This window comes from Gemmatimonadota bacterium, assembly GCA_026702745.1.
Classification (GTDB): domain Bacteria; phylum JAAXHH01; class JAAXHH01; order JAAXHH01; family JAAXHH01; genus JAAXHH01.
The window spans coordinates 1-57,671 of sequence record JAPPBT010000028.1; the positions used below are offsets into that span (position 1 = coordinate 1).

The window sequence follows — 57,671 nt, forward strand, 5'->3', positions numbered from 1 at the left end:
CGTGCTTGGGGATCACACTGGTGCCGGCCACGTCCACCGGGTCCTCGCTCAGCAGGCCCAGCTCCCGCAGCACGGTCACCTTGTGGGAATACCCCGGCCAGCGCACGGTCTTCTGCGTGCCGGTGCGCAGGCCTTTCAGCACTTCCAGTTCGAGGAGCCAGGGGAAGAACCCCTCGTGCCAGGCCTCGCAGTCCCCCACGCCGTCAAAGGAAACCGGTTCCGGGTCGGAGTAGCGGGCGACGTCCACGAGACGCCCGTCCTTCACCATCCGGGCCGTGGAATCACGGAGGGGCAGGCGCTTGCCGCCGAAGACGATCTTGTACCCCAGAGGCGGTTCGGGCTGCGTCGGAATGCCTCCGCACTGTATGTGAAGTTCGTTCGTCCGGTCGAGCTGCTCCGCAAGGCGGCGAGCGAGGATCTCGGTGAGTCCCGGCTCCAGCCCGCATCCCAGGATCACAAAGCCCGGCGATTCGGAATAGCGCGACTTCATGGCGTCGAGATTCCCCTGGGGTATGCCGTCAAGGTCCAGGCGGGTGAGGTCCATGTAGGGCATGCCCGCTTCGAGGGCGAGCGGAAAAGCCGTCATGCTCGCGTCCCTGGGCAAGGCCGCCACGCCCGCCGCGTGGTCCTTCATCACGGCAACGGACTCGTCCCGGTCGTTCATGTCCAGCCTGCGGTAAGCCACCTTGTCCGCCCCCGGCAGGTCCCGCAGCGTTTCCCGGCAGGCCCCGAGCTGGTCATCGCTGAGATCGCAGACGGTCACCCCTTCCACTGCTTCGTCCACCATGGCGTTGTACGCCGCCGCGGGTCCCATCAGGCCGCTGCCGATCACCAGAATACGCACGGGTACCTCCGTATGGATCATACCTTTCGGAACGCAGGTAAAAAAGCAGGTTGTGGTAGAGACAGAATCGGAAGTCAGAATCACAATTAGCATGCTCGAAGGGGATCGCGTCAAGGCCAAACTGGCCGGGTTGCCGCGCCGGATAAACCTTGATCCGGCCCCCCGGCGCCTGTATCTTGGCGCGTACGTTTTCCTCTGAATTCCATCGTATCCGAGCCCAATTCCAAGTCAGGAACAGATGATGAACCGAGTCCACCCTCGCGCGTTTTCCGCAGTCTGCCTCTTCGCCTTTGGCCTGATCAGCGCCCTCGTCCCCGGAACCGTCCGGGCCCAGGACCTTCCTTTCGCCATGGAGGTCCGCGTACCCGGCATCGAATCCTACGACCCGGCCATCCCCCGTCCCGAATCGGTCATCGGCCACGTTGTGGGCGAAACGCACACGCGGTCCCACCTGGTGGCCGACTACTACCGGGCGGTGGCCGAAGGCTCGGACCGCGTCGTGGTACGCCGCCACGGCGCCAGCTACGAGGGACGCCAGCTGTACCACGCCGTGGTGACGTCTTCGCCCAACCATGGACGGCTGGAAGAAATCCGCCTGGCCAACCACCGGCTGTCCGACGCGCCCGGCGCGGTGTCCGACGCCATGATCGAGACGATGCCCGTCGTCGTCCACATGGGCTACGGAGTGCACGGCAACGAAGCCAGCACCTCCGAAGCGGCCATGCTGGTGCTCTATCACCTGGCCGCGGGCAACGGACCGGCCGTGGACGACCTGCTGGACCGCGCCGTGATCATCATGGATCCCAACTACAACCCGGACGGGCGGGACCGTTTCGTCAACTGGGTCAACGCCAACCGGGGCCGGGTCGCCACGCGGGACGGCCAGGACCGGGAGCACGCGGAGCCTTGGCCGGGCGGCAGGACCAATCACTACTGGTTCGACCTGAACCGGGACTGGCTCGTGGCGCAGCACCCTTCATCGCAGGGCCGGGTGGGCCTGTTCCACCACTGGCGCGCCCAGGTGCTGACCGACTTCCACGAAATGGGCAGCAACGCCACCTATTTCTTCCAGCCCGGCATCCCGAGCCGGAACAACCCGAACACGCCGGAACGGACCTTCGAACTGACGGCGGCGCTCGCGGAGCACCACGCAGAGTGGCTCGACCGCCATGGTGCACTGTACTACTCCCGGGAGACTTTCGACGACTTCTTCTACGGCAAGGGCTCCACCTTCCCGGACGTGAACGGCGCCATCGGCATCCTCTTCGAGCAGGCCTCGTCCCGGGCGCTGGAACGGATGACGAACGACGGGGTCCTGACCTACCCCTTCACGATCCGCAACCAGTTCGCCACCTCCATGTCGACCCTGGCCGGCAGCCTGGCCCTGCGGACGGAGTTGCTCGCCCACCAGCGCGACTTCTACGCATCAGCGCCTGAAATGGCGCGGCGCAACCCCGTCAAGGCCTATGTCCTCGATCTCGGCGAAACGCGCACGCGCACGCAGGCCCTCCTGCAAATGCTGCTGCGCCACCGCATCCGCGTCTACGAACTCGCGCGGACCGTGCAGGCCGATCGGACCTTGCTGGCAGGCCGGACCGTGCAGGCCGAGGGGCCCACGGGTTCCAGCGGGCGTACCTTCCGCGCCGGCGAGTCGGTCATCATCCCCCTGGACCAACCTCAGACTCGATTGATCAAGGCTTCGATGGAGCAGGCCACGACCTTCACGGACTCCCTCTTCTACGACGTCTCGGCGTGGACCCTGCCCCTGGCCATGGGCGTTCCGAGCGGTGAACTGCGCAGGTACTCCGACGACCTGGCCGGTGCGGAAATCACCGAAGCCACCTTCGACGGCGGTGAGCTGACCGGCGGCCACGGGTCCTATGCCTACCTGATGGAATGGAACCGCTACTTCGCACCGCGCGCGCTCTACCGGATCCTGGACGCGGGTCTTCGGCCCCGGCTGGCCAGGCAGCCCTTTTCGGTGGCCGTCGACGGCCCGGGCGGCCCCGGCGGCCCCGGCAGTACAGAACGGACCTTCGACCGGGGCACGATCATCATCCCCGTCGCCCAGCGCGACGCCGCGTCCGCCGTGACCGCCGCGCAGGTGCGGGCGCTGATCGACCGGATCGTGGCGGAAGACCACGTCATCGTCCACGGCACGGACACGGGACTGACGCCCTCGGGCGGCGACCTGGGCGGTCCGACCTCCCCGGTACTGGTCAAACCGGAGATCGCAGTGCTTTCCGGGCCCGGCACCCGGGCCTACGAGGTCGGCGAGACCTGGCACCTGCTGAACGAGCGGTTCGGCATTCCCGTCTCCCTGGTCGACGCCGACGGGTTCGCCGACCTGGACCTGGACCGTTACACGACACTGGTCATGGTCATGGGCAGCTACGACCTGGATACGGAAGACGTGAACCGGCTCAGGTGGTGGGTGCGGGAGGGCGGCGTCCTCATCGCCTGGAAGAGCGCAGCCCGGTGGCTCATCGGCAATGATGTAATCGACGAAGGCCTGAGATCCGCCCGTCCCGATACCGTCGCGATCCCCTACGAGTTGGTATCGTCCACGCGGGGAGCGCAGCGTATCGGCGGCGCCATATTCGCGGCCGCGATCGACACCACCCACCCGCTGGCCTTCGGTTACGGCGCCCTGGCGCCGCTCTTCCGCAACCACGAGATCTTCTTCGAACCTTCCGCCACGCCCGGGGCCACGGTGGCCCGGTACACGTCGTCGCCGCTAATGGCCGGCTACATCTCGCCGAAGCGACACGGCGAACTGGCCGATTCCGCCGCGCTGATCGCCCGAAGGCAAGGCGAGGGCGCCGTCGTGCTCTTCGCCGACAACCCCAATTTTCGGGCCTTCTGGTACGGCACGAACAGCCTGTTCCTGAACGCCGTCTTCTTTGGGGGGGCGTTCTAAGAAAGCGAGCCGCGCGTCCCAGTGAAGGAAACCACCATGCCCGTAACAGTAACCGACGTGAAGACCATCCTGACCCAGCCCGCCGGGTCGCGCCTGATCGTCGTGAAGATCCTGACGTCGGAACCTGGCCTGTTCGGCCTGGGCTGCGCTACCTTCACCCAGCGGTTCCGGGCCGTCCACGCGGCCATCGAACACCACCTCAAGCCCTTCCTCATCGGCAAGGACGTGGACGATATCGAAGACCTGTGGCAGACGGCCATGGTGAACGGCTACTGGCGCAACGGACCGGTCCTGAACAACGCGATCTCCGGCATGGACCAGGCCCTGTGGGATATCAAGGGCAAGCGCGCGGGCATGCCCGTGTACCAGCTCCTGGGCGGCAAGTGCCGGGAGGCGGTGGACACCTACGTCCACGCCGACGGCAGGTCACCTGAAGAAGTGGCGGAGAACGTACTGAAGTACATGGAGCAGGACTACCGCCACGTGCGCTGCCAGATCGGCGGATACGGAGGCCGAAAGCCGCGGGTCACCCCGCCCGAGGGCGCGAAGCCCGGGGACTATTTCGATCCGCGGAGCTACATGCGCCGCACGGTGAAGATGTTCGAGCACCTGCGCGCGGCCGTGGGCGACGAGGTGGAACTGCTCCACGACGTGCACGAGCGGCTCACGCCCGCCGACGCCATCGTCTTCGCGAAGCAGGTCGAACCCTACAATCTGTACTTCCTCGAAGACCCCCTGGCGCCCGAGGACAACGAATGGTTCCGCCGCATGCGGCAGACCTCGACGACGCCCATCGCCATGGGGGAACTCTTCAACAATCCCGCCGAATGGCTGCCCCTGATCGAGGGACGGCTCATCGACTTCCTGCGCATGCACATCAGCCAGATGGGCGGCATCACGCCGGCCCGCAACGTCGCGGCCATGGCCGCCATGTACGGCATCCGCACGGCCTGGCACGGTCCGGGCGACGTCTCCCCTGTGGGCCATGCCGCCAACCTGCACCTCGACCTGTGGGCGCCGAATTTCGGCGTCCAGGAATGGTGCCGCTTCAGCGACCTGGTCTACGAGATTTTCCCCGGCACGCCCGAAGTGCGCGGCGGTTACATGTATCCCAACGACCGCCCGGGGCTGGGCGTCGAACTGAACGAGGAACTGGCGGCCCGTTATCCCTGCCAGGACGAGGTCATCAACTGGACCCAGGCCCGGACACCCGACGGAGGCCCCGCCCGGCCGTGACCTTCATCTCCGGCTACTCCCTGTCCGAAGACTACGCCGGCCACCTCCAGCGGATCGGCGCCTTCGCCATCGACCTGGCGATCCTTACCGCCGCCGGCGCCGTGATGGCGCTGGCCGCCGAATTTCTGGATGCCGGCTCGGACCCGGTCACCGTCCCGCTGCTGAGTGCCTTCCAGCTGCTCATGCCCTGGTTCTACTACGCGGCCATGGAGAGTTCGACCAAAGGCGCCACCATCGGCAAGATGATCCTGGGCATCCGGGTGGCCGACGCCGAGGGGCATACGCCCACTTTCGGCCGCGCCGCGCTCAGGGCCATTCCCAAGTGCATTCCCATCCTCTGGCCAGGCTATCTCGCCGCCGTCTTTACCCAGCGCCGACAGGCCTTTCACGACCTGATCGCGCGGACGCTGGTGCTCAAATCCGATACGTAGCGGGAAAGAAACGTAAATCAAGACGCCTTCTGCTGCGTAATCAGCACTCCTTCCAGCCGGCCAACACGGGTGTCCATCTTGTCTTCCAGCGCGACAAAACGGTTATCCATCTTGTCCTCCAAGGCGGCAAAACGTCTGTCCATCTTGTTCTCCAGCGCGACGATGCGCGCTTCCGACTCGACAAAGCGTGCATCCATCTTGCCCTCCAGGGTGACGATGCGCGTTTCCAGCCTGTCTTCCATGCGATCCATGCACTGTACCAGCCGGGTCTCGAGTTCCATTCTTCCCGCCTTGGATTCTTTCCAGAAGAAGATGAAGGCTCCCAATAAGATAGCCGGCGATACGACCAATTGAGCGATTTCCATAGTATGATCTCTCCTTGACCAGTTTCTATTTGGACACTTCCCGTTTAATTACATCGATCTCGGTCTTCATGCCTGATACAACCTCGATCAAGTCTCTCAATTTCTCTTCTACCGATAGCATCCTGTTATTAAGATCGCCATATGAGAAGAGCATTACCGTAACGGTGATGGCCGTCATCATTACATGCATTCCGGCGATTGTAATAACCGGAGTCCACGACCAATCTCTCTTACTGTGTTCGCTCATTATTCAGACCTCATTCGTTTACTGATATGCGCAGGTATCCTTCGACGCGGCCGAGGCGCGTGTTCATGTCGTGCATCTCGGTACGTATCGAGGTGAGTTCCGTCCGCAGTCCGGTCAATTCGGCCCGTACCTCATCCCGAAATTCCATGTTGGAATGATGATTGATGAAAGTGACGACGGCGATTACGAGGATGCCTATGGCCGATACGATCTGTGCGCCGAAGGCCCAGTTTTCGCGGGACATTCCGGACATCTTCCGACCTCCTGGTGAGTGTGACGATGTGTGAATAGTCGGATCTATATGATTCAGTAGTCAGAGATCTGCCTTCAGATCCCGTTGTTTTTCCGTTTTTACTCGCTTCCGGATACACGCAGGATTCCTTCGACACGCCCGAGGCGTGTATTCATATCGTGGATTTCGGAACGTATGGAGGCGAATTCGGATTGCATTTCCGTCCGCATTCCGGACAATTCAGCCCGTATCTCATCCCGGATTCCTTGTTGGATGAATTGATGAAAGTGGCGACGGCGATTACGAGGATGCCTATGGCCGATACGATCTGCACGCCAAAGGACCAGTTCTCTCGGGACATTCCGTTCATCTTCCGACCTCCTGGTGAGTGTGACATTGAATGAATAACCGACCTCTAAAGCGTATCAGTCGGAGATCACCAGGCGATACTCGGAGTTTTTCTTGGAAAAAGTAAAAGGACAGGCTGGAGAAAACGCACCGGCTCAGTCCCGCAAGGCGAGACTCTCTCCGCTGAGCGTCACGCCCAGCGGCTCGATGACCACCTGGCGGGGGCCATCTTCCACTACGCCGGCGACCCAGGCGCGGATGCCTTGCGCTTCGGCACAGGCCACGGCCGCGTCCCCGTCCTCCGGGCGGACGAATAGGGCGAAGCCAGCGCCCATGTTGAGACTGCCGTAGGCCTCTTCCGCCGTCTGCCGGGTCTCCTCCACCATGAACCGCAGGACCTCGGGAACGGGGGGCACTTCGGTAATGCGGTAGGTGAACCGGCCGGGGTGGCGCATGATCTTTCGCCAGCCGTGGCCGGTGATGTTGGCGATGTAGCGCAGGCCGATGCCGGCCTCGAAGACCGCCTCGGTGACGGGAGGATAAAGCACGGTGGGGTCGAGCAGGGCCTCGCCGTACGTCCGGCCGCCGGGCATGATCGTGGCGTACCCCGCCGGCAGGCGCTCGGACAGCCTGCGCGCGAGGGTGAGGCCGTTGGCGTGGATGCCGCTGCTTTCCAGGAGGACGATCGCGTCGCCGGCCGCCAGGTCCTCGCCCAGGGTGAGTTGCGACTTCGGCCGGATGATGCCCACGCAGGAGGCGGCCAGGTCGATGGCGCCTTCCTCCACCACGCCGGTCAGACAGGGCGTCTCGCCGCCGCCCCAGGCCACGCCCAGGACGTCGCAGGCGGCCTTCCAGCCGTCGACCAGGTCGTTCATGCGGTCGGTGTCGTCGAACCAGTCCGACGAACCGGAGGCCCAGTAGGCGTGGATGCTCAGGGGCCGCGCGCCCACGGTGACGAGGTCGTTGACGGCCGTGGCGATGGTGTCCTGCGCGATGTGGTCGTACCAGGTCCGTCCCGACGCCTTCGATACCGGCGGCCCCGACACCCGCGATACCCCCGATTCCACCTGCACCTTCCGCATCGCGTCCGCCACCAGGGCCTTGGTGCCCAGGCATTCGGTGATGGAGGCGAGATAGGCGTCGCCGATGTCCACCACGTAGGCCGACTCCCCGCGGCTGGCCGCCACTTCGCGGACACCGGTGTGCGCACCCGCGCCCTCGAGGTTGGCCCCCGTGGCCCGCGCCGCCTGCTGGGCGAGGACCTTCAAGGGATCGATCCGGTCGTAATCCACGCCGGAATCCTCGTAGGTCAGCCGGTCACCGGCCGGCGGACCGCCAGGCGCGCCGCTTCCTGCTGACGCACGGCTTCCGTTCGGTTTTTCGTCGGCCATGCCCTTCCTTTCGGAGTTCCTTCAGCTTCCCGTGGTGAACAGTTCCCGCAGCCTGCGGGCCACGAGTTCGACTTCGCCTTCCTCGAGCTGCAGCGTGCGCGGACCCGGTCCATCGTAGATGATCTTGGGGTCGCCCGCCCGCAACAGCCGGCCCACGTCTTCCCGGGACAGGGGAATCACCGCCTCGTCCCAGAGCAGTTCCACGTCGTGGTAACCGTGGGTGTTGAGCTCGTAGCGGGCTTCCAGGCCGTCGATGCCCTGCAGCTGATCCGCCAGCCAGCGGGCCTTCCCGTTCCAGGCGGCGATCTCCTCGTCCTCGTCGAGGGCCACGTACCGCTCCAGCGCGGCGACCAGGCCCACGATCTCCTCCTTGCCGACCTTCAGCCCTCTACCGAGGCCGTTATTCGGCGCGTTCTGCATCCGGGCGGCCTCGATCAGGTCGGCGCGACCCGCGAGGATCCCCGTCGAGTTCGGGCCGCGAATCCCCTTGCCGCCGCTGACCACGACCAGGTCGGCGCCGGCTTCCAGGTATTTGGTCAGGTTCTCCTTGGGCGGCAGGTTGGACGCCAGGTCGATCATCACCGGCACGCCCCTGCGCCGGCCGATCTCGATGATCTCCAGGGGCATGAGCGTCTCGGGGTCGTGTTCCTGCCGGTGGCGCACGGGGAAGGGCGGGACGCCCCGCGCCTGATGCTCGATATAGGCCAGGCCCACGAGCAGCGCCGTCCGTTCCGTGATGGCCGCCTCGTACTCCATGCGGGTGCCGGCCTCCACCAGCTTCATGCCCGCCAGGCCGAAGACGTTGTCGTAGAAGAATCGATGAGCCGTCTGGAACAGGCATTCCACCTTCGGCCAGGTTGGATTGGGCAGGAGCTCCATCCGTTCCTCGTCTGGCCCGGTCAACACGCCCGCCGCGCCCACCAGCATCGACGCAAATGCGCCGGACGAGACCAGGGCGGCCTCCGCCCCCATGATCTCGGCGATGCGCCGTCCCGCCGCGTCGTGCAGCTCCGCCATGTCCACGAAGTAGCGGTTGGCCTCGGCCATGGCCTCCATCACCTCGGCCGGCATGCGTGAGCCACCCATGCTCGAGAGGTGTTCGTGGGCGCCCACATGGGGTCGCACACCGAGCAACCGGGTGTAGACGTTGTCCCTCAGGTCGGCCGCAATGGCATCGGGGTCGCCGCCAGCGCCGGCCAAATCGCCGCCCGACCCACCGGCACCGCCCGGGGCCACCTGGGCATCACCCGAACCGCCCGAACCGCTGTCGCCGCCCGCACCCGCATCTCCCGATGAGCCATCCATCTCGCCCGGACTACCGCAACCGGACGCCGCAATTCCCGCCGCACCGGCCGCGCCGGCCATGCCGGCCAGGGCGCTCACCCTGATAAACGTGCGCCGGTTCACCCGGTCCAACTTGTCCAGTGCGGCCGGCCAGTCCACCTGGTCCAGCCGGTCCAGCTGGTTAAGCCCGTCCAGCCCGCTTTCCGCTGCCGCCGATTCCGGCTCATCACCGCGCTGCTCTTTCCGGATTTCCTCGTCCATGTGTCTGCGCTCCCTACGACCGTTTCTTCGCGGCCATCAGGTTCTCCGTCCGACTGGCCGCCTGCGCCTCGATCTCCTTGCGCGTCCACCGCTTGCCCTTGTTCATGCCCCCGCACGTCTCTGCTTCCCGTTCCCACCGGCGTTTCGACTTCAGGATGTCCTGCCAGAAGGGGTAGCTGCTGCACTGGGACGGCCGTACCGGATAGATGGAACACCCCTGGTCGTAGAATACGCAGGGACCGTCATCCGGAGAGACCAGGGAGACGTAGCCGTCGATCTCTTCCGTGTACTTTTCCAGGAAGGTTTCGAACGGCAGGTCCAGGTACTCGGCGATGCGCCGGAACTCTTTCTCGCTGCCGTAGATGAATCCACCGGGAAAGGTGCAGCAGTGGCCGCACCCGTGGCAGGAGAACTGCAATCCGTCGTGCCAGAACTTGCCTTTAGCCATGGCTATTGATCGTTATTGAAAGAGATTCCTTGTTCCTTCGCCTTCGCGTCGACGATTCGTTCTATCTTGTCCAGCACGCGCCTATGATCGCTCACCAGTGACCTGTGATCGGCCATCAGTGATTTGTATTCCTGATCAATCTCTGAATCGTTGGGTGGGAGTTTCTTTCTAGGTTCTTTCATATCATACACCGCCTTTCCGGCTTGTATGGCTTCCTTCGCCAAATTAAAAAACGTTGATAAGAGTTCGATCAGTTCCAATTCGCCGAGCCCGGGCATAGGATCGTGTATGGCTTAGCCAGACAGCAGCCTGAATCCATTGCTGTGTATAAGGCATTAGTCGGCGCATTGGCGGATTCACTCGTATCACCAACGTAAATTTCGCTCTATCGATCACCACAGCCGGTGTGGCAGAACTCCCGGACTTTCCAGTCGAATCCCCTACTCGCCCACCGTGGCGATCACCTCGACTTCGCACCGCGCGCCGAAGGCCAGGCCGCTGCCGGCAAAGGCGCTGCGGGCCGGCTTGTCGCCGGGGAAGTACGTGACGTACACCTCGTTGAAGGCGGGCCATTCGGCGATGTCCGCCAGCATGACCGTGGCCTTGATCACCCGGTCCATGGAGGATCCGTTGGCTTCCAGGACCGTCCTGATGTTCTCCATGGTCTGTCGGACCTCGCCCTGGATGCCCCCCGGCGCCAGGTCCGTCGTTCCGGGGATGTTTCCGATCTGGCCGGAGAGGAACAGCAGGTGCCCCACGCGCACGGCGTCCGAGAAGGGCAGGTTCATGCTCGCCGTGGTCTCCGAGGTGAGATAGACGGCCTCGGGGGTAGGCGGGGGCGCAGCAGGAGGCGCCGATGCGTCCTGTGCCGTCTCCGTGCATCCTGCGGTTGCCAGCAAGAGCACAACAGGCGTCAGAAATAGCGCAATGGGTGCCCACACAGGTCCGGAGTTCCTCCGCAACGGCGGAACGGCAACGCGTTGTCTTCCAGTCATATTTTGCTCCTGGTGTCGGCCGCAGCGATTCTTGCGCGTCGACGTGATCGCACGACGTGATTGCAATGGTGAAATATAAGCATGTAAACCTGAAACTAACGAAATAGGGTCGACCCGGTCAAGCGTACAAGATATCTCATATATGAACTACAGACTATGTTAATAATCCGAAAAGTATGTACTTTCCACCGTTGCAGACTTTTATTGGAACGCGGCTTTCCTGGTTTCCGTACTTTCGCTGGCGGGACGCGGCGGCGACAACGGCGTAGAAGCCGATCCGCAAGCCATGTACGACTCGGGAGACGAAAGGGCAAGCTTCCAGTTACACTATTCAAGATGGCAACGGCAGGATGCATTCGGCTTGACGCGAATGATTGAATCAGTGAGTGCGAAGGAACCGCAAGATCAGGGTCCATCATTACCACAAAGATCATTACGGAGTTCATCGCGAGGATTTACCATCATGAAACTAAAAACTGTGGCGTTTCTTGTGTGTGTTTCGTGGTTTACTATTATCGCCTGTGGCAACGACAGTTCCACCAATCCGCAACAGCCTGAACCACCGCCGCCCCCTCCCGTACCCACCAGGATCGTGATCAACCCCGCGTCGATAACGTTCGATGCAATCGGACAAACCATTCAACTGTCTGCCAGTGTCTATGACCAGTACGGCGCGGTCATGAGCAGCGCAGTCGTGTCTTGGACCAGCGACGATGACGCGGTAGCGACCGTCAACACGGGCGGTGACGTGACGGCAGTCAACAATGGCAACACCGTGATTTCGGCCAGGTCGGGCGGTATCTCCGCCAGCGTAAACGCGGCAGTCATGCAGTCGGCCTACAGTATCGCCATTGAACCTCAGATGGCGACGCTCCGGGAATTCGGCGAGGCGGTGCAGATGTCGGCTACAGTGTTGGACCGGAATGAGCACCCCGTAGAAGGTGTTGCCGTCTCCTGGACTAGTAGCGACACGGGAGTAGCGTCGGTCGACGATGCAGGACTGGTGACGGCGCTGAACGACGGCAACACCCGGATCATCGCGTCCTACAGCGGCATTTCCGGTACCGCCCAAGTTAACGTAATGATCGACCCGATGACGGACAGAGGCGCACTGATCAAGCTGTACCACGCCCTGCAAGGACCGGGCTGGGCGCAAGACACCAACTGGTTGTCGGACAAGCCCCTGGTCGAATGGTATGGCGTCGATACCGACGGGAACGGCAACGTCACATGGCTGGATCTTGATGCCAACGACATCAGCGGTGTTATTCCGTCGGCAATGGGTAACCTGACCAGCCTCGAATTCCTGAATCTTAGCAATAACAAGTTCAGCCGATTGTATGGCAACATTCCGCCCGAGTTGGGAAACCTGACCAACCTGCAGGAGCTGAATCTCAGCAATACCGCCGTGTGGGGCACTCTTCCTCCGGAATTAGGAAATCTGACCGACCTGCGAGTGCTGGATCTCACCTCCACCGAGGTGACAGGCAGCATCCCTCCGGAACTGGGAAACCTTTCCAGTCTGCAGTTGCTGTATATTCAGCAAAACGCGTTGTCGTGCAACATCCCACCGGAGCTGGGTAACCTGTCCAACCTGGAAGAGTTCAATTTCTACTCAATACCTGAACTCCCCGCGTCCAACTCGCAGGAATCGAGTAGTGGCAGCACCCAGGAGTCCTGCCGTATTCCACCGGAACTGGGCAACCTCACCAACCTGTTCGAGCTGGATCTTGGCGGCAAAGGATTCACGGGGAGCATTCCGCCGGAGTTGGGGAAACTCAGCAACCTGTATTTGTTGAAACTCAGGTTTAACGCGTTAGATGGCAGCATCCCGCCGGATCTGGCAAATCTGACCAACCTGGTACAGTTGGACCTTTCCTACAACAATCTCATGGGGAACATCCCACCGGAGTTGGGAAACCTCTCAGATCTCACGCATCTGGAGTTGAGCTATAACGAAGATCTGACAGGGCCGCTGCCCGACACGTTCACCAGCCTCAAAAACCTCCGGTCGCTGGGCCTGGCCGATACCGGCTTATGCGCTCCTTCGGATGATGCGTTTCAGGCGTGGTTGCTGGGCATCGAGACTGAGGGTGTGGTGACTTGCGAAGAGGATTAACCGGGCGCGTTGTGGGAGGCGGCTGCACGACAGAAACTCCTTCAAGGACAGTAAAACACTCTTGATATTTGGTTGGTCCTGCCAGGTCTCAAACATGGTGTTCGCAGGCGCGCACCGTCCAGTTCCACCCAGATATAAACCGTTTGGGGATTATATTCGAAAGTGCCAATAGTGCTCATACTTCTAGCAGAACCGCTTCACTACTGTTCTTACCATGATCCATGCGATGATTAGAAAGAACAGTTCAACAATCGGGATGGCAAAAAACATTAGGGATCAACCTTTCAGTCTGATGTATAACTGCCCGCCGAAGGAATGTCGTCGCATTTATCGGCCTTTCGTGACAGATCCTGATCCATGCGATTTTGATTCACGCAGTTATTCTGATATTTGTAACAGTTGCTCGCCGGACGCGTAGATTCTGTTCCGCCTCCGAGATGGTACAAGGCAACCGAATAGATTCAAACTGAGTACCAGAACGGTGTTGGCATGGCCGAACCACAATCGCCCTGACCTCCGTTTTCTTTCCCTTTCCTCCTGACGTGATCCCTGACCGCGAAGCATGTATCACATGCACTCCATGACTGCTTACAGTGCAATGGTTTCCACATCCAAGTCAGCGGAAAAGACGGCACGTTGTTTTCTAAACATTTCCAGCTCCAGCGTCTGCGGTAACTGTTTCTGAGCGGCAACGTGATTCTATACATTAATGATATTCCTGAAGTTAACTATTTGAAGTTGACCCGGTCAAGTGTACATGTTACTTCTTGTGATGAGAGCGCACATGTGATCTCTTGTATTGACCAGGAGACAAATCATGCTACGAAAGGCGTACTCGATCAGATCGTGCACGATCCGATCCCGCCGCCGATGGTCTACCGTGTTGCTCGTTGCCGCGATACTTGCCGCCTCACTATCCCTTGCAGGCGCCGATTCGGCAGCGGCGCAGGCCGGCCAGCGCATCTTCCGCTCGGTCCCGGAGCAAGGCGATACGACGCACGTGGCCGTACCCGGCGGACGGTTCGAGAAGGGCGGTTTCGGCCGGTGGTTCTACGGCAGCGACTACCGCCAGCTCTGGACGACGCCGCTCGAACTGCCGGTCCTCGATCTGGATGCCGTGGGCGGCGGGCTGTCGCCCATGCGCCCGGGCGGAGCCGGCCAGTCCATTTCGCTCCACTTCATGGGCGAGGACGGCCGCCGCTACACGGTGCGCTCCATCGACAAGGACCCGTCCAAGCGTTTGTTGGATGAGCTTAAGGACACGGTCGTCGAGGACGTGATCCAGGACCTTGTGAGCGCCCACCTGCCGGCGGCGGGCCTGGTGGTGGATGCGCTCATGGAAGCAACGGGCGTCCTGCATGCGCCGCACCGGCTCGTGGTGATCCCCGACGATCCCAGGCTGGAGTCGTTCAGGGAAGAGTATGCCGGGCTGATCGGCACCCTGCAGGAACATCCGTCCGAAGCCCCCGGCAACGAGCCGGGGTTTGCCGGATCCCGCAGGGTGAGCGGCTCGGAGCGGTTGTACGAAGGTCTTGAAGAGTCTCCCTGCGAACGCGTGGACGCCCGCGCCTATCTTAAGGCGCGACTCATCGATTTTCTCATCGGCGATTCGGACCGGCATCGCGGCCAGTGGCGCTGGGCCCAATTTCCGGCCGGCGACTGCTACACGTGGCTGCCGGTCCCCGAAGACCGGGACAAGGCCTTCATCGACCTGGACGGTCAGTTCATGAAATTGGTGCGCCGGATCGAGCCCAAGTTCGTCCGCTTCCAGGAGCAATATCCGAACCACCGGGGTCTCTCCCGCACGGGCTGGGAACTGGATCGGAGGTTGCTGGCCGAACTGGAATGGAACGCGTGGGAGACCGTGGTCGCCACGGTACAGTCCGAATTGCCGGACCCGGTGATCGACGAAGCCGTGAGGCGCCTGCCGGATCCGTTCTACACGCAGGTGGGGGACTTCCTGGCCCGGACGCTGAAGGTGCGCCGGGACACACTTGGCGAATTTGCGGCGCGGTACTACGGATTCATCAGCAACGAGGTCGAAATCCGGGCGACGGACGAGGACGAATACCTCGAACTGGAACACCAGGCGGACGGCGCGCTGGAGGTGCGCATCAGCCTGGCCGGGACGTCGGAAATCCCGTATTTCCGCCGTACCCTCTACCCCCACGAGACCGAGGAAGTGCGGATCTACCTGCACGGCGGGGACGATCAGACCAACGTCGTCGGAGACCGGGCCAGGATCAAGGTGCACGTGGACGGCGGCGGGGGCGACGATGCCTTCGCGAACAACTCCCGGGCGGGACGCCGGACGACGCGGTTCTACGACGCGCGCGGGCGGAATCGCTTCGAAGGCGGCCGGGCGCACGTCAACGAGCGACGTTTCGTGCGACCGAGGAACGAGAGCGCGATCTCGCAGGACATCTATACCCTCGACTGGGGCCGCGTATCGGGTATTCGCCCGGTGGTCTACTACAAATCCGACTTCGGCTTCTACGCCGGGCTTCAGTACGCCCGGTTGAGTTATGGCTACCGGAAAGCGCCGTATGCCGCACGGTACGCCATCGACGTCGGCGTCGCCTCGCGGGGTGGAGCGAAGCCCTTCGTCACCTATTCCGGCCGGTTCCGGCATATGTTTCGGAGCCTGGACGGACAGCTGGAGATGGGGTACTCCGGCATCAACATGGTACGCTTCAACGGCTTCGGCAACGACTACAGTCTCACGAAGGACGAGCCGTTCTACGAGCTGGAACAAGCGCAGTTCCTTCTCGCACCCGCCCTGTCCTTCACGGGTTCCGGTGACGCGCACGGCAAGTGGAACCTGGCGGGCGGCCCCGTCGCCAAGATCACCAACACCTCATTAGACGAGAACGAAGGGAAGTTTATCGCATCCTACGAAACGCCGCTGTACGGGACGGGATCCTTCGGGCAGGCCGGGGTGCGCGGGGAAGTCGTCTTCGACACCCGCAACCATCCGGCTCACGCCCTGCGGGGCGTGCGGATAAGGCTGGCCGGTGAACTCTATCCAGCGCTGTGGGACGTCGAATCGATCTTCGGCAATGTCGCGGGGGAGGCGTCCACCTACCTCTCGGCGAACATCCCCGCCTCCCCCACCCTCGCCCTGCGCGTGGGCGGCAAAACCGTCCTCGGGGAGTATCCCTTCCACGAAGCCGCTGCGATCGGCGGTTCCGAAAACCTGCGGGGATTCCGCAAGTTCCGTTTCGCGGGGGATTCCGCGGTCTACGGCAACGGCGAGCTCCGTTTCCGGCTGACCCCGATCAAGTTCCTGGTTCCCGGTGACCTCGGTGCGTTCGGCGCCGTCGACGTGGGGCGTGTATTCTACGGGAACGACCCGGGCAATGCCGACAACTGGCATATCGGCCGGGGCGGCGGGCTCTGGGTCTCCTTCACCGAGCGGCGGGCGACGCTGAGCCTGGCGATGATGGACAGCAAGGACAAAACCGAGCTGTACCTGTACTTCGGGTTCATGTTCTAGGGAGGGCCGGTCGGCTCGTCCCGCTACGGAATGCGCATCTGGAAGACGGGCGTTTCCTGCCCCGTTCTCACGACGCGCACGACCGGCACGGCGGGATCTCCGTCTCCCTCTCCCTCGAGGCTGACGAAGTCGAGCACGACGAATCCCGGGACGGCATGGGCGAAGATCGTTTCGGGCAGGTCGGTCACGCGCGTCACCTTGCCGGTGGAACCCGCCCCGCTCACGATGTGCATCCGGGCGACCTCGTCGCCTTCGAAGAGCTGCAGGCTGTGATCATGTCCCGCGGCATAGACGAGGGACCTGTGCCTTGCGAGTGCGATCTCGACTTTCTCCGCGAAGTCCACATATTTCGGGTGGTGCAGCGTGAGTTCGGATCTCGGCTGTAGCAGTAGATGATACAGGTTGACCAGAATATCGATGAGCATCCCCTGCCCCAGGTCGGCACGGTCGCCGGCCGACCGAAGCGGATAGTGACTCGCCACGATCACGTAGTGGTTTTCCAGTGAGGCGAAGGTGTCGTCGATCCGCTGTCCGAATTCCCCATCAGCGCACCCACTTCTGTCGTAGACCTCGGAGAACCAGGGCAGCCAATCGATGGCGACGACCGCGATCCCCCGTTCCATCTGCTCCCCCGGCCGAAGCAGTTCGCGGACGGCGGGACCCGGACATCCGTCGCGGGGCAGGAAGTCCACGTCGCCCCCGGGCCATTCCAGTACGAACTCCTGCTGCGCGATGACGCGCTCACCTGTCCAGTCTCGCGGCGAGGAGCCCCAATCGTGGTTGCCCGGCACGAAGACCCGCAACGCAGAGGTGGACTCGAGCTGCTGGCGCAAAATGGACTCGCCCCAGGCGCGGTTATCCTCCTCCAGTCCCGACGGGTAGAGATTGTCACCCAGTAACAACACGGCGGCGCGATCCTGCGGAACGGCCCAGCGCCCGATGGCTGCCAGGGTGGGATCGTCCCGGACCGGCTCGCCGGTGTCTCCGGTCAGGATGATGCGATAGGCGACCCGGGCGGTGTCGGCTGGGCCGGTGACGCCGATCGTGTCCGCCGGAGCGTTCCACCGGATGAACGGGTCTCCATCCGCGTCGTAGTTCTCGCCCCGAAGTCGTCCGGCATGGCAACCCGCCAGGACTACGGCCAGCGCCAGCAACAGCGCGGTCACCGGCCGGAAAACCCGCCGGAATGCCACCATACCCATATACATTTCCGCTCGTTGTGCCTTCCGCCGGGCGTTATTCGATCCTCGCAATTACTGTCCCTTCGCAACGGGGTAGAAACTCAGGGTCGCGCGCTTGCCCGCCCCTTCGTCCGCTATGACCAGGGTATTGTCGGCAGCAAAGGTGATGCCCTCGGCCTGCCGATGCAAGCTGGCCGTCAGTCTGCGTACGGAGAGGACCGTTCCACCGGGGGTGATCTCGGCAACGGCGCGTTGGCGGGCCGCCACGATAAACAAATTGCCCGATGCCGGATGCCGTTCGACACCGGAGGGTTGGAATGTGTCGCGATCGATTGGGCGGGCGAACGCGGCAGCCTCGATGAGGATGGAACCGCCTTCGACAAGCCGCCTGGAATCGAGCGACCAGCGGTAGATCGCTATCTGGTCACCCTGGCGGGGGTTTCTGGGGTTCTTGCTGAGGAGCAGCAGCATGCGCCGATCCGGATCGTAGGCCAGTCCCTCTATTTCATGAAAACGTCCGACGCCGGTCTCATACCGGTTGTAGGGAACGGCCGCCCCGTTATCGCCCTCGCCGAACTCGTACAGCCGGCCCGTGCTCGTGACGAGGAACAGCCGGTCCTCGGCGGCGGCAATGCCTTCGAAGTCATCGGCGACCCGGCCCCTGGGACCTCCGAGTTCAAAGTCTTTCACGATCGAGCCATCGCGATAATCGATTTCTACTACCGTGCCTCTTTCGTCATCGTGGGCGAGAAGCCGGTCCCCTGCGAGCATGGCCAGGCCGGAGATTTCCCGCAACCGCCTCGGCAGCCTCAATTGCCGGTCCGGCTCTTCGAAATCGAAACGCCCGAGGAGAAGAGGATCCCCCGAGGCCGCCGCAGTGGAGCCAGCAATAGAGGTCTGGTTGACCGTGGCTGCAGCCATTGCGTTCACGGTGGAATCCATCCCCGCGCCCGCCATCGGGGGGGCTACGCCTTCCGCCGCAGGAGCACCGCCGGCTATAGCAGGAGCGCCATCATCCTGCATCGCAGACGCGCCCACGCCAGGTTCCGCCGACGCGCCCACGTCCGGTTCGCCCGGCGCGTCCTCCCCCACGAACATGGCCACCACGAAGAAGACCACGCTCAAGCCCAGAAATGCCGCCAGGAGCTTATTGCCCGGTGCCCTCATAGACCACCTCTCCTCAAGATTGCGGCCGTTCCTCCAGCTCCACCTTTGCGGCATAACCTTCGGTGATCTTTTCCAGAGCCGCGGTGAAGGTCGCCGGGTCCGACTTCTTCTTCATCCGGACGTCGAACTCGACGATCGAAGCGTCGTCCCCCTCTTCCACGACCCCCGCGAACTGCCAGCGCGCGGCATAGGTCGCCAGCAGCGCTTCGGCAGCTTGCTGCGCCGCTTCGGAGCGCGACGTGTGTACCCTGAGCCTGGTGGTGAAAGGCTTGGGCTTTTTACCCTCCCCGGGATCGCTCCCGTCAGGCCCAGGATGCCCGCCGGGCGGATGCACCAGCCTGAGCCCGGACAGTACCGCGGGCTCCGCGCCCCAGTTCATGCGCCAGACGACGAGCACGACGGCATTGAAAGCCACCGAGGCCAGGATCGCCACCGAACCGTACTGGATCCCGGCGGCCAGTCCGATGCCGATGACAATGAACATATATATGGCGTCCATGGTTTCGTTCAGCGACGTGCGAAAGCGTACCGCGGCGACGATACCCGCGATACTGAAGGCGAGGGCGATGCTGTCCTTCACCAGAAACACGACGAGGGCGATTGCGATGGGGACGACGAGGAGGGTCTGGGCAAAGGACGGGTCGTATTTCTTGCGGGGCCGCGTCCAGCGATAGACCCAGACCACGGGCAGGGCGAAGAGAAAGGAAAACAGCAACGACATGGTTACCGGAACGAACACCTGGGACAGGCCCGCATCGGCCTCGAACTGTTCGAAATCCAGGGTCGGAAGGGAGCTGTCTTCGATCCGTTCGGCCACCTGAAATTCGAGGAAGACCCCCGGAAGCAACTCCCACAGGGCCGCGAAAAAAAGGAACGAGGCGATATAATAGACCACGAGCCGGACAACGATATGGTCGAGCAGGGCCGATCCTTTCATAGGTCACCTCGGAATCGTGCGATGCGAGGGCGGTAAATCCACACGCCCTACCACGTGAAGCTGAATGATCCGGTCGTGCGCGGATCGGGTCCGGTCCTGCCGGCGTCCGGGGTCTTGTACCGGCCGGGCACGGCAGACCAGTCTTCGTAGACGTTGCCGTCCAGGAAATAACGCCGCGTCATACCGGGTCCCATGGCCGGCCTGTCCGAAAGGAACAGTTCATAGAAATGGGATGGCGGGTCCGGACCGGTCCGATCTCGATAAGGGACGTATTCGCCGAGGCCGTCGCCGTCGACGTCCGTTCGGATCCAGTCGAGCTCGAGCAGACCGTGAATGGTCCGGTCGGCCATCATGGCGCGCATCTCGGCGTCGAACCGGGTGATGATCGAATCGGCGCCAGGAAGCGTGCGATTTACGGCGAGGTGAAGCGAACGGGTGAGCAGCGGCGTCGAACCGAATGCCAGGCGCGTCCGTGCTTCGCCTCCGTGATTGGCGATAAGGTACTGGACGACCAGGTCGTCCAACAGCGCGTAGTCCACCTCGCCGTCGAGGAGTCTTGCGACCCCGTCCTCGTCGCTGTTCGAACGGACGAATTCCGGCCCGTCCTCAGTCTCTGCCACACTCGCGTACGCGAGCCCGGCGAACAGGGCGACCTTCGTTCCGGCGAGGCCGGCCAGGGAGGCAGCAGATACGTCGCTGCCTGCCCGCCCCACGAGGATCAGCCGGTTCTCCAGATACGGCCGCGAGTAAATCATCGCGCCGTCCCGTGCTTCATTCTGCCAGACTGCCGCACTTCCATCGAACGCCCCGGTCAGCAACACGGACGACAACCTCTCCTCGTCCATGACAACCGTATCGGCGCCGATCCCCATGCGTTCCAGGGCCGTTTCGACAAGATCGAGGGCGAACCGCGGTTTTCCCGGCGCGCCGGCGAAAGGCGACCACGTTGTCGTTACCAGTCGCAGCGGCCGGCCTGACAGTTCGGGATGGCCGTCGAATCGCGCACCGGACGCGGCCTCCGGACCATTCGTGGCGGCGTCCTGCTCGTACCGGCCTCCTGATGGATCGCCGGGCTGCACTTCGCTTTCGGAATCGAACAGCGCGAACTCCTCTACGATCACCGCCACCAAGAAAAACACGAAGCTGAAGATAAGAAACCATACCAGCAGTTTGTTACCCGGTCTGTACATGATCCTTGCCTTACCCCGGTCTCGAACAAAGCCGTACCCGCATGACGATTCACACGAGGGCCCGTCGGCTCGGATTGCACTGTTAGAGAAGCAAGTATCCGCTGTAGATGGTTGCCAGGATTTAAGGGAAGTCCAAACGTAATTAAAACGACTGTGTCGTACTTCGCATGCGAAAAACGAACGAAAGACAAAAAAACTGAAACTGTGTATCAACTGAACGGTTATATTACTAGTACATTCAACATGTTTTATTAATGACCCTCCTCCCGGAGCACACGAGCGGAGCACACGATTCAGGGAGTTTCCCGGTTTGCTTACGTCCCGCTTGATCTTGTTCGTTATCGCGCTATTCGTCGTTTCGGCAGCACTGGCCGCTTGTGGCGGCGGGGGTTCTTCGCAACCCGGACCGACGTCGCCCGTTACGCCGACACCGCCTCCAACGCCGACACCACCTCCAACGCCCACGCCGCCGCCCACGCCGCAACCCGTCCCGACCAGTATCCGGATCACACCATCTTCCCTGACGCTTACCTCGCTGGGCCAGACCGCGCAACTGACCGCCACGGTCAACGATCAGAACGGCAGTCCGATTACCGGGGCATCGGTGGCTTGGTCATCGAGCAACACCGGCGTAGCCACCGTGAGTACCGGAGGCCTGGTTACGGCGGTGAGCAACGGAACGGCCCGCATCACCGCGCGATCGGGCAGCGTCTCGAACGGGATCACGGTGACCGTATCGGCGCCCGTTCCCAACCGCGCCCCGGAGCCGGTGGATGAAATAGCGCCTCAGGCACTGGTCGAGAACGGTCCTCCCGCGGAGCTGGACGTATCCTCCGCATTCCGCGACCCGGACGACGACGAACTGACCTATACCGCGGAAACCAGCGACGACCAGGTTGCCACGGCGGAAGCGTCCGGCGCCACCGTCACCATCCGTCCTGTCGCGGCCGGCGAAGCGACCGTGACGGTCACGGCGACCGATCCGGACAGCCTGAGCGCCACGCAGGCCATATCCGTCACCGTCACAGCCGATACGGTGATGAATACCCGGCCGCAGGCGGTGGGTATGCTCGCGGACCTGAGACTGGTTGAAGGAGGTCCGGCCGAGGAACTGAACGTGTCCGACGCGTTTCTCGATGCCGAAGGCGATAGCCTGGTATATACCGCTGTGTCGAGCGACGAACAGGTCGCCACGGCCGAAGCGATGGAGGCGCGGATCACGATCCATCCGGTATCGCCGGGCAAAACGACGGTCTCAGTCCGTGCGACCGACCCGGAAGGCCTGAGCGCCACGCAGAGCTTCACCGTGACGACGGTGGTTTCGAGTCCTGATCGGAATGCGCTCGTCGCGTTCTACGAAATGACGGGCGGACCGGACTGGTCGGACCGGACGAACTGGCTGTCCAACGCCCCGCTCGACGACTGGCATGGCGTCACGACCGACGCCGACGGCATGGTCACCCGGCTGGAGCTGAACGGGAAAAACCTTCGAGGACCACTACCGGATGCACTTGGGCAACTCGGTAACCTCGCGGTGCTGGACCTCGGCGGCAATCATCTGTCAGGCGGAATTCCTTCCTCGTTCGGCCAACTGAGGTTGCTTGAAGCGTTGAACCTCGAAGGGAACCAGTTGGCGGGGGGCCTGCCCCCGGAAATCCAGCACCTGGAGAATCTCGAAACGCTCCATCTCGCCGGAAACCAACTGTCCGGCGAGATTCCCTCTGAACTCGAGCATCTTGATGCGCTCGAAGTGCTCGATTTCGGGGACAACGCGTTTACGGGTCCCATCCTCCCCGAAATCGGAACACTGGCGGCCCTTGTCCACCTGGATCTCTCGGTCAATCGGCTCACGGGTCCGCTGCCGCCGGAAATCGGGCGGCTCGGCAGTCTGACTACGCTTGACGTGGCCTCGAACCCGGAACTTTCCGGCCCTCTGCCCCTGGCGCTTTCCAGGCTCGACCTGGAAAGCCTGCACGTTAACGGAACTCAACTTTGCGTGCCGTTATCCGAGGAATTCCTGGAATGGCTGAGTGAAATCCCGGATCTCAGCGACATACCAGTCTGCCCGGACGAGTAGTCCGGATCGACAAACCCGTAAACCGCCGCGGCGCCTGCCGTCGCTTCAAGGTGTGGCTATCTGATGTATCGTACCGCTAAAGTAGGATTTCCGGTTATCCTTTGCCTGGTGGCCGTTACGCTTTTCACCTGCGGGAAAGACAGTCCTACCAACTCCTCCCGGCAGGAAGCGGCCGCACCAAAGACCGCGGCAAGGCCGCAGGCCGCGACCACCGGTACGCAGGCCGCGACCACCAGTCCACAGGCCACAGCAGCCACGCCACAGACTACAGCAACTCCGCCGCCTGCTGGTCCGCAGCCATCAGACGCCGCGGACACGACCGCCACGGCGAGCAGATCGGAAAACCTCGAAGACGGGCAGCAACCAACCGGCCAGGCAGGCCAGCCCGTCGTGACCGGCCAGCCCGTCGTGACCGGCCAGGCAGGGCAGTCCACCGGGCAGGCAACCTCGCCGGATTACGTGATCGAATCGGTAGAAGTCAGCGAAACGAGCCTGAGCGCCGGACAGCGCTTTTCCATGACCGCGACGGTCAAGAACCAGGGCGCGGACTACCCCGGTTTCGCGCTGGCAACGCTGCGGTTCTACCGTTCCTCCGACGCCACGATCTCCACCGCTGACACGGAACTCGGTGATCGGCCCATCCTCCCGCTCGACGCGGACGAGACCCGGGAGTGGTCCCTGCCCGTCCTCAACGCACCGTCGGCCGCCGGCACGTATTACTACGGCGCCTGTGTCGATGCTCTGCCGGAAGAATCCGACCAGCAGAACAACTGCTCGGTCGCGGTGGCGGTGAGCGTCGGCGGGCCCGACCTGGTGGTCGATTCCCTGGCGGTGAGCGAAACGAGCCTGAGCGCCGGGCAGCGTTTCACCATGACCGCCAGGGTGCGGAACCAGGGCGCCGGCGCCACGGTAGACCTGACGACGCTGCGCTTCTACCAGTCCTCCGACGCCACGATCTCCACCGCCGATACGGAACTCGGCACGCGGCCGATACTCACACTGGACGCGGACGAGACCCAGGCGTGGTCCCTGCCCGCCCTGAACGCTCCGTCAACGGCCGGCACCTACTACTACGGCGCCTGCGTAGATCCGCTGGCGGCAGAAACCGATCAGCAGAACAACTGCTCGGCAGCATTGACGCTGACCGTCGGTGGACCCGACCTGGTCGTCGATTCTCTGGCGGTGAGCGAGACCAACCTGAGCGCCGGGCAGCGCTTCTCCATGACCGCCAGGGTCCGGAACCAGGGCGCCGGCGGATCCATATCCCTGACGACGGTGCGCTTCTACCGGTCCACAGACGCGACGATCTCCACCGCCGACACGGAGCTCGATTCCCGGCCCATACTACCCCTCGATCCAGCCGAGACCCGGGAATGGTTCCTGCCCCTGCTCTACGCGCCGTCAGCGGCCGGCACGTACTACTACGGCGCCTGCGTAGATCCCCTGACGGAGGAAACCGACCAGCAGAACAACTGCTCGGCGGCGGTGACCATATCCCTGAGAACGGCGGATCTCATCGTCGAGCGGCCTACGGTCAGCGACGTCAGCTCCACCGCGGGCGGCAGGTTCTCTTTGAGCGCCACGGTGCGCAACCAGGGCGGCGGTGACGCCGTCGCGTGGACGACCCTTCGTTTCTACCAGTCCGGCGACGCCACGATTTCAAGCGCCGATACGGAGGTCGGCACGTGGTCCGTATCTCCCCTGGAGGCGTCCGGATCACAGGAACGGACGCTCAGGTTCCTCGAACTGCCTACGGACGGCGGTACCTATTTCTACGGGGCCTGCGTGGATCCCCTGCCCGGTGAGGCCGACACGGGCAACAACTGTTCGGGCGGGGTGACCATTACCGTCAGCAGTCCCGACCTGGTCGTCGATGCCCCGACCGTCAGCGAGCCAAACCCGGCGCCCGGCGAGCAATTCGACCTCAGCGCCACCGTCCGGAACCAGGGCGGCGGCGACGCGGCTTCATCGACGACGCTCCGCTACTACCGCTCGAGCGACGCCACGATCACCGCCAGTGACACCGAAGTGGGAACCGACTTCGTAATCAGGCTGGACGCGGCCGCAACCGCCGAGGAGTCGATCTCGTTGACCGCGCCCGATGCGGCGGGAACCTACTACTACGGCGCATGCGTGGACGCGCTGGACAACGAGACGGGCACGGGGAACAACTGCTCCGTGGGCGTCGCGGTGACCGTGGGGCAGACCGCCAACCAGCCCCCGGTGGCCCGGGGCATGATTCCCGACCAGGAAGTCGACGGCGGCGAGTCGGTCACGGTGGACGTGTCCTCGTACTTCGAGGATCCCGACGGCGATACGCTGACCTACCAGGCCCTGACGTCAAACGCCGCGGTCGCGACCGCATTCATTCCGGGTAGCGTGGTGACGATCAGGGGCTTGTCGGCCGGCAGCGCGACGATCACCATCACGGCCAGCGACGGCAGTCTGACCGCCGGGCAACCGATACGCGTCACCGTAAGACGTTCCGTCGTCCCGCTTCCCGATCTCATCGTTGAATCGCCGTCGGTCAGCGACGGCAGTCCGGAACCCGGCGAGCGATTCACGTTCAGGGCGACGGTTCGCAACCGGGGTGACGGCGACGCTTCATCCTCGACCACGCTGCGCTACTACCGCTCCGGGGACGCCACGATCTCGGCCGCGGATACGGAAGTCGGCACGGACAGCGTGCGCTCCCTGGACTCGTCCGAGACCAGCGACGAATCGATCGCGCTGAATGCGCCTTCAGACGAGGGCACGTACTACTACGGCGCCTGCGTGGAAGCGCTGTCCGACGAATCCGACACGCAGAACAACTGCTCCGTCGCCGTGACGGTGACGGTGGGCCAGCCCGTCAACCAGGCGCCCGTCGCACAGGGTACGATCCCGGCACAGAACGTGGACGTGGGCGAATCAGTACGGATCGCCGTAACCACCTATTTCAGCGATCCCGACGGCGACCGGTTGACGTACTCGGCCGCCTCGTCCGACGCGGCGGTCGCCACGGCGGCCACTTCGGGCAGTTTGGTGACGGTGGAAGGCAAGTCGGCGGGCAACGCGACCATCACCGTTACGGCGGACGACGGCAGCCTGACCGCGAGGCAGACGATCCGCGTGACCGTGCAGAATCCCGTCGTGCTCGCGCCGGACCTCATCGTGGAATCGCCGACGGTAAGCGAAGATCAACTAAGTGCCGATGCGCGATTCACCTTCCGGGCCATCGTGCGCAACCAGGGCGACGGCCGAGGGTCTTCCACGACCCTTCGCTATTACCTTTCCACCGACGCCGCCATTACCTCCAGCGACACGGAAGTAGGTACGGACCGCGTTTCGTCGCTCAGACCATCGTCGACCAGCAATGAATGGATCTCGCTCAGAGCGCCCGCGACGCTCGGCACGCACTACTACGGCGCCTGCGTGGACGCGCTGTCCGAGGAGTCGGATACCGGGAACAACTGCTCCGCCGCGGTCATGGTGGCGGTCGTGGGTCCAGACCTGATCGTCGGACTGCCCACGGTATCCAACGCCGGTCCGCAGGTGGCGGAAGTGTTTGTCCTGAGTGTGACCGTCACCAACCAGGGCGCCGGCGACGCGACTTCCTCGACGACGCTTCGCTACTACCAGTCGGACGACACCACGATTTCCCCGGCCGATACGGAAGTGGGAACGGACTACGTATCCAGGCTCGGCGGCGGCCGGACCGGCGACGAATCCATCAGTCTGGCGGCGCCCGACATCGCCGGCACGTACTACTACGGCGCCTGCGTGGACGCGCTTTCATCTGAAACGAACGACCAGAACAACTGCTCCGGCGCGGTTTCCATCGACGTCATGGAGAAACCAACGATCGTCGGCGCCGACGCCGCCGCGTACCTCACGCAGTCGGTACAGTCGGTCGGCGACCCCGTTGCCCTCATCGAAGGCGACCAGGCCCTGTTGCGCGTATTCCTGGCAAGAGACGGCGACGAGGGCGTAGGCATACCGCCGGTGCGCGCAACCTTCTACCATAACAGCTCGGTCGCCCACGTGGCGGATATACCGGGCAAGTCCGCCAGCATACCCGAGCAGATCGAAGAGGGCGTGCTGGAACTGTCTTCCAATGCGCTGATTCCCGGCTCCGTCATCGAGCCGGGCCTGGAGATGGTCGTCGAGATCGATCCGGACAGCACCCTGGACGCGGCGCTCGGGATTGCCCGGCGCATGCCGCCCACGGGCCGCACTTCCATCGACGTCAGGACAGTTCGCTCTTTCGACATCCTGGCGATTCCCTTTCTTTGGGAAGGCAACCCGGACCGTTCCATCCTGACGGAGATCAACGCCATCACCGCGGGCGGCGAACTCCTGCGCGAAACCCGCGACTATCTGCCGGTGGGCGACATTACCTTCGACGTGCACGACCCGGTCTTCGTTTCTTACGATCCGACCGGTGATTACGGCGAGGAACTCATTACCCTGACGGAGTCTATCCGCGGCATGGAAGATAACCCGGACACCTACTATATGGGCGTCTTCAGACGTCAAGGAGACAACGGGTTGCTGGGGATCGCCTACGTTGGCGGTTATTTCCTGGGGCTCAACAGGGAGTATTCGAGCGTGACCGTGCTGCAGGGTCCCGTCATCGCGCACGAGTTCGGCCACAACCTGTCACTGCGCCATTCGCCGTGCGGCGGTCCGGCCAGACCGGACCCCAACTATCCGGAATCTGACGGCTCCATCGGCGCGTGGGGCTACGACTTCAGCAGCCGGGAACTGATATCCCCCAGCCGGCCCGACCTGATGAGCTACTGCGAGCCGGAGTGGATAGGCTACTACAGTTTCAACAAGGCGCTTAGCTGGCGACAGTCCAAAGACGTCCGGGTGGCGGTAACGCCGACCACCACGCTGGGGTTGATGCTCTGGGGCCATGTAGACGCATCCGGAGACCTCGTGCTGGAACCGGCTTTTGCAGTAGACGCGCCACCTGACGTTCCCCAAAGCGGCGGCCCGTACCGGCTCACGGGGCAGAGCGCGAACGGCAGCGTCCTGTTCGATGTTTCATTCGACATGAACGCATTCGGCGACATCGGCGGCGGCGGCTTCAACTTCATCCTTCCGGTCCGGGCGGACTGGCCCGCGAGGCTGGATCAGATCACCCTCTCCGGCCCGGAAGGCGTGGTGATACAGGACAAGGAAGGCGAGAGCGCCGCGGCGCTGTTGCTGGACCGCGCCACCGGCCAGGTACGCGGGTTCCTGCACGATTGGGCCGTGACGGGCGCGGGCATGCCGCCGACCCGCCGCGTACTGCCCGAACCGGGCCTGGAAGTGATTACGAGCCAGGGCGTGCCCGACGCGGCGAATTGGTAGCGCTGACGTGATGAAGCGGTTAGTTTCCAATCAAACGTATTGAATCACTGAGTACGCGGACCGGCCCGAAAGCCTGCAACGCCGCAAGGAACCTGCCGATGGCGAAGGAACTCCTGTTGGTTCATATCCTGGGCTTCGCTTGTATCCTGGGCCTCACCGCCGCTTGCGCAACGGCTATGCAGACGCTTTCGAACGGCGATTCCACCGGTGAGCAAACCTCGGCCTCGGATGCGACACTGACCGCACCGCCCACATCATCCGGGGAACACGACTGCGAACCCACGGCCGGTTCCCTGGACGCAGATGCCACGCTGGCGGATCGCGCCGGCCGGTATCACCTGATCCTCGTGGCGGACTCCAGCAAAGTGACGGACTCCAGCAAAGTGACGGACTCCAGCAAAGTGGCGGATGCCAGCGGTGCCGCGGCGGATTCCACCCGTACCTCCCGCCGTGCCGTTTCCGGTCTGCTCACCTTGCGTCGGCAAGCCTGGCACGCGGACTCGACGAACTCGTCGGACTCGTCGGACACTCCGGACCCGTCGAACTCAACAGTCCCGGCGAGTGATCCCTCGACGCCCCTCTACGGGTTCACGGACGTCGACCCGGAATCGGTCGGCGCACATCGTGTCGGCGATCCGGGAAGCAGGGATCCGTCGGCCCCCGGCGTGCTCGTGCTTGAGCGGGTAGAATACGAACGGTCCATCATCACGCTGCGGCTGGGTTCGGATGCCAACCGGAAGGACCTGGTGCGCTACGACGGGGAGTACACGGTTTTGTCGGTAAGCAGCATCGACGAGGACGGCTTTACGGGAACCTGGCGAAGCGGCGGCGGCCTGGGTTGGTCCACAACCACGGGGTACTTCTGCGCCAGGAAACTGCCCTGAATCATAGCGGGCCGTACCCGGCCGGCCATACGTTGACTACTCGATAAGGTGCGCGTCCAGGAAGATTGATCTCGCCAGCGACGCGAAGAAGTTCTGATAGGCCTCGATGTCCATTACAGCCCTCTGACCACGTAGCAGGTTCGCCCGCACCAGCAGCTGGGTCTCTCCTCTCGGCCGGACGGTAACCGTTATTCTGCGCGTCCCACGGTCGAACTTTGTCGCGGTGATCACCCCAAGCTCTTCATCCGCCTTGTCCAGGACGTAGCCGAAATCCTGCAGCGTGGAAATCACCGTCCTGAGCATCCTGTTCTTGTCCGTCATGTCGAATGCCCGGGACTGCAGGTTCCGCAGATTGACCTGATTGTCCTCCATGCTGGTAAGCTGCCTGCTCGATGAACCGCACCCCGACAACCCAGCAATGAGGCACATGGTCATTGCAACCGTCATCAGTCTGGCGTGTCTCATGGTTCCTGCCTTTCCAGAAAAACCGACCGAGATAGCCGATCGAAGAAATCCTGGTAGATCTCAGGGGCTTCCAGGGTTTCCCGCTTCGATACCCTGTCGTTCGAATCCCAGACGGTCCGCTGAAACGTCACGCTGACGTTGTGGTTCTCGGCGTTTTCCGTCGACGCCGGGCGGATGACAATGGAAGCCCGGAACTCCTGGACTTCGTCGATCACCATGCCCCCGGTGCCCAGGCTCAATATAGCGGTAACAACCTGGAGGGCTTCCTCAACGTCACTGCTTGCGTCGCTCCGTTTCGAGCCGACGATTATGCCCAGTTTCGTCTCACTCTCATCGATACTGAAACCCAGGTCCTGCAACGCTGCGGCGGACGCCGACAGGATATCCACCTCGGATATCCCTTCGTATTTCCGGGTTTTCATCTCCCTGTTCTGCAGGATCTCCGGAGTAGGCTCGAAGAATTGCGGGGAACCGGCCATGCAACTCGTCAGAACCGCCACCGCCAGTACTGCGCCCGTAAGCAGCCAGGTTACATTCCCGTCCATAGGATATCTCCTTAAAGGCTACCCCCGAAGGCATCGGTCATGCCGTCGCGCGGCCATCACGACCGATCAGAACCTGGACGTATGGTACGCGAAGTCTCTGACGAGCTTGTTTTCATCGAATTTGATGATGACCGTCAGCGTCCGCTGGGAGGTGGATTCGGCGCCGGACGATCCGGAAAGTCCGCCCGCCCCACCCGTCAGCACGTCTGCCAGATCCACGAAAATGAGCGACAGGATCCCGCCGTCGCTGCTCGAATGCACCGACTCCGTGGAGATCTTGTCGTAGATCCAGACTTCGCGACGTTCTTCATCGGTCGACACGATGTTCGGCGATCCGAGCACGCCCGCGACCTCCGCGCCGCTCATGCCCACCCGGATGGACTGCTGCACCTTTCCGACGGTCACCCGGTCGGCGGAGTCGTCCTGCACGGCCCTTCGGTGCTGCGAGGCCATGCATCCCGACAGGGTCACGGCAACCGTCACGATCATCACTGCGATCAGTCTCGTTTTCATTTCGGCTCTCCTGTCACAGCTTTGTGCCACACGTCGTGGCCATTTCCTACCTACTGGAGATTGCCTGGAACGTATATCAACCTCCCGGAAGACTGTCGATTCTCCAACGGTCCGTCCCTGCAATCCTGGTGGCGCTGAAATCATTGATGGTAACACTTGTACCAGCGCATAACGGTCCCACACAACCGAAACCGTCTTCACGCACACTCAACACAGCACCAGCAAACTCACAACTATCCCCCGGACCCAATTCCATGCCTACCGTGCATACGGGGCGCGTCACGGGTGTGGTGGGCTGCACTGGCGTCGGAGCGGGTGGCTCGGGCTCGGGCGCTGTGGGGCCGTTGTCACTGCCACAGGCAAAGGCAAAGGCCAGAATCAGGATACAGAGATATCGGTGCATGGAGACCCTCCAAAAGAGTGATGACCAACATTACGGATGGCGCCACAGGTACACGATTTGCAGAACAGGTATTATATAAATTTGAATATCAATAATTTAAAGTATATTATGGGTATGATTTTGCAATACAAAATCGAGGTTCGTAATTTCAAATTCATAACAGATCCACGCTTTTGACCGAAATCAAACCAGGCGGGTGTCAATGCCCGCACGTGTGCTTGTCCTGGATCCTTGCGCCTGCCGCATTGCCTGCTATCGGCGCGCCAATGTTTGTATCGGTTTAGAAAAGGGAAGGAGCGGGAAGACCATGAAAACCGTTAGGACGTATCTGCTGCTGATCTCCGTGGCCATGGGACTGGGATTTGGACTGGGATCGGGATGCGGCGGCGATACAAGCGTGGAGCCGAGACCTCCGGAGGATTTCCCGCCCAGGGCGGTCGAGACCTTTGAAGCGCAGACACTCACGGCCGAGCGGGAGCGTCTGACGATCAACTTCGCGACGGCATTCGAGGACCCCGAGGGGCGACCGCTCAGCTACTCGGCGGAGTCGAGCGATGTGTCCGTCCTCACCGTCGCCATGTCCGGACCGGTCCTGACAATCACGCCGCTGGCCGAGGGAAGCGCCACGGTGTCCGTCAAGGCCTCGGATCCCGGCGGAAACAGCGCTACGATCTCCATCCCCGTAACGGTGAACGCACCGGCGCATCCAGACGATAACGAAAACTACCAGTCACTACCGAGGCTGATCGTCACGGCAAACAGCGTGGAGTTCTTCGGACTGTCCGCGCAGGGGGCCGGCTCCTGCATCGACGTGGACCCGCAAACGGTGTACGGGACGGGATTCGAAGCGGCGAGTTTCCGATTTCACCATTCGAGATGGCAACGGCAGGACGAATTCGGCTGGACGACCCTACCCGGCACGGTGCGCGGCGATAACAAGCTGTGCGTGTATACGCCGGTCGAGTCCGGGCTGTACAGAATGGTGGGAGATGTTACGATTGGTAGGGGTGGGCTGACCGAGTTGCGGTTCAGTTCGAATGTGCTGAATCACTAATGGCTGAACTACCGAGTCGTGTGTTTTTTCTTAAAGAGATTTATTCGGAGGAGTACCGTGAACAGTCATGGATATCAGTCTGGGCGGCGTTGATATCATTTAACAGAACCGCTTCACTATTGTTCTTATCATGATCCACGTGATCATTAGAAAGAACAGTTCAAGAATCGGGATGGCAAAGAACATTAAGATCCTCCTTGCAATCATTGTGAAAACAGGAACGATTACTCGACGGAAGCGAGGAAGGCCGTAGCGCCAGGCGATCAGCTGGCCAATCGAGTGGCCGTGCAGGCACAGTCCGGCCTGTCAGGCGCCCGCTTTCTGGCCGAAGACAACGACGGCGGCGTACATTCCATTCTTAACGCCGACGCTTACACCCGCCCGGTTAAATACGAGGTTCAGCTGGTTTCTGCAGTGGACCGGGGATGCGTGCCAGTCGGCAAGCCATTTGTCCTTCAACTCATCACGCGCCGTTCCCTGGGTGAGAATGATGTTCTCGCCAAGGACGAGCCACGCCGTCTGCGGGCTTGCTCTTGTAACCCGGTCCGCAATGCTCGAGCCGTCCGATCCGGTATGGTAATCGGCGGACAGATCGTTGGCCAGGAGGTCCTCCATGTGGACCCTCGCGGCTTCGGCCAGGCCGTCATCCCAGGAAACCGGTGTGGTCGCATCGTAGGAGTCATCCCCGCACATGCCGCCCTGCGACCGATAGACGTTGATGCCCGCCAGGATTCCGCGCTCGATGTCCGAGAAAGGCGAAACCGTCGCGGGAGGTGGTGGCGAGGACGGTTCGGGCGTTGGGTCCGGTTCGGCCGGGGCGGGCGCGGCCGGATTGCCGTCCGATCCGCAGCCCGGCAACCAAGCCATTCCGGCGATCAGGACAGAAAGCAGTAGGACGTGAAGCGGCCGGTCGAGCAGCAGCCGGTCGAGCAGCCTGATCAAGCGTGGCCGGCCGGCTGAAGGTGCTATTTCCCGGCGTCTGTTTTCCAATTGTGCCTCCCAGTTAAACAGGGCGTGGTTTATGTGACGAATGGCTGTTTAGTGCACGTACACAAACTGAATAGTACCCCATATCCCCGCCGCTAACACTTATACCCTCACAGATCCAAGGCCAAACCGTCTTCTACGTCATCAATGCCCAGGCGCTCGGCGCCGGTTCCGTCTAGATTCGCTCGCTCGAGCGCACCTCTTTCCACCCAGTACATCTTACCTCCATCTACGTCCAGGGCCAAATCTGTTGGAATGAGCCGGGTAAGGAGGTTCTCAACGCCCGTGCCGTCCAGGTTAGCCCGTCTGATCCCGCCCAACTCGTCATCGCCACCACCGATTTCATACGTCCAGTATATCTTGCCCCCACCGCTATCCACAGCCAGGCTGGATGGGTCCCGCAAGCCCGTAATGTCGACCGTCTCGACGCCCGTTCCGTCCAGATTAGCCCGGTGGATCATGCCCCTTTCAATAAAATACATCTTGTCCCCATCAAGGTCCAAGGCCAGGTCATCCGGTGTGTTCAAGCCCGTGACGAGATCCTGAACGCCCGTCCCATCCAGGTTCGCACGCTGGATTTTGGCATTAGTGAAACCAGCGGTTAGCCAATAGATTTCGTCCCCGTCTACATCCACGACCAGGCCTGTTGGTGAGCTTAAGCCCATGACGAGGTCCTGAACGCCTGATCCATCCAGGTTCGCGCGCTGAATCTCACCCATATTGGTACCCGCCGACCAGTAAACCTTGTCCCCGCCCACATCCAGGCTGTTTATACTAAACACACCCGTAACAAGGTCCTCCTCGACGTCGGTGCCGTCCAGATTCGACCGGTGGATCCTGCTGTCAAAAAAACCGGTCGTCCAGTATATCTTCGGCGAAACCTCGCAGTCGACCACACCCCTTTTGGTTTGAACCCCGCTGAGCCACGCCTGGAGTGCGGCATCCACTGGGGCACAAATCGCTGTGCGACGCAGATCCAATAAGTCCAGATTATCAAGATCGGTGAATTCATCGGGCAAGGGTCCGGACAAACCGGAGTTCGAGTGCAGATCCAACCGAATGAGTTCCCCGAGGCTTCCCAATTCGGGTGGGATACTGCCTGTCAACCGGTTAACAAACAGGTCGAGCACACGCAGATTACCCAGGGTGCCCAGTTCGCTCGGGATCGTTCCCGACAACCGGTTACCGCCAAGATCCAGATCTTCAAGGTTGGTCAAGTTACCCAATGCGGTCGGAATCGTTCCAGACAGTTCATTGACTCGCAGATCCAGTTCTCGAAGGTTGATCAGATTGCCCAACTGAGGTGGGATCGTACCCGAAAGATCATTACCGCGCAAATCCAGATCTCGAAGGTTGTTCAGGCTTCCCAACTCAGATGGGATCGTACCGGATAACTGGTTGTTGTTCAGCTCCAGAGCCCTCAGGCTGCCCAGGCTTCCCAACTCGGAAGGAATAGCTCCCGACAACTGATTATAATCCAGCTGCAATTGCGTCAAGCTGCCCAATGTGCCAATCGCCGATGGAATCGATCCCGTCAACTGATTACGCCCAAGGCTCATTACTTGCAGATTGTTCAGGTTGCCCAGTTTGGAAGGAACAGATCCGGACAACTGGTTTTGGCGAAGAACAAGCACGGTAACACGGCCTGTCCCATCGGTCGCCACACCATGCCACTCCTCAAGCGGCTCGTCACTCAGCCAGTTCGTGCTGTTCGTCCAGTTCGGTCCGTCTGTGGCGTTGTACAGGGCGACCAGTACGTCGCGGTCGACGTCCGATTCGTCGGGAGTGGCAGTGCAACTCGCCACCGGACCATAGTCTTGAATACTCTCTAGCCATACCTGAAACGCCGGAGCCACCGGCACACACAATCCCGTACCATCTAACCACAGTCGGTTGAGGTTTTTGAGGTTGGTCAGCGTGTCGGGTACAGGACCCGAAAGATCACGGTTTCCGTCTAAAGTCAGATGTTCCAAGCTGCTCAGACTACCCAGTGCCGGCGGGACGCTACCCGACAGCATGTTGTTTCTAAGATGCAACTGGGTCAGGTTGCCCAGGTTGCCCAGTTCAGAAGGGATCGAACCGGACAACTGATTCCCCGCAAGGGATAGAAAAGTCAGATTGGTCAAATTACCCAACGCCGATGGGATTGGACCGGACAATTCGTTGCCACCGAGGCCAAGCCATGTCAGGTTGGCCAGATTTCCCAGCTCCGAAGGAATCGGACCCGAAAGATCATTTGCGAGAAGCCTAAGGTCTGTCAGATAACTCAAGCTGCCCAGTTCTCTCGGAATACGGCCCGATAACCCATTGCTGGAGAATACATTGTTGACTATGGTGTACAGGCCAAGACGCGTTACCCTTCCTGCGCCGTTGGTGGAGACGCCGTACCACTCTCCGATAGGCCGGTCACTCAGCCAGTTCGTCCTGTTCGTCCAGTTCGGACCGTCCGTGGCATTGTAAAGGGCGACCAGAGCGTCGCGGTCCGGTGAAGTCAGGACACAGCTCACCACCCCTCCCTTGTTCTCGATTCCATCGAGCCAAGCCTGGAACGCGGCATCTGTCGGCGCACACAAACCTGTGAGATTCATTGACAGGTAATTGAGTTCATCGAGATTAATGAACGAGCTGGGCAGCGGCCCGGAAAGACCGGCGTTTCCAGTAAGATCCAAGGCTTCCAGGTTGCTCAGATTGCCCAGGGTTGAGGGGATGTTGCCTGACAACTCGTTATAATTAAGAGAGAGCCGGGTCAGATTGCCCAGGTTGCCCAGGGACGACGGAATGCTACCTGACAACTGGTTACGTCTCAGGGTCAGTTCTACTAAGTTGCCCAGGTTGCCCAGGGACGACGGAATGCTGCCTGATAACTGGTTGCGGTTAAGTTGCAGAATCCTCAGGTTGCTCAGGTTGCCCAGGGTAGAGGGGATAACTCCCGAAAGTTGGTTACCCTGAAATCCTAGCCATGTCAAGTTGCTTAGATTGCCCAGTTCAGGTGGGATCGGACCCGACAATCCGTTGCCACTATTACCACCTTCACCTGCGAACCGAAGTTGCGTCACTCTACCCCCGGTGTCGGTGGTCACTCCGTACCACTCTCCGATAGGCCGGTCGCTCAGCCAGTTGTCGTTTCTCTCCCAGTCCGGTCCGTCGGTGGCGTTGTACAACGCGACCAGGGCGTCGCGGTCGATCTCCGATTCGTCGGGAGTGGTCGTGCAACTCACCACCCCACTCGTGCGCTGTATCCCCTGTAACCAGGCCTGGAATGCCGCGTCCACCGGTGTGCATATACCTGTTCCAACCAGATACAGGGTTTCAAGTTCATCGAGATCCGTGAATGAGCCGGGCAGGGACCCGGTAAGACCGGGGTTGTTACTAAGCCACAGGTGTTGCAGTTCGCTCAAGTTACTCAATTGAGACGGAACACCGCCCGTTAACCGGTTGGTGGATAGATCCAGTAACGTCAGGTTTGTCAGCCTGCCCAGTTCCGGCGGGATTGGGCCCGACAACTGGCTTCCTGAGCCGCCCAATTGCAGGACTCTCAGGTTACTAAGGTTACTCACGAATGATGGTATACTGCCCGACAACCGCCCTCTCAGTGCCAGGTGTCTCAGTTTGCTCAAGTTGCCTAGTTCAGACGGGATCGGGCCCGATAACTGAGTGCCCAGTGACATTGCTTCCAGATTGGTCATGCTACCCAGGAATGTCGGAATACGACCCGAAATCCGGTTTTCGCCCAGGTCCAGGATTTCTAGATTGGTCAGCGTGCCCAATTCCGGCGGGATAGAACCGGACAAGTTATTACGATAGATGTTTAGCCTGGTCACGCGTTCTGCCGCGTTGACAGTGACCCCGAACCACTCTCCCAGCGGCCTGTCGCTCAGCCAGTTTGTGCTGTTCGTCCAGTTCGGTCCGTCCGTGGCGTTGTACAGGGCGATCAGGGCGTCGCGGTCGTCGACAGCGGTAACGCCGCAATCCGGAAGGCCGAGGCGATCCAGATCGTTGTATTCCACGTTTCTTAATTGTGCAGGTATACATCCAGTCAGCTTATTTCTAGATAGATACAGATGATCCAGGTTGGTCAGATTACCGAATTCCGAGGGAAAGCTACCTGTCAATTGATTGACTGCGAGCGACAGGTATCTCAGTTTGCTCAGATTACCCAGTTCCGGAGGAATCTGACCCGTCAGCTGGTTATAACTAAGTCCCAGATCCAACAGGTTGCTCAGGTTGCCCAGTTCCGATGGGATGTTACCTGACAATTGGTTGGAATGCAGGAGAAGACGGGTCAATTTGCTCAGACGGCCCAGTTCAGGAGGGATATTGCCTGATAGTTCTCCAACAAGAGCCAAACTCTCCAGATTACTCAGATTAGCCAATTCCGCCGGAATACCACCCGATAAGTCATCGCCAATGAGCCACAACGATCTCAGGTTGCTCAGGCTGCCCAATGTCGATGGGATGCTGCCTGACAATCCATTGTTCTCGGCACTACCACGTGTTTCATCCAAAACGTAGATATTAAGCTCCGTCACCCTTCCGGTGGTGTCGGTGGTGACCCCGTACCACTCGTCCAACGGCCGATCGCTCAGCCAGTTGTCGTTTCTCACCCAGTTCGGTCCGTCCGTGGCGTTGTAAAGGGCGATCAGGGCGTCGCGGTCGTTCGCCGGAGTACAGTTCACAACACCGGTCTTGCTCCCGATTCCCTGCAGCCATGCCTGAAACGCGGCGTCTGCCGGCACGCACAATTTTGTTCCGCGCAGATTCAGGATTCGGAGTCTACCGAGGCTGGTAAGTGTGGCAGGCAGGCTTCCCGACAGATCGGCATTTTCGTGAAGCCAAAGCACTTCCAGGTTGATCAGGTTACCAAGTTCTGAAGGGACACTGCCTGACAATCTGTTACGGGAAAGGCCGAGAACACGCAGGTTTCTGAGGTTGCCCAATTCCGGTGGAATGCTACCCGACAAAGGAACTCTGTTGAATTCAAGGACTCGAAGATTCCTCAGATTCCCCAATTCCGCCGGGATGCTGCCCGACAGGTTCGTGTTGTTTTGAAGATCCAGGACCAGCAATTCGGTCAGGTTACCCAGTACCGGCGGGATGCTGCCCGATAATCCGGCTCCGGGAAGAGACAGGGTATCCACACGCCCTTCGGCGTTGGTGGAGACGCCATACCATTCCTCCAGCGGCCTGTCGCTCAACCAGTTCGTGCTGATTGCCCAATTCGGTCCGTCCGTGGCGTTGTACAGGGCAATCAGGGCGTCGCGGTCGTCTGACTCGAGCGCGCAGTTCTCGACGCCGGTCTTGCTCCCGATTCCCTGCAGCCATGCCTCAAACGCGGCGTTTGCAGGTACACACAGTCCCGTGCCATCCAGATTCAGTTCGCGGAGACTGTTAAGATCAGAGAATGAGTCGGGCAAGGGACCCGAAAGATCGGGATTCCTATCAAACCGCAGCAAGGTCAATCTGGTCAGGCGGCCCAGTTCCGACGGGATACGGCCGGAAAGCTGATTTTCATGTAGAAACAGATGCTGCATTCTGGTGAGGTTACCTAACTCCTTTGGAATGCTGCCCGTTAGCTGGTTATGATAAAGAAACAGGGTTGACAATCTGGTGAGGTTACCTAGTTCCGAAGGAATGCCGCCGGATAGCCGGTTATGGTATAGTTCCAGAAGGGACAGGTCAGTCAGGTTACCCAGTTCAGGTGGGATGCTGCCGGACAGTCTGTTGAGCATAAGGGACATATGCTGCAAGTTTCTGAGATTGCCTAGTTCCAACGGAATGCTGCCTGACAACTGGTTTCCAAAAAGACTCAAGGAAATCAAGTCGATCAGATTGCCCAGTTCCGGAGGAATGCTGCCCGACAGCTGGTTTTCTCCAAGATACAGATAGCGCAAATCAACCAGGTTACCCAGTTCCGGAGGGATGCTGCCGGAGAGCCGACGATTTGTATTAAGGGCCAGAAAGTTGAGATTGGTCAGATTGCCCAGTTCGGCTGGGATATTGCCGGACAGGGCATTACGCTGAAGATCAAGGCTGTCCACGCGACCTTCCGCGTTAGTGGAAACACCGTACCACTCACTAAGCGGGCTGGCACTCAGCCAGTTGTCCTTTACTGTCCAGTTCGGACCGTCCGTGGCGTTGTACAGGGCGACCAGGGCATCGCGGTCCGTGGACGCGTCAAGTTCGAACAGGTTCCCTGACAAGTCCAGGGTCTGCAGATTGTGCAGTGTGAAGAGGGCCGTTGGGACCGGTCCGGACAGCCGGTTGTCGGAGAGGTCCAGCAGTACCAGTGCGGACAGGTTGCCCAGCGCAACGGGAATGGTCCCGGAAAGCTCATTGCCGCCGAGGTCCAGGATTGCCAGCGCGGAGAGGTTGCCCAGTGCGGCCGGGATCGAACCGGACAGCCGGTTGCCGGAGAGACGCAGGCCGATCACGCGCCCTTGGGTGTTGGTGGATACCCCGTGCCACCGGTCCAGCGAGGCCGTGCTCAGCCAGTTCGTCTTGTTCGTCCAATTCGGTCCGTTCGTGGCTTCGTACAGCGCGATCAGCGCCTTCCGGTCCTGTTCGGAAACGGCTCCGCAGTTGGCGACGCCCCGTCTTGTGGCCACCCCTCCGAGCCACTGTTGGAGTCCGGCGTTCGTCGGCGCGCATATTCCGGTGCCCGACAGGTCCAGGGACTCAAGGAGCGTCAGGCCGGAGAACGAAAGAGGCAGGGGACCGGACAACTCGGCGTTGTCCTGCAACTGCAGCGACTTCAGGACGACCAGGTTGCCCAGTTCCGCTGGGAGAGGTCCGGACAACCGGTTGCCGGAGAGATTGAGCAGCTCGAGCCGGAACAGTTTGCCCAGTTCCGGTGGAATCGATCCCGTCAGCCCGTTGTTGGAGAGGTCAAGTTCGCGCAGATGGACCAGGTCGCCCAGTTCCGGCGGGATCGTGCCCGACAGGCCGTTGTCGGGCAAGTTCAATGCCGAACCCGCCGCGTTGGCGCGCGCACTTGTACCCGTCGCTCCGTCCGCGTCAGCACTCATCGCCACACCCGCGGCCGTCACTCCATGCCAGCGCTCTACCGGCTCGTCGCTGAGCCAGTTCGCGCTGTTCTTCCAGTTCTCGCCGCCCGTGGCCCTGTACAGGGCGACCAGGGCCCGCCTTACCGCGTCCGACACCTCCACTTGCGCGCTGCCGGTCTTCTGGCCGTTCATGGCCGTAATGACCACACTGCCGTTTCGCAACGCGGTGACCACGCCGTCATCGCTCACCGTCGCAACCGACGAATTGCTGCTGCGCCAAGTGACGGGAGCGTCCGCGACTTGCTGGCCGGTGTCGTCAATCACCTGGGCGTTGAGTCGTACCGACTGTCCAGCCGATGACAGATCCGCGGTGCCCGGTGTGACCACGACCCGGGTCGGGACCTGAGACCGTGATTGTGTGGGATTGTCCCTGCCGCATGTGACGAGCCAGGGAAGGGCGAGAGACAGGCAGACGAGAATCGGGACGTGGATGCGTCCGAAAACGGGTAATGTGCGACGGAACTCGCAAAACATCGAGCACTCTCCTTCGACGAAGCCTGATGATAGACCAGCCGCGTGAGCGTTTACTAACGATTAGGACATATTGTTATTTGTATCACTTTTTATGTTTGGAAATAACCAAACTATGAATATTTCCTGTGTTTTCAATATAAAAAACGCCCGGTTCACAATAAAAAGTGAGCCTGTCTTTTTTTGTGACTCAAGCGTGATATTCAACGTTTGTTTGTGATAATTCTGTAATCGACGGACCGGGCACGTATGATCCCGCTGGGGGGAACGCCAGGTCGTATAGCGGAGTTACTTGTATGGAATTGAATAGGTAGGAAAGAAGCGGTAGGTTGTTAACGGGACGGGCTACGAAGCGGCAAGCTACCGGTTTCACCATTTGAGATGGCAACGGCAGGACGAATTAGGATGGACTTACGGAACTTAGGTTCAGCTCGAACGTGTTGAATCACTGAGGACGTTCATTTGCCCAATGCATTTACATTATAAACCAACCGGGGGGTTCGGTCGGGGTCTCTGACGCCCAAAATTCCCGGCTGGGAGGAATAGACTCCAACGATTCTACAAATGCTTCGAGTTGCTCCAGACTCCAGTTTTCAGTGGCCGGCAGAACGCGATTCCTGACGACATGATCAATCCGTTCCAGCACCTTCCGTCCCTCGGGAGTCAGTTCACACAATACTACTCTCCGGTCATTCGGAGTCCTCGCCTTCTCGATCAATCTCTTTCCATAAAGCCTGTGCAAAATGTTGTTAATGGAAGCATCTGTGCATCCGAGGAAACCAGGAATCTCGCCCACGGTCATAGGTCCCTTGTCGGCTAACAACATCAAGGTTTTATACTGGTCAACCTGTTCATTCTGACCCAGCTCTCTCCCGTCATCCCGGAGTCCCATGTTTACGAGACGATGCAGACTGACTGTCGCAGCTACAAACCGGTCGCTCAGTTCCTTCCTGAGGTCGTTGCTCATCGGTTCTGCCTTTCCCTGTTTAAGATCCCCTGCCGTACAAGTCGGTCAGATGCCATAGTACCCTTGCGGTCTGTCACGGAAGTAGCGTCCCTCCGTTCCAGTTCCTGGGGAACGCCACGTAGGCATCGTGCGGAAAGTCCTGCTCGGGCTCGAGCACCAGCGGGACGTCCGCGCCTGTGCCCACCGCACCGGCCTCCGACAAGCTGGTCACCGTCCTGCCCGCTCCGGCGGCGAGATCGTAGAGGCGCCACAGCTCGTCGACGCGGAGGGCGAGCCCGGGGTTGTTCGAGGGGACGCGCATGGGTTGGCCGGTCTGGTCATCATAAACAACGCGAAAGATCCCGGCGAAGTTCATGCCGATGATGTATCCCTGGTGATCGAAGATGAGACTGCCGCTCGTACGGCCGGGCAGGTCCAGGTTGTGCTGGATCACCCGGCTGTTCCCGGGTGTCGGGACTTCGTCGTCAAAGGGCCTCAGCGCGCTGATCGTGCCGTCCCTGAACGTGGCGATCGGGACGTTGACCGCCTCCCCCGAGCGTTCTTCCGGAAACCCGATCGTGCCGATGGGCTGCCCCACCCTAAGTCCCTGGACCTGATCCCTGGGCAGGAAAAACGGAAGGTCCGTCAGGTTCGCGTCGATGGTCAGCAGCGCCGCGTCGGGCGAACCGGCCGTGCCGTCATAGTCGGGATGAATCCAGAAATACCGTAGCCAGTATGTATCGGAACCGCCGACCTCGGTGCCCGACTTGACGGCAAAGGCCCGCGGGTTGAGATCCTCGATGAAACTGGTAGATACGAGGACGGCCTGCACGACGTGGGCATTGGTCCAGATGGCATTCCAGAAGTGCGCGACGAATCCCGATCCCAGTATGTAGTTCTTCCCCTGGACCTGCACGCCGATCGCGTAGACCGCGTCATCCAGGTGCTGATCCTCGATCACGGCCGACCAGTCCAGTGTTTCACCGGGTTCGCCCTGCGGACCCGCCTGACCCGGGATCCCCGCCGGACCCGCGGCGCCCGTAGCGCCTGTCTGCCCCACCGGTCCAGCCGGTCCCACCGGACCCGTATCACCCTTGCAGGCAAGTAGAACCAGCATGAGCAACGGTATGCAAGCAGCGTGACGTAACACGAGTAGGACCTCCCGGTGATGCCGCGTTTTATTCAGTGATGGTTTCCGGAATACACTTAGTCGAAGAAAGTACAGTTTATCTAAGGATTAGTCAAGCAGGTATAGGGCGGAGGGCCTGAAACGCATCGAGTAGACGGGCGGAAGCGCATCGGGCAGATGGCTTGAAGCGCAACACCAGGCGGTCAAAAAGGGGTTTTCGAGGGTGATGTTCGAATGCGGAGCTTGCCCAAAAAGGCATAAAAAAACCGTCCGCCCTGTTCGGTCGCTAAAGCTCCTACTAAGGACGGACGGGAAGATACACGGTTAAACCATGTATTCTGTATTTTCGTGCGGTACTACTCGGGATGTGTTCCTGGAGTCTGGTAAGTGGCCATATCCTTGTTGGGTACAGCCACTCACCTATCGCAGGAAGCTATCCAACCCTTACTTACGAGTCCGGATTATCCCTCAAAGATTACTCGTCTGCCGGTGCGTCTTTGACCACCACAGAGATCAGTATACGTACAGGATCAGCACCCGTAGCCGTTAATGAAATGACGGCCGTGCGAGTTCCTGCCGCAAGATCAGTATCACCAGTACCATCGCCAGGACCGCCGCTGGGCGCAGGCGATACCGAAACTGTCGCAGATGCTGTTCCGCCGGATGTAGTTGTAACCGTGGCAGCACCGACCGTAGCGACAGCTATATCGCTGGATTCTACATTGACCGTACCGGCGATTCTTTCATCGGAAATGAGGTCGTAAAGATTCACTTGGAAAGTAGTGGTTGCCGGATCCCAAGCTGGGGATGCGGCGCCTCTATCCCACGTGAAAGTGTTGCCCATATCCGAGGTAGAAGCAACGATCTGCGTGGTCTTGACCTGGCCGGAAACGCTAACGGCGATACTGCCGCTCACGCCTTCCGCCGTCGCCATAATTTCGGCGTCGCCAGCGCCTTTACCAGTGATCGTACCGTGAGCACCCTTGTCAACCAACTTGTCGTCATCGTCCTTCCTTGCTGCGACAGTGGCAACGCCATCGTCGGTGCTCGACCAGGACCAGTCAGAACGCGGATCAATTACTTCGCCGTCTTCATCATGAGCCACGGCGGTGATCTCATCCTTATACTCCTGGCCCGCGGCCAAAACGATATCGCTAGGCCCATCAGCGGCCTCGTCACCTTCACCAACCATGAAAACGATCTTATCGATAGGTTTGGTAACGGTGACAGTGAGCTTACCGGCGATACCGGCCAACTCTGATTCAGCTTTGACAACAGCTTCACCGGCCCCGGCGGCGGTAATCACGCCGTCTTCCATGGTGATGGCTTCGTCGTCATTCTCGTCAATCGACAACGTAACCGGAATACCAGGAAGGGCCTTCCCGCTCTGCGCACCGGCAACAGCTGAAACCATCAACTCTTCGCCGACCCGCATTGTGGCCGTAAGGCCATCCGTCGCATCAGCCTTATCTGCGTCACCTACCACCATGGCGACGTGATGTGCTTGAGCCAACTGGATGGGATCAATGCCACCGGTGTCCGGGATTCCTGCCGGACCCATCGGGCCTTCGGGGCCTGCCGGACCTGCCGGACCTGCCGGACCTGCCGGACCCTGAGCGCCATCAGCACCATCAGCGCCTGCCGGACCCGCCGGACCTGCCGGACCTGCCGGACCTGCCGGACCCTGAGCGCCATCAGCGCCTGCCGGACCTGCCGGACCCTGAGCACCATCATGGCCATCATGGCCGGCCGGACCTGCCGGACCTGCCGGACCCGATGGGCCGCTTGGACCCGCCGGACCCGTCTTACCTTCGCATCCATAAATACTGAGAGCGAACGCAATCAGTACAACTATGAAGTAATGCATCTGTATCTCCCGTAGATGAGAACTGCACTTTACTATCTGCTCTTGTACATAAGTAAACAATCTATATGCGCTCCTTTCCCATATGCCCTCATCGTGGCATGGACACTAAAATCCAAGAGGTAAACGAATGAATGTATGAACAGATACCCAACTCCACTTATCGCGTGAAACGTTGTACTCTACAATTGCTCCCAGCCTGTTCCACACCGTGCCGATACCGGCGTTCGCCACCCAGGCTGTCTCATTGTCTCCCTCGCCCATGACCCGGTACGAACTTCCCGCCGTGGCCTGGACGTAACAGAACATGTCGTCATCCGATGTGGTGGACACCCTCAACCCGGCCATGACCGGGAGCGACGAGTAGTCGCTGTTGTGCCGGTCATACGACAAGTTGCCGATGAACTGAAACCGGTCGTTTAAATCCCCCGCCATCTCGACCCGAACGCCGTACCCGACGCCCGAATCGGTAAAATCCGCAAGACAAGAATAGGACCTGCTGCCGGACACGCCCAGGTTCATATCCAACTGGGCGTATGCATCACCACATGCAAGCGTGGCAATCAAAAGAAATACGATTCTTGCCATATCTCCTCACGAAAAGTACGGGTTTTGAACCCATATAATATGATTCACTTCGATAATGCAAGGAAAAAATGAATCTTTTTATTTCGTTGCAACACAATTCCTTACGTGCCGATTGCAACCATAAACTTAACTGACCGTATAAGTTTTCAAAGAACCGGCTTAACGCCCAACCCGGGTTGCGACTGTTCATCCGCCAACTTTCGATGAAGGGCAGAGAAACCTGACGTTACAGAATCGGCTGGCCGGAAGCGTGACCGGCCGGACCAGGCGGAATCTCCTACTCCATAATGAATTCCACCCGATATGTCAATACTAATTGCAAGTATAGTGCCGGCCTTCCGACGTGTCAAGTAGGTTTTCTTGTCGAATGCTCCTGTCCACCGGACTTCCGCGCCCGCCGGCGATTACCTCTCTCCTCGCCGGATGCATGTTGCCGTCCGAATGCCGATGTCATGAGACGAAACGCTTTCGCCGGATACCCTTTATCCTTAGATTACGGACCGAAGCATGAGGATCCAGTCGGCATCCAGTATATATTTCGTACACGAGACCGGGTCAACACAAATCTGGTAAATCGAGGCATATTATTTACATAATTTGCAAAAGAAGTCAAGTTTATGGTGGGATGACCGGCGCGGCGGGGATCATGACGCGCTGCATGCCGCACTACCTCCTGATCGGCCTGCTGCTCTGCCTCCCCGGAGCGGCCCTCGCGCAGTTCCCCTCCGGCGGTATGGGGAGCGGAGGCGCGAGCGGGGCTGGCGCCGAGGCCGATACGACCGGCCTGCCGGTGTTGGATTACAATGCGGATCGCATCGAGTACATATTCGCCGATACCACCATGGCGCTCATCGGAAGCGCCGAGCTGAAGTACGGAGAAGTCGAGCTTACGGCCGGCCGGCTCCTATTCAACACCAACTCCAATCTGCTGACCGCCGACTTCCTGCCGCCGGCGCCGGACATCGATCCCGAGACCAATACCTATCCCCGGTTGCAGGACGAGATGAACGTCGTGATCGGGGACCGCATGCAGTACAATATGAATACGGGGGAAGGGCAGATCTGGAAGGGCCGCACCCAGTACGAGCAGGGGTTCTTCGACGGCGAGCTTATCACGCTCAACGCCGACCGGACCTTCGAGATCCACAACGGTTCCTACACTACCTGCGACAATCCGAACCACCTGCACTACTACCTCAGGATCGGCGAGGGCAAGGTCGCCCCCGGTGACAAGGCGGTGGTCCGGAACGTGACGGGCTACATCCTGGGCATCCCGGTGGTTTACCTGCCGGTTTACGTCTTCTCGGTGAAGCAAGGCCGGCAGTCCGGGTTCACGGTGCCGAACTACGGCAGCGGCGTGGAGGAAGGCCGGTACCTGCGCAACCTGGGCTACTACTACGCGCCGAACGAGTTCTTCGACATGAAGACCACCGCGGATATCGAGGCCAAGACCGGGTTCCTGCTGCGTCAAAGGTTCCAGTACCGGCAGGATCGCCGGCTCAGGGGCTCGGTGCAGGGCTCGTGGCAAAGAAGTTTCGAAGGGACGACGACCGGCTGGGACGTGGCCGCCCAGCACCGGCAGGAAGTGATCCCGGACCTGACGATCCGCGGGCAGGGCAACTTCGCCCAGTCGCTGCGGTACCTGCATTCGACGACGCGGGGGACGGATCCCGGACAGTTGCGGTCCACGACGCGTTCCACCTTCGCGATCGACAAGAAGTTCGGTCGGAATAGCCTCAACCTGAGCACGTCGACGTCCAGCACGACCGGCCGGCCAAGCCGGCCCACCACCACGCTCAGGTTCCGCTTCGGGACGAAGGCGATCTTCAAGCCGCCCCGCAGGCAGACGCGGCGGGGCAGCATGCCGGACTTCAGCCGGCCCCGCACGGAGATTGAGGATCGCTGGTTCCACACCATCATGTTCGGGTTCAACAACACGCTTCGGAACCGCAGGAAAAACATAAGGGGCGACCGGGACACGGACCATCCGGGCCCGGATATCCGTTATCACTACACGCACGCAGCCGTCCGGACCTTCGCCAACGCCTTCAACCTCAGCGCGCCGCAGAAGATCGGGGGCTGGCTGAAGATCCGTCCGCAGGCCAGGTACACCCGGACCTGGGAACAGGATACCGACCCGGAAGAAGAGGGTAACTGGGAACAGAAGGAAGACCACACGGTGGGCATGTCGGTCAACACGACGCTCTACGGGCTCTTCCAGCCGACGATCGGCCGGCTGAACGCTATTCGCCACGTGGTCACGCCCGACATCAACTTCTCCCAGTCAGGTGGGAAAGGGGGGACGCGCGTCCGGAAGAGGATGAGTTTCTCCTTGAACAACATCCTGCAGGCCAGGACCGAACACGAGGGCCGCGAGAAGAAGTACAACCTGCTGTACGTCAAATCGTCGACCTCCTACGACTTCCAGTCCGAGGACCGCAAGTTCGCCGATCTGAGGACCACGGTACGCATCCCGAGCCGCCGGCTGAACCTGAACCTGTCGCTGAACCACGATTTCTACGATCCCGAAACCGACGAATTCCGCAGGCCCTGGCTGGACCGCATGACGCTCAGCGCTTCCCTCAACCTCGTGGGGCCGCGCAGGAACCAGGGCGATGAGTTCGGAGACGACCAGTTCGGCGGGGCGTACGGCGGGTATGACGACTTTTCCGGCGGAAGCTTCGGCGGCAGCAGTTTCGGAGGGAGCAGCTTTACGGGCGGCGGGTTCGGTTCGAGCGGCTTCGGCGACAGCTACGGCGGGTACGGCGGGTACGGCGACGACCGGTTCAACCAGCGGTTCGCCCAGGTCAAGGGTCCCTGGACGGTCCGCCTTTCCCACCGCTACTCGATCCGGCGATCGGATCCCGACGCCGAAGAGGGATTCACCACCAGCTCCCACGAGATCAGCGCCACGAACCGGTTCGCCCTGAACGATATCACGGACCTGGTCAGGCTGACCAACCGCGTCACCGACAAGTGGCGCGTGCAGCACTCGATCAATTACGACTACCGCCGCAAGGAGATCGTGTCCCACAGCGTGGACCTGTACCGGCCGCTGCACTGCTGGGAGTTCACCTTCCGCTGGGTGCCCAACGGCATCAACAAGGGGTTCTATTTCCGGATCAACCTGATTGCCCATCCCGACGTGAAGTTCGAGCAGCAGCGGCGGAGTGGTGGGGACGAGTAGGGTGGGTTCTGCGGTGGGAAATCCGGTACGCCTCAGGGGACGGATTCGACCGGGCCGGCCATGACACCCGCGGCGGTCTGGTTAGACAGGTTCTGAGCCAGCGGTGGTCCATCTCTCCTAATACTGTCCAGCGCAGCTTTAGTCCTTTTATCTCTCCCAAACTAAAAAAGATAACGTCCATACGAGAAACGCTTTCCGGCTTCCGACCATTTTTATTAAGGGCCGGGCAGGACGCGTCCAGCGTACCTGCGCATAGTACGATGACTCGTAGTCGGAAAAGGATAGATCATGCCTGTCATGCTTTCCAAAACTTATGTCGCACTCGTAGCCGCGGGTGCACCTGAAGCAGTCGCCAGCGAAGCCGCCGAAGAAATCGCGGACTTCGAGCGGAAACTGTCCTCCATGCAGAGCGACATCAAACTGATCAAGTGGACACTCGGGTTCGTGCTGGCGTGCGTCGTCGTTCCGCTGATCAAGTCGTTGCTTGAGTAGAGAGGTGTTCCAATGACTTTGCCCAAACGCGAGTTAACAGGCGAACCCGCCGGAGAAGGCAGCGGTTCGAGCAGTGGAAGCGGTAATGGGAATCGACTCAGGGATTTCAGGCTCGACCGGCTGGAAGTGTCCACGAACAACACTGCAGAGAAAGTAGATGATCTCAGGGATTCTGTGGTGAGGATTGAAGAGACGTTGAAACATGTACCTACGAAAGCCTACATACTCACGGTCATTCTTACCCTGGGAATACCTACCTTGATAGGCGTCGTGGCCATTGTTGTAAGATTGTTCAGGTAATTCACTTAACTGCGCGAACATCCTTTCCAGGAATGCCTCCCGCGGCCTCCCACGGCCTCCAGTGGCCGGGCATCCCCGTTCCCACGGCCTCCAGTGGCCGAGCATCCCTACCGCTCCAACAGGAACGCCCCCGCCATAGCGCCCGCGGCGCAGATGCTGACCAGGCCGTAGCGGGCGTCGCGCCGCTTCATCTCGTTGGCCAGGGTCGTCAGGATGCGCGTGCCCGTGGCCGCCCAGGGATGGCCCACGGCGATCGAGCTGCCGTTGACGTTCACGCGGGTCCAATCGACCGGGCCCGTCGGCGCGCCCTTCCAGCCCCTTTCCCACGCTGCTACGCTGGCCAGGGCCTGGGCCGCGAAGGCCTCATGGATCTCAACCAGGTCCATGTCGGCCATTGAAAGGTTCCGGCTTTCCAGGAGCCGGGGCACCGAGATGGCCGGCGCCATGAGCAGCCCCTCCGAAGGGTCGTGGGCGGCATAGGCCATGCCCCCGATGTACGCCAGCGGTTTCAGGCCGCATTCGGCCGCTTTCTCCTCGCTCATCAGCAGTACCGCTGCGGCGCCGTCCGTCACGGGCGACGAGTTGCCCGCGGTGAGCGTGCCGTGCTCCGGGTCGAAGACGGGCTTCAACGCGGCCAGGGCCTCGAGCGACGTGTCGGCCCGCGGCCCGGAGTCGGTCTCCTCGCCCAGCAGCGGGTGGATTTCCCCGGCGAGTTTCTCGCGCGCGGCCACGGCGTTGCGGTGGCTGGCCAGGGCCACTTCGTCCTGCCGCTCGCGCGGGATGTCCCACTCCTTGCAGGTCAGCTCCATGTGCTCGCCCATGGTCAGGCCCGTGGACGGTTCGCGGAAGAGGTCCATGGAGGCACGCGTCAGCGAATCGACCCCGCCGGCCAGGCCCACGTCGATGCGGCCGCCGGAGATGGCATCGGCCACGACCGTGACCGCCCGCAGCCCGGTGATGCAGTAGGAGGCCACGGTATGGGCCTCGGCGTTGATCGGCAGTCCCGCCTCGAAGACGAGCTCCCGGGCTAGGTTGGGTTTCAGCGGGTCGGGCGTCATCGTCCCGAAGACGACGGATTCGATCAGCGCCGAATCGATCCCGCTCCGGTCCAGCATTCCGCACGTGGCGTGGACGGCCATGGCCAGGGAATCGATTTCGGCAAAGGCCTTGCCCGACTTGATGAAGGGCGTCCGGCCGCCCGCGACGATGGCGACGCGCCTGGGGGTCATGTGGGGGGTTCCTTTCGAGTGTGAAAACCACATAAGTACAGGCCCTGTGGATTCCGTCCGGTTCAGCCACATCCAAGTTCATTAGGATCGTATTATATAAGGTATAATCTACCGGCGCTATGGCGAAATCGCGACGGGATTTGCGACATCGCCGCGTGTATTCCCGTCACGGGTTCGAATCGTAGGCAGCAGAACATGCAGATGGGCGGACTTTCGCGTGGACGATCTGGTTCGAAGGGGCATCCCATACCTGGCACTGACGATCGCCGTAGCCGCTTGCGATGCGAACAGCGCACTGGAAGGTATTGTACGGCAGCAGTCCCGGGAGAAACCCGGAGAGCGCACATAGTCTTGCATGCCGGCCTGTCTCAGCGCGCCCGGTAGGTCGCGGAAATGCTCGAGGCGATGCGGAGGCTGGCCGAGTTCCTCCATAGTCGCCAATTTCAGCCCTCTGGATTCACCGCTATTCACCGTGTGGTTCTGATCTCATGCGGCCAGATAATCGTTGCTGGATTTAACCACATCGGGGAGCCGCCCGCGCACGGTTCAAGACGAAAAGGCACTTATAAGCGCGAAATCACCTAATTACCACCAAATAGACTCGAATTTACACACAAAAAACATTCTAGTAGTTTTACATTACAGAGGATGTAGTTGATTTCCGAATCCAGCCGGTATCATACCCGTTTCTGATTCGAGACAGCCAGCGGTTTTTGACCGAGCATGGTGCCTGGAGAATAAAGAAAAACCGAATTCAGGTGTCAGCAGAAGGAACGATGGTACGTGTTCTCATTCTCAAAACCTGGTACTCGTGTGCTTACTGGTTGTCTTGCCCTGTTCGCCCTGGTCGGCTGTGGCAAGGAAAGTCCGTCAAAACCCGTCTCACCGCAACAACCAACTGCCCCACTTCCACCGCCTGCGCCGGTAGCAACCCGGATCGAAACATCTCAGTCGTCCGTCTCCTTCCATTCCATTGGTCAGACCCAGCAGTTGACCGCCACGGTTTACGATCAGAATAACGCCCCGATGACGGGCATTCCGCTGGTCTGGTCGAGTGATAACATTCGCGTTGTCAGCATTTACTCCAACAGGGGCTTGGTGACGGCGAAAGGTCCGGGCAGGGCCCGGATCACGGTGCGGAGCCTGACCCTGTCCGCGAGTATTGAAGTCGCGGTACTGCTTCAGGTCGTCGAACTGAAAATCGAACCTGCCGAGGCGATGTTTACGGCGCTGGGCGATTCGATACGGGTCGTCGCGACTGCAAGCGACCAGAACGGGCATCCGATCGATGGCGCCGTCGTGACGTGGTCGAGCAGCGACGAGAACGTGGCCACGGTCGGTAAGAACGGATGGGTGATCGCGGCCGGCAGCGGGACCGCACAAGTAATCGCGCAGTCTGGGAATTCAAAAGAGGCGATCGAAGTTTTGGTCATGCAGGCCGCAAGCAGTATCATCCTGGAGACAGAAGGAGCCTGGGCCGTGGCCGTCGGCGACACGATTCGACTGGCCACCGTTGTGCTTGACCGGAACGGACATCCCATTGTTGACGCCCTCGTGGAATGGTCCAGCAGCGATGAAACCGTGGCGACGGTCAGCCCGAACGGACTGGTGACCGCGGTCCAAGCCGGATCAGCCCAGGTTTCGGTCCAGTCGGGTGACGCGGAGGCCATTACCTATTTTGTCGTCACAGTGGAAGAAGTGGATTTGGACCTGCAGGCCCTGGTCGCACTGTACAACGCAACGGACGGGCCCAACTGGTCGGACAACACGAACTGGCTGAGCGGAGAACCCCTCCATACGTGGCATGGTGTCCGAGCAGACCACGATGGCAGGATCTGGTCGCTATGGCTTTCAGATAACCAATTGTCGGGAAGGATTCCTTCCGAATTGGGACAGCTTTCCAGGCTCGTTAACCTGTCCCTGGGGAATAACCGGTTGACGGGCAGTATCCCGTCCGAGTTGGGACGACTCTCGCGGCTTAGAAAGCTGATCCTTGGGGCTAACTTCCTGACGGGCGAAATTCCTCCCGAATTGGGACAGTTGGAGGCTATTCAGATTCTGTCCGTACCCTGGAACGAGCTATCGGGCGAAATTCCCCCCGAACTGGGACAACTTGAGCACCTGATAGAGATGAACTTTAGAGGCAACGAGCTATCGGGCGAAATTCCCCCCGAACTGGGACAACTTGAGCACCTGATGGAGATGTACTTTAGAAGCAACCAGCTTTCCGGTGACATCCCTGAATCGTTTAGCGGGCTGACCAGTTTAAGAATACTCGACCTGTCACATAACGCCAGACTCTCCGGAGGAATCCCAACGGCGCTGACCGGATTGATGCTGGAAGAACTGCGGCTCGATCTTACTAAGTTGTGCGTGCCCGAGAACTCTGGATTGTGGGACTGGTTGAATGCGATCCCCATCGCCCGAGTTAACACCTGTGTGGAGGTGGTCGTGGTGAATTCAAAGGCCATCCTTACCCAGTCGATACAGGACCTGGACTTAAGGGTACCCCTGGTAGCGGGTAAAGAAGCACTCTTGCGCGTATTCATCTCGGTGCCTGAAGAAACACCTATGCCGCCGATCACCGCACGATTCTTCCTGAACGACGCGCAGGTATACGTTACGAATCTCCGGACTGAGGATAAGGTCGTCCCACCAATCATTGACGTGGGAGACCTGGAAGCCACGGCCAACGCCATGATACCTGGTTCGGTCATCCAGCCGTCGCTGGAGATGGTCATTGAGATCGATCCCGAAGGAACGCACGACACACCCGTACTATTACCAGACCGCATTCCCGCCCGTGGCGCGATCACGGTCGCTGTGCACGAGATCCCACCGATGAGGCTGACCGTGATTCCCCTGGTCTGGACGGAGGACCCGGACGAAGGCTTGTTGGCCGAGGTAAACAGTTTGACGGCGGACTCGGAGTATATGAAGCCGACCATGACCATACTGCCGGTTCACGAACTCACCGTGAGGATACGAGACCCTGTCTGGGTTTCGGAAGAACCTGTGAACTCAGCTCGGATGCTGGATGTGACTCGGATGACTCGAATCATGGACGGCGCGGATTCGTACTACATGGGCATCGTGTATCGCGGTGGAGGATTGGCTTACGTGCGCGGTCTCGACTCCGTGTCGACATTCAATGGACACGTCATCGGCCACGAACTGGGACATAACTTCAGTCTGTACCACGCGCCATGCGGCAGGCCGGGTGGAATTGATCCGAATTATCCGTATCCGCAGGGTAACATAGGTGTCTGGGGCTTTGATATCTGGAACAACGAGCTCGTTCCACCGTTTACACCAGATCACATGTCCAGTTGCGGTCCGCCCGATTGGACCAGCGACTACAACTTCAAAAAGGCCATGGATCACAGGTTGTCAAGCACGGCGCACCGTCCCGACTTATCTACCTACTCGCAATCGGGCAAAAGCTTGTTGATCTGGGGTGGAATTGACGAAGACGGAGAACTCTACCTGGAGCCGTCATTCGTGGTAGACGCGCCGCTGTCCCTGCCGGCGGAGCGCGGACCCTACCGAATCGCGGCGACGGATCAGCATGGAAATACGCTTTTCGATACGAGTTTCTCCATGGGCGAGATCGTGTGCGGAAAAGGGGATGTCGAAACTGGCGGCTTTGTTTTTACCGTACCCCTGCGCGCGGACTGGTCCACCGGGCTGGCGCGTATCGGCCTGTCCGGACCCGAGGGATACGTGGAGATGACCCGTGACAGTGGTGAGGATAGCGGCACTTCCGCCGCGCTGCTGCTGGATGAAAGCACGGGAGAAGTCAGGGGTTACCTCCATGACTGGCCGGAACCGGAGTCATCCCTGGTGTCCGCGCGTCGTACGCTTCCCGAACCGGGACTGAAGGTCTTAGTCAGTACCGGGGTTCCCTGAGCGGCCTGACTGGACGAGCAGTTCCGGGAATCAACTCACATCGCAATCCTGCCGCATCCTGTCTCTCAGCATGTGACGAACCAGCTTGCCTGAAACGGATATGCTCAGACTGTCCAACCGCGTGACCAACAAGTGGAGCGGCCAGCACTCGATCATCAACGACTACCGCCGCAAGAAGATCGTCTCCCACAACATCGACCTGTACCGGCCTCTGTACTGCTGAGAGTTCATCTTCCGGTGGGGAAATCAGGTCATTGACGATGGACCGAGAGTGAGCGAGGCGACTTATTTAGAAGGGACTATCGGTTCTTTAGACACCGCCTTGTGGTCGTCGGGACCGAGCCATCCGGTACCCGACCCCGCGCTCGTTGAGGATATAGTCCGGGGCGCGAGCATCGTCGCCGATCTTGCGGCGGACTGACTTTACCAGGCTGCGCACCAGTTTGTTATTGGCATAGCCATACTCGCCCCAGACCTGGCGGATCACAGCATCGAAGGTCGACACCCGCCCGGCGTTCAGTGAAAGAACACGCAGCAATTCATACTCTTTAGCGGTAAGTTCGACCTGAACGCCCGCTACGCTTACCAGTCGCTGGTCGTAGTTGATGGCCAGGTCACCTAGAATAAACGGTTCGGGATCGGCCCTCCTTCGCAATGACGTCCGGATCCTTGCCACCAGTTCCGTAGACGAAAAGGGCTTGACCAGGTAATCGTCTGCTCCGATTTCCAGCGCCTTCGCGATGGTTTCGTCCCGTCCATAGGCCGAGATGAAGATGACCGGTAAATCGGCGAGTTCGGGCACGCTTCCCATCAACTCGATGCCATCTGCATCGGGCAAGAGCAGATCCAGCAGGACCAGTTCGGGTTCTTCGGCCCTGATAATGCTCGATATCTCGGTATGGTCACCGGTTACAATCGTGTCGAATCCGGATTCCGTGAGGGCGTCCCGGATGTATCGGAGCATCTGCGGGTCGTCGTCGACCACGAGGATGCGCGTCGGCTCGATAACTCCGTCTTTGTCTTGCGCTTCCTTCTGGTCCGAACCGGGACCGGCGATCGAAGACTCCTGGGCCACCGGGATGGTAAACATAATGCTCGTACCCTGACCTATGCCGGCGCTCTCCGCCCAGATACGTCCTCCGTGGGCCTCGACGAGTCCCTTGCAGATGGCAAGACCAAGCCGTGTGCCGGCAGTATTGGAAGAACGTTCGGTTTCGTCAAGTCTGACATGCTTTTGAAAAAGATACGGGAGCATCTCCGGCGCCACGCCGCTGCCTTCATCACGGACCGTGACTTCCACATATTGACCTTCGTGCACGGCGGAAACGAGGATGTTGGAGGATCCCGGGGCATGCCGCGCCGCGTTGACGAGCAAGTTGTTGAGCACCTGTACGATGCGCGAGCGATCAGCCATGACCCTGGGCAGGTTATGCGGGAGATCAGTCGTGAAAGTGTGCGTACTGCCCCCGCTCTGGAATGTGCTTCGCGCCCGATCGACCAGGAATGAGACATCGGTTGCCTCGGGCGCAACCGACAGCGTGCCCGTGTCGATGCGGCCGGCGTCCAGCAGATCGCCGATCAACCTGCGCATATGGTCCGCTTGCTCCATGATGATGCGGGAAAACTCGCGCGTCTCCGCGGGATCGAGTCTCGGAGACTCCTCCATTAGGGTGGCTGCCGAGCCCTTGATTGAAGTAAGGGGGGCGCGCAGTTCGTGACTTACCATGCTGATGAATGCGGTCCGCAAGCGTTCCATTTCCTGTATCGGCGCCAGATCCTGCATCGTGACCACAACGGACACGACCTCTCCTTTCTCTGTATGTATTGGCGTACAGTTGACCAGAGTCGAGATAGAACGTCCATCGGGTACTGAAAGCACCATTTCTTCGGCCCGTATATTCTCGGCGTGGACCAGCGCCTGTGACAATGGGAACTGATCCAGCGCGATCTCGCGTCCGTCGGCGCGCTTCAATGTCATCTGTTCCAACAACGCTTCCGGCGTACTTCCCGGTGTGACCAGGACCTCCACGATCCGTCTTGCCTCCCGATTTAACCAACTCGGCCGGCCGGTTCCGGCGTCAAAGACGACCACGCCCACCGGCGAGGTCTCGACCAAGGCTTCCAGGTCGGCCCTCGCGCGCAGTTCCGCCTGATATGTGCGGGCATTGACGATCGCCGCAGCGGCCTGCGAGGCGAACAGCACGAGGAAACCCTCGTCCTCGTCCGTGAAGTCTTCGCCGCCTTCCTTATCGGTAAGAAAGAAACTGCCGACATGCACTGTGCGGTGACGCATCGGCATACACTGGAAGGTCTTGAACGGAAGCAGTTCCGGGGAGAAACCCAGCAATCGTACGTAGTCCTGCACGTCCGGCAGTCTCAGCGCGCCTGGAAGGTCGCGGAAATGTTCGAAGAGTCTGTTACCATCCGACCAGTCCATTAATTGCCGCTGCTTCTCGTCAGTGAGGCCGGATGTGAGAAAATCAATGGGCTGACCTGCCTGGCCCATCGTGACGATAACACCGTAGCGGGCCCGAGTCAGCGCACGGGCGTTTTCAACGACCTCCTGCAAGACGGTTTCAAGATCCAGGCTTGCACTGATACGCAGACTTGCTGAGTTCAGCATAGAGATGCTTTCGCGCAACATATCGTTTTCCCGCCGGAGTTCTTCCACGCTTTTCATCGTTTGTCCTTTCTATATACCGCTGTTCATCGTGTGGTTCTGACTCGTGCGACTCAGTGGTCGCACTTGACTGACACAGCATTGCTTGGCTACTCAGGTGCATCCCTAAGGACGAGTGGACACATTCGTGCAATATATCGCGTTAATTACATTAAATATAAATCAATTCACACACAAATAACACTCTTAAATCGGTATATTTATCAAGACTTGTCACCTTGTACCCCAGAGTCGAGCCAGTGAGCAGCAGATTACGAGTATAGATTCGGTGTCAGGTTCCTATCGAAAGGAGGGTTGTTTATTTAACGCCGAAGTATTGCTATCTAACAGAAGACGAATACGGATGAACTTTATGGAATGTTAGGAGGAGTAATTCATGCGTTGCGTGATTTTAACATCCGTGTGTGCAGTTCTGTTGTTATCGTGCGAAGGACCGGTAGGGCCACCGGGAC

Annotated in this window: 40 protein-coding genes (1 of these 40 running past the window's edge); 16 read left to right on the forward strand and 24 right to left on the reverse strand. The window is 60.5% G+C overall.

Annotated features, from left to right (window positions below; all coding sequences use genetic code 11):
• Positions 1–844, reverse strand: an 844-nt coding sequence (locus OXH56_05085) for a hypothetical protein (GenBank protein ID MCY3554678.1), incomplete at its 3' end; no start/stop codon positions are given.
• A gap of 241 nt (positions 845–1,085) precedes the next feature.
• Here OXH56_05085 and OXH56_05090 point away from each other — a divergent pair.
• Genes OXH56_05090 through OXH56_05100 form a run of 3 tightly spaced genes read left to right on the forward strand, consistent with a single transcriptional unit; the run spans position 1,086 to position 5,431 of the window.
• Entirely contained in the window at positions 1,086–3,764 is a 2,679-nt protein-coding gene (locus OXH56_05090; GenBank protein MCY3554679.1) for a M14 family metallopeptidase, read from the forward strand.
• A gap of 36 nt (positions 3,765–3,800) precedes the next feature.
• On the forward strand, positions 3,801–5,000 hold the full coding sequence (locus tag OXH56_05095) for a starvation-sensing protein RspA (GenBank protein MCY3554680.1): 1,200 nt from the start codon (positions 3,801–3,803) through the stop codon (positions 4,998–5,000).
• Positions 4,997–5,431 carry an RDD family protein gene (locus tag OXH56_05100; GenBank protein MCY3554681.1) on the forward strand — a complete coding sequence of 145 codons (435 nt, stop codon included), beginning with the start codon at positions 4,997–4,999 and terminating at the stop codon, positions 5,429–5,431. Before OXH56_05095 ends, OXH56_05100 begins: the two co-directional genes overlap by 4 nt.
• A gap of 17 nt (positions 5,432–5,448) precedes the next feature.
• Here OXH56_05100 and OXH56_05105 read toward each other — a convergent pair whose 3' ends face one another.
• The 7 genes from OXH56_05105 to OXH56_05135 all read right to left on the reverse strand — a co-directional run bounded on the left by OXH56_05105 (position 5,449) and on the right by OXH56_05135 (position 10,795).
• Positions 5,449–5,796: a hypothetical protein gene (locus tag OXH56_05105; GenBank protein MCY3554682.1), complete on the reverse strand. Its 348-nt coding sequence runs from the start codon at positions 5,794–5,796 to the stop codon at positions 5,449–5,451.
• Between the two features lie 257 nt (positions 5,797–6,053).
• Positions 6,054–6,296: a hypothetical protein gene (locus tag OXH56_05110; GenBank protein MCY3554683.1), complete on the reverse strand. Its 243-nt coding sequence runs from the start codon at positions 6,294–6,296 to the stop codon at positions 6,054–6,056.
• A 482-nt stretch (positions 6,297–6,778) separates the two neighbouring features.
• Entirely contained in the window at positions 6,779–8,014 is a 1,236-nt protein-coding gene (locus tag OXH56_05115) for an AIR synthase-related protein (GenBank protein ID MCY3554684.1), read from the reverse strand.
• 21 nt (positions 8,015–8,035) lie between these two features.
• Positions 8,036–9,559 (reverse strand): hypothetical protein, encoded by a 1,524-nt coding sequence (locus OXH56_05120; protein MCY3554685.1) that lies wholly within the window; start codon positions 9,557–9,559, stop codon positions 8,036–8,038.
• A 13-nt stretch (positions 9,560–9,572) separates the two neighbouring features.
• The gene (locus tag OXH56_05125; GenBank protein ID MCY3554686.1) at positions 9,573–10,007 is read right to left on the reverse strand and encodes a YkgJ family cysteine cluster protein; all 435 of its coding nucleotides are present in this window, start codon (positions 10,005–10,007) and stop codon (positions 9,573–9,575) included.
• A 2-nt stretch (positions 10,008–10,009) separates the two neighbouring features.
• Entirely contained in the window at positions 10,010–10,267 is a 258-nt protein-coding gene (locus tag OXH56_05130) for a hypothetical protein (GenBank protein MCY3554687.1), read from the reverse strand.
• Positions 10,268–10,447: 180 nt separating this feature from the next.
• On the reverse strand, positions 10,448–10,795 hold the full coding sequence (locus OXH56_05135) for a RidA family protein (GenBank protein ID MCY3554688.1): 348 nt from the start codon (positions 10,793–10,795) through the stop codon (positions 10,448–10,450).
• Positions 10,796–11,465: 670 nt separating this feature from the next.
• Here OXH56_05135 and OXH56_05140 point away from each other — a divergent pair.
• Positions 11,466–13,121 carry an Ig-like domain-containing protein gene (locus OXH56_05140; GenBank protein MCY3554689.1) on the forward strand — a complete coding sequence of 552 codons (1,656 nt, stop codon included), beginning with the start codon at positions 11,466–11,468 and terminating at the stop codon, positions 13,119–13,121.
• Positions 13,122–13,938: 817 nt separating this feature from the next.
• Positions 13,939–16,617, forward strand: a complete 2,679-nt coding sequence (locus OXH56_05145; GenBank protein MCY3554690.1) for a BamA/TamA family outer membrane protein — start codon at positions 13,939–13,941, stop codon at positions 16,615–16,617.
• Positions 16,618–16,640: 23 nt separating this feature from the next.
• Here OXH56_05145 and OXH56_05150 read toward each other — a convergent pair whose 3' ends face one another.
• From OXH56_05150 to OXH56_05165, 4 genes are read right to left on the reverse strand one after another with little or no spacing between them, the layout of a single operon-like run.
• On the reverse strand, positions 16,641–17,819 hold the full coding sequence (locus OXH56_05150) for a metallophosphoesterase (GenBank protein ID MCY3554691.1): 1,179 nt from the start codon (positions 17,817–17,819) through the stop codon (positions 16,641–16,643).
• A 51-nt stretch (positions 17,820–17,870) separates the two neighbouring features.
• On the reverse strand, positions 17,871–18,965 hold the full coding sequence (locus tag OXH56_05155) for an SdiA-regulated domain-containing protein (GenBank protein MCY3554692.1): 1,095 nt from the start codon (positions 18,963–18,965) through the stop codon (positions 17,871–17,873).
• A 13-nt stretch (positions 18,966–18,978) separates the two neighbouring features.
• Entirely contained in the window at positions 18,979–19,902 is a 924-nt protein-coding gene (locus tag OXH56_05160; GenBank protein MCY3554693.1) for a DUF4956 domain-containing protein, read from the reverse strand.
• 47 nt (positions 19,903–19,949) lie between these two features.
• A complete protein-coding gene (locus tag OXH56_05165; GenBank protein ID MCY3554694.1) occupies positions 19,950–21,092 on the reverse strand; it encodes a transporter substrate-binding domain-containing protein in 1,143 nt (380 codons plus the stop codon).
• Positions 21,093–21,402: 310 nt separating this feature from the next.
• Here OXH56_05165 and OXH56_05170 point away from each other — a divergent pair, with 310 nt between their 5' ends.
• The 3 genes from OXH56_05170 (at position 21,403) to OXH56_05180 (ending at position 29,393) form a co-directional block, all read left to right on the forward strand.
• On the forward strand, positions 21,403–23,169 hold the full coding sequence (locus OXH56_05170) for an Ig-like domain-containing protein (GenBank protein ID MCY3554695.1): 1,767 nt from the start codon (positions 21,403–21,405) through the stop codon (positions 23,167–23,169).
• Between the two features lie 108 nt (positions 23,170–23,277).
• Positions 23,278–28,509 carry an Ig-like domain-containing protein gene (locus OXH56_05175; protein MCY3554696.1) on the forward strand — a complete coding sequence of 1,744 codons (5,232 nt, stop codon included), beginning with the start codon at positions 23,278–23,280 and terminating at the stop codon, positions 28,507–28,509.
• A 98-nt stretch (positions 28,510–28,607) separates the two neighbouring features.
• The gene (locus OXH56_05180) at positions 28,608–29,393 is read left to right on the forward strand and encodes a hypothetical protein (protein MCY3554697.1); all 786 of its coding nucleotides are present in this window, start codon (positions 28,608–28,610) and stop codon (positions 29,391–29,393) included.
• Between the two features lie 36 nt (positions 29,394–29,429).
• Here OXH56_05180 and OXH56_05185 read toward each other — a convergent pair whose 3' ends face one another.
• From OXH56_05185 to OXH56_05195, 3 genes are all read right to left on the reverse strand, one after another.
• The gene (locus OXH56_05185; protein ID MCY3554698.1) at positions 29,430–29,858 is read right to left on the reverse strand and encodes a hypothetical protein; all 429 of its coding nucleotides are present in this window, start codon (positions 29,856–29,858) and stop codon (positions 29,430–29,432) included.
• Complete coding sequence (locus OXH56_05190) at positions 29,855–30,403, reverse strand: hypothetical protein (protein ID MCY3554699.1); 549 nt, start codon at positions 30,401–30,403, stop codon at positions 29,855–29,857. The genes OXH56_05185 and OXH56_05190 overlap by 4 nt, the downstream gene beginning before the upstream one ends.
• A 66-nt stretch (positions 30,404–30,469) precedes the next feature.
• Complete coding sequence (locus OXH56_05195) at positions 30,470–30,916, reverse strand: hypothetical protein (protein ID MCY3554700.1); 447 nt, start codon at positions 30,914–30,916, stop codon at positions 30,470–30,472.
• Between the two features lie 710 nt (positions 30,917–31,626).
• Between OXH56_05195 and OXH56_05200 the strand changes: the two genes are divergently transcribed.
• Complete coding sequence (locus OXH56_05200; protein ID MCY3554701.1) at positions 31,627–32,373, forward strand: hypothetical protein; 747 nt, start codon at positions 31,627–31,629, stop codon at positions 32,371–32,373.
• A gap of 306 nt (positions 32,374–32,679) precedes the next feature.
• Here OXH56_05200 and OXH56_05205 read toward each other — a convergent pair whose 3' ends face one another.
• The 7 genes from OXH56_05205 to OXH56_05235 form a co-directional block, all read right to left on the reverse strand.
• Positions 32,680–33,363, reverse strand: a complete 684-nt coding sequence (locus OXH56_05205; GenBank protein ID MCY3554702.1) for a CAP domain-containing protein — start codon at positions 33,361–33,363, stop codon at positions 32,680–32,682.
• A 107-nt stretch (positions 33,364–33,470) separates the two neighbouring features.
• A complete protein-coding gene (locus OXH56_05210; protein ID MCY3554703.1) occupies positions 33,471–40,898 on the reverse strand; it encodes an Ig-like domain-containing protein in 7,428 nt (2,475 codons plus the stop codon).
• A gap of 472 nt (positions 40,899–41,370) precedes the next feature.
• Entirely contained in the window at positions 41,371–41,862 is a 492-nt protein-coding gene (locus OXH56_05215; GenBank protein ID MCY3554704.1) for a MarR family transcriptional regulator, read from the reverse strand.
• Positions 41,863–41,935: 73 nt separating this feature from the next.
• Positions 41,936–42,802 (reverse strand): serine protease, encoded by an 867-nt coding sequence (locus tag OXH56_05220; protein ID MCY3554705.1) that lies wholly within the window; start codon positions 42,800–42,802, stop codon positions 41,936–41,938.
• A gap of 643 nt (positions 42,803–43,445) precedes the next feature.
• Positions 43,446–44,459: a hypothetical protein gene (locus tag OXH56_05225; protein MCY3554706.1), complete on the reverse strand. Its 1,014-nt coding sequence runs from the start codon at positions 44,457–44,459 to the stop codon at positions 43,446–43,448.
• Complete coding sequence (locus OXH56_05230; GenBank protein ID MCY3554707.1) at positions 44,450–44,791, reverse strand: hypothetical protein; 342 nt, start codon at positions 44,789–44,791, stop codon at positions 44,450–44,452. The genes OXH56_05225 and OXH56_05230 overlap by 10 nt, the downstream gene beginning before the upstream one ends.
• A 151-nt stretch (positions 44,792–44,942) precedes the next feature.
• Positions 44,943–45,422: a hypothetical protein gene (locus OXH56_05235; protein ID MCY3554708.1), complete on the reverse strand. Its 480-nt coding sequence runs from the start codon at positions 45,420–45,422 to the stop codon at positions 44,943–44,945.
• A gap of 646 nt (positions 45,423–46,068) precedes the next feature.
• Between OXH56_05235 and OXH56_05240 the strand changes: the two genes are divergently transcribed.
• The 3 genes from OXH56_05240 to OXH56_05250 all read left to right on the forward strand — a co-directional run bounded on the left by OXH56_05240 (position 46,069) and on the right by OXH56_05250 (position 49,401).
• On the forward strand, positions 46,069–48,609 hold the full coding sequence (locus OXH56_05240) for a putative LPS assembly protein LptD (GenBank protein ID MCY3554709.1): 2,541 nt from the start codon (positions 46,069–46,071) through the stop codon (positions 48,607–48,609).
• 297 nt (positions 48,610–48,906) lie between these two features.
• A complete protein-coding gene (locus tag OXH56_05245) occupies positions 48,907–49,101 on the forward strand; it encodes an integrase (protein MCY3554710.1) in 195 nt (64 codons plus the stop codon).
• A gap of 18 nt (positions 49,102–49,119) precedes the next feature.
• The gene (locus OXH56_05250; protein MCY3554711.1) at positions 49,120–49,401 is read left to right on the forward strand and encodes a hypothetical protein; all 282 of its coding nucleotides are present in this window, start codon (positions 49,120–49,122) and stop codon (positions 49,399–49,401) included.
• 107 nt (positions 49,402–49,508) lie between these two features.
• Here the strand turns inward: OXH56_05250 and OXH56_05255 are convergent, their stop codons facing one another.
• The gene (locus OXH56_05255; protein ID MCY3554712.1) at positions 49,509–50,630 is read right to left on the reverse strand and encodes a thiolase family protein; all 1,122 of its coding nucleotides are present in this window, start codon (positions 50,628–50,630) and stop codon (positions 49,509–49,511) included.
• A 217-nt stretch (positions 50,631–50,847) separates the two neighbouring features.
• Between OXH56_05255 and OXH56_05260 the strand changes: the two genes are divergently transcribed.
• The 3 genes from OXH56_05260 (at position 50,848) to OXH56_05270 (ending at position 54,762) form a co-directional block, all read left to right on the forward strand.
• Positions 50,848–50,979 carry a hypothetical protein gene (locus tag OXH56_05260; GenBank protein MCY3554713.1) on the forward strand — a complete coding sequence of 44 codons (132 nt, stop codon included), beginning with the start codon at positions 50,848–50,850 and terminating at the stop codon, positions 50,977–50,979.
• A 1,004-nt stretch (positions 50,980–51,983) separates the two neighbouring features.
• Positions 51,984–54,539: an Ig-like domain-containing protein gene (locus OXH56_05265; protein ID MCY3554714.1), complete on the forward strand. Its 2,556-nt coding sequence runs from the start codon at positions 51,984–51,986 to the stop codon at positions 54,537–54,539.
• 85 nt (positions 54,540–54,624) lie between these two features.
• Positions 54,625–54,762 carry a hypothetical protein gene (locus OXH56_05270; GenBank protein MCY3554715.1) on the forward strand — a complete coding sequence of 46 codons (138 nt, stop codon included), beginning with the start codon at positions 54,625–54,627 and terminating at the stop codon, positions 54,760–54,762.
• 87 nt (positions 54,763–54,849) lie between these two features.
• Here the strand turns inward: OXH56_05270 and OXH56_05275 are convergent, their stop codons facing one another.
• Entirely contained in the window at positions 54,850–57,219 is a 2,370-nt protein-coding gene (locus OXH56_05275) for a response regulator (GenBank protein ID MCY3554716.1), read from the reverse strand.
• A 376-nt stretch (positions 57,220–57,595) separates the two neighbouring features.
• Between OXH56_05275 and OXH56_05280 the strand changes: the two genes are divergently transcribed.
• Positions 57,596–57,671 carry the beginning of a collagen-like protein gene (locus OXH56_05280; protein ID MCY3554717.1) on the forward strand. It continues 524 nt past the right edge of the window, so 76 of the gene's 600 nt are visible here — the first part of the coding sequence; the start codon lies at positions 57,596–57,598; its stop codon lies off the right edge, out of view.

Coding starts and splice junctions, on each gene's coding strand:
- OXH56_05125 (MCY3554686.1), bottom strand. CDS start 10,007: ATGGCTAAAGGCAAGTTCTGGCACGACGGATTGCAGTTCTCCTGCCAC.
- OXH56_05115 (MCY3554684.1), bottom strand. CDS start 8,014: ATGGCCGACGAAAAACCGAACGGAAGCCGTGCGTCAGCAGGAAGCGGC.
- OXH56_05185 (MCY3554698.1), bottom strand. CDS start 29,858: ATGAGACACGCCAGACTGATGACGGTTGCAATGACCATGTGCCTCATT.
- OXH56_05135 (MCY3554688.1), bottom strand. CDS start 10,795: ATGAACCTGCCCTTCTCGGACGCCGTGCGCGTGGGGCACCTGCTGTTC.
- OXH56_05160 (MCY3554693.1), bottom strand. CDS start 19,902: ATGAAAGGATCGGCCCTGCTCGACCATATCGTTGTCCGGCTCGTGGTC.
- OXH56_05150 (MCY3554691.1), bottom strand. CDS start 17,819: ATGGGTATGGTGGCATTCCGGCGGGTTTTCCGGCCGGTGACCGCGCTG.
- OXH56_05275 (MCY3554716.1), bottom strand. CDS start 57,219: ATGAAAAGCGTGGAAGAACTCCGGCGGGAAAACGATATGTTGCGCGAA.
- OXH56_05120 (MCY3554685.1), bottom strand. CDS start 9,559: ATGGACGAGGAAATCCGGAAAGAGCAGCGCGGTGATGAGCCGGAATCG.
- OXH56_05190 (MCY3554699.1), bottom strand. CDS start 30,403: ATGGACGGGAATGTAACCTGGCTGCTTACGGGCGCAGTACTGGCGGTG.
- OXH56_05240 (MCY3554709.1), top strand. CDS start 46,069: ATGACGCGCTGCATGCCGCACTACCTCCTGATCGGCCTGCTGCTCTGC.
- OXH56_05105 (MCY3554682.1), bottom strand. CDS start 5,796: ATGGAAATCGCTCAATTGGTCGTATCGCCGGCTATCTTATTGGGAGCC.
- OXH56_05155 (MCY3554692.1), bottom strand. CDS start 18,965: ATGAGGGCACCGGGCAATAAGCTCCTGGCGGCATTTCTGGGCTTGAGC.
- OXH56_05195 (MCY3554700.1), bottom strand. CDS start 30,916: ATGAAAACGAGACTGATCGCAGTGATGATCGTGACGGTTGCCGTGACC.
- OXH56_05180 (MCY3554697.1), top strand. CDS start 28,608: ATGGCGAAGGAACTCCTGTTGGTTCATATCCTGGGCTTCGCTTGTATC.
- OXH56_05230 (MCY3554707.1), bottom strand. CDS start 44,791: ATGGATGCGAAGGTAAGACGGGTCCGGCGGGTCCAAGCGGCCCATCGG.
- OXH56_05090 (MCY3554679.1), top strand. CDS start 1,086: ATGAACCGAGTCCACCCTCGCGCGTTTTCCGCAGTCTGCCTCTTCGCC.
- OXH56_05210 (MCY3554703.1), bottom strand. CDS start 40,898: ATGTTTTGCGAGTTCCGTCGCACATTACCCGTTTTCGGACGCATCCAC.
- OXH56_05110 (MCY3554683.1), bottom strand. CDS start 6,296: ATGTCCGGAATGTCCCGCGAAAACTGGGCCTTCGGCGCACAGATCGTA.
- OXH56_05215 (MCY3554704.1), bottom strand. CDS start 41,862: ATGAGCAACGACCTCAGGAAGGAACTGAGCGACCGGTTTGTAGCTGCG.
- OXH56_05225 (MCY3554706.1), bottom strand. CDS start 44,459: ATGGTGGTAGGTGACGCAGATAAGGCTGATGCGACGGATGGCCTTACG.
- OXH56_05145 (MCY3554690.1), top strand. CDS start 13,939: ATGCTACGAAAGGCGTACTCGATCAGATCGTGCACGATCCGATCCCGC.
- OXH56_05255 (MCY3554712.1), bottom strand. CDS start 50,630: ATGACCCCCAGGCGCGTCGCCATCGTCGCGGGCGGCCGGACGCCCTTC.
- OXH56_05245 (MCY3554710.1), top strand. CDS start 48,907: ATGCTTTCCAAAACTTATGTCGCACTCGTAGCCGCGGGTGCACCTGAA.
- OXH56_05235 (MCY3554708.1), bottom strand. CDS start 45,422: ATGGCAAGAATCGTATTTCTTTTGATTGCCACGCTTGCATGTGGTGAT.
- OXH56_05140 (MCY3554689.1), top strand. CDS start 11,466: ATGAAACTAAAAACTGTGGCGTTTCTTGTGTGTGTTTCGTGGTTTACT.
- OXH56_05200 (MCY3554701.1), top strand. CDS start 31,627: ATGAAAACCGTTAGGACGTATCTGCTGCTGATCTCCGTGGCCATGGGA.
- OXH56_05165 (MCY3554694.1), bottom strand. CDS start 21,092: ATGTACAGACCGGGTAACAAACTGCTGGTATGGTTTCTTATCTTCAGC.
- OXH56_05095 (MCY3554680.1), top strand. CDS start 3,801: ATGCCCGTAACAGTAACCGACGTGAAGACCATCCTGACCCAGCCCGCC.